The 57,519-nt window shown below is 66.4% G+C and carries 51 protein-coding genes and 2 pseudogenes (1 of these 53 only partly in view); 27 read left to right on the forward strand and 26 right to left on the reverse strand.

Annotated features, from left to right (window positions below):
- Both GKO32_RS02645 and GKO32_RS02650 read right to left on the reverse strand, forming a co-directional pair.
- Positions 1-326 (reverse strand): annotated as a pseudogene (locus GKO32_RS02645) (hypothetical protein); the annotation flags it as partial.
- 93 nt (positions 327-419) lie between these two features.
- The gene (locus GKO32_RS02650) at positions 420-1,025 is read right to left on the reverse strand and encodes a TetR/AcrR family transcriptional regulator (RefSeq protein WP_166459337.1); all 606 of its coding nucleotides are present in this window, start codon (positions 1,023-1,025) and stop codon (positions 420-422) included.
- A 109-nt stretch (positions 1,026-1,134) separates the two neighbouring features.
- On the opposite strand from GKO32_RS02650, the gene GKO32_RS02655 reads away from it, so the two are divergent.
- Positions 1,135-1,578 (forward strand): cupin domain-containing protein, encoded by a 444-nt coding sequence (locus GKO32_RS02655; RefSeq protein WP_154755143.1) that lies wholly within the window; start codon positions 1,135-1,137, stop codon positions 1,576-1,578.
- A gap of 5 nt (positions 1,579-1,583) precedes the next feature.
- On the opposite strand, the gene GKO32_RS02660 is transcribed toward GKO32_RS02655, so the two are convergent.
- The 12 genes from GKO32_RS02660 to GKO32_RS02715 form a co-directional block, all read right to left on the reverse strand.
- Positions 1,584-2,975 (reverse strand): amidohydrolase family protein, encoded by a 1,392-nt coding sequence (locus GKO32_RS02660; RefSeq protein WP_154755144.1) that lies wholly within the window; start codon positions 2,973-2,975, stop codon positions 1,584-1,586.
- Complete coding sequence (locus GKO32_RS02665) at positions 2,972-3,745, reverse strand: enoyl-CoA hydratase/isomerase family protein (protein WP_154755145.1); 774 nt, start codon at positions 3,743-3,745, stop codon at positions 2,972-2,974. Before GKO32_RS02665 ends, GKO32_RS02660 begins: the two co-directional genes overlap by 4 nt.
- Positions 3,729-4,697, reverse strand: a complete 969-nt coding sequence (locus GKO32_RS02670; protein ID WP_154755146.1) for an MBL fold metallo-hydrolase — start codon at positions 4,695-4,697, stop codon at positions 3,729-3,731. Before GKO32_RS02670 ends, GKO32_RS02665 begins: the two co-directional genes overlap by 17 nt.
- Positions 4,690-5,976 carry an MFS transporter gene (locus GKO32_RS02675; protein ID WP_154755147.1) on the reverse strand — a complete coding sequence of 429 codons (1,287 nt, stop codon included), beginning with the start codon at positions 5,974-5,976 and terminating at the stop codon, positions 4,690-4,692. The genes GKO32_RS02670 and GKO32_RS02675 overlap by 8 nt, the downstream gene beginning before the upstream one ends.
- Before the next feature lie 108 nt (positions 5,977-6,084).
- The gene (locus GKO32_RS02680) at positions 6,085-6,909 is read right to left on the reverse strand and encodes a helix-turn-helix transcriptional regulator (protein WP_208024248.1); all 825 of its coding nucleotides are present in this window, start codon (positions 6,907-6,909) and stop codon (positions 6,085-6,087) included.
- Between the two features lie 125 nt (positions 6,910-7,034).
- A complete protein-coding gene (locus GKO32_RS02685) occupies positions 7,035-7,985 on the reverse strand; it encodes an NADP-dependent oxidoreductase (protein WP_154755149.1) in 951 nt (316 codons plus the stop codon).
- 34 nt (positions 7,986-8,019) lie between these two features.
- Complete coding sequence (locus GKO32_RS02690; RefSeq protein WP_154755150.1) at positions 8,020-8,463, reverse strand: pyridoxamine 5'-phosphate oxidase family protein; 444 nt, start codon at positions 8,461-8,463, stop codon at positions 8,020-8,022.
- Positions 8,464-8,500: 37 nt separating this feature from the next.
- Positions 8,501-9,457 carry a PDR/VanB family oxidoreductase gene (locus GKO32_RS02695; protein WP_154755151.1) on the reverse strand — a complete coding sequence of 319 codons (957 nt, stop codon included), beginning with the start codon at positions 9,455-9,457 and terminating at the stop codon, positions 8,501-8,503.
- A gap of 8 nt (positions 9,458-9,465) precedes the next feature.
- Entirely contained in the window at positions 9,466-11,373 is a 1,908-nt protein-coding gene (locus GKO32_RS02700; RefSeq protein WP_154755152.1) for an acetoacetate--CoA ligase, read from the reverse strand.
- Positions 11,370-12,344 (reverse strand): fumarylacetoacetate hydrolase family protein, encoded by a 975-nt coding sequence (locus GKO32_RS02705; protein WP_154755153.1) that lies wholly within the window; start codon positions 12,342-12,344, stop codon positions 11,370-11,372. The genes GKO32_RS02700 and GKO32_RS02705 overlap by 4 nt, the downstream gene beginning before the upstream one ends.
- A complete protein-coding gene (locus GKO32_RS02710; protein WP_154755154.1) occupies positions 12,341-13,285 on the reverse strand; it encodes an MBL fold metallo-hydrolase in 945 nt (314 codons plus the stop codon). Before GKO32_RS02710 ends, GKO32_RS02705 begins: the two co-directional genes overlap by 4 nt.
- Positions 13,285-14,490, reverse strand: a complete 1,206-nt coding sequence (locus GKO32_RS02715) for a cytochrome P450 (protein ID WP_246243092.1) — start codon at positions 14,488-14,490, stop codon at positions 13,285-13,287. The genes GKO32_RS02710 and GKO32_RS02715 overlap by 1 nt, the downstream gene beginning before the upstream one ends.
- Positions 14,491-14,593: 103 nt before the next feature.
- Between GKO32_RS02715 and GKO32_RS02720 the strand changes: the two genes are divergently transcribed.
- Both GKO32_RS02720 and GKO32_RS02725 read left to right on the forward strand, forming a co-directional pair.
- Complete coding sequence (locus GKO32_RS02720) at positions 14,594-15,190, forward strand: TetR/AcrR family transcriptional regulator (protein WP_312867451.1); 597 nt, start codon at positions 14,594-14,596, stop codon at positions 15,188-15,190.
- A 46-nt stretch (positions 15,191-15,236) separates the two neighbouring features.
- Entirely contained in the window at positions 15,237-15,833 is a 597-nt protein-coding gene (locus GKO32_RS02725; protein ID WP_154755155.1) for a TetR family transcriptional regulator, read from the forward strand.
- Between the two features lie 26 nt (positions 15,834-15,859).
- Here the strand turns inward: GKO32_RS02725 and GKO32_RS02730 are convergent, their stop codons facing one another.
- Entirely contained in the window at positions 15,860-16,753 is an 894-nt protein-coding gene (locus GKO32_RS02730) for an alpha/beta hydrolase (protein WP_154755156.1), read from the reverse strand.
- Between the two features lie 147 nt (positions 16,754-16,900).
- On the opposite strand from GKO32_RS02730, the gene GKO32_RS02735 reads away from it, so the two are divergent.
- On the forward strand, positions 16,901-17,227 hold the full coding sequence (locus tag GKO32_RS02735; protein WP_154755157.1) for a muconolactone Delta-isomerase family protein: 327 nt from the start codon (positions 16,901-16,903) through the stop codon (positions 17,225-17,227).
- A gap of 40 nt (positions 17,228-17,267) precedes the next feature.
- Positions 17,268-18,170 carry an NADP-dependent oxidoreductase gene (locus GKO32_RS02740; protein WP_312867452.1) on the forward strand — a complete coding sequence of 301 codons (903 nt, stop codon included), beginning with the start codon at positions 17,268-17,270 and terminating at the stop codon, positions 18,168-18,170.
- Positions 18,171-18,195: 25 nt separating this feature from the next.
- Here the strand turns inward: GKO32_RS02740 and GKO32_RS02745 are convergent, their stop codons facing one another.
- The 8 genes from GKO32_RS02745 to GKO32_RS02780 all read right to left on the reverse strand — a co-directional run bounded on the left by GKO32_RS02745 (position 18,196) and on the right by GKO32_RS02780 (position 27,267).
- Entirely contained in the window at positions 18,196-19,077 is an 882-nt protein-coding gene (locus GKO32_RS02745) for a 3-hydroxyacyl-CoA dehydrogenase family protein (protein WP_154755159.1), read from the reverse strand.
- Positions 19,074-20,258: an acetyl-CoA acetyltransferase gene (locus GKO32_RS02750; RefSeq protein WP_154755160.1), complete on the reverse strand. Its 1,185-nt coding sequence runs from the start codon at positions 20,256-20,258 to the stop codon at positions 19,074-19,076. Before GKO32_RS02750 ends, GKO32_RS02745 begins: the two co-directional genes overlap by 4 nt.
- A complete protein-coding gene (locus GKO32_RS02755) occupies positions 20,255-21,637 on the reverse strand; it encodes a zinc ribbon domain-containing protein (protein ID WP_154755161.1) in 1,383 nt (460 codons plus the stop codon). Before GKO32_RS02755 ends, GKO32_RS02750 begins: the two co-directional genes overlap by 4 nt.
- 75 nt (positions 21,638-21,712) lie before the next feature.
- The gene (locus GKO32_RS02760) at positions 21,713-22,729 is read right to left on the reverse strand and encodes a DMT family transporter (RefSeq protein WP_154755162.1); all 1,017 of its coding nucleotides are present in this window, start codon (positions 22,727-22,729) and stop codon (positions 21,713-21,715) included.
- Positions 22,726-24,477 (reverse strand): CocE/NonD family hydrolase, encoded by a 1,752-nt coding sequence (locus tag GKO32_RS02765; protein WP_154755163.1) that lies wholly within the window; start codon positions 24,475-24,477, stop codon positions 22,726-22,728. The genes GKO32_RS02760 and GKO32_RS02765 overlap by 4 nt, the downstream gene beginning before the upstream one ends.
- Positions 24,478-24,517: 40 nt before the next feature.
- Positions 24,518-25,972 carry an MFS transporter gene (locus GKO32_RS02770; RefSeq protein ID WP_154755164.1) on the reverse strand — a complete coding sequence of 485 codons (1,455 nt, stop codon included), beginning with the start codon at positions 25,970-25,972 and terminating at the stop codon, positions 24,518-24,520.
- 40 nt (positions 25,973-26,012) lie between these two features.
- Positions 26,013-26,825: an SDR family NAD(P)-dependent oxidoreductase gene (locus GKO32_RS02775; protein WP_166459339.1), complete on the reverse strand. Its 813-nt coding sequence runs from the start codon at positions 26,823-26,825 to the stop codon at positions 26,013-26,015.
- Between the two features lie 37 nt (positions 26,826-26,862).
- On the reverse strand, positions 26,863-27,267 hold the full coding sequence (locus GKO32_RS02780; protein WP_154755166.1) for a Dabb family protein: 405 nt from the start codon (positions 27,265-27,267) through the stop codon (positions 26,863-26,865).
- A 239-nt stretch (positions 27,268-27,506) separates the two neighbouring features.
- On the opposite strand from GKO32_RS02780, the gene GKO32_RS02785 reads away from it, so the two are divergent.
- Both GKO32_RS02785 and GKO32_RS02790 read left to right on the forward strand, forming a co-directional pair.
- Positions 27,507-28,418 (forward strand): TetR-type transcription factor C-terminal domain-containing protein, encoded by a 912-nt coding sequence (locus tag GKO32_RS02785; RefSeq protein WP_154755167.1) that lies wholly within the window; start codon positions 27,507-27,509, stop codon positions 28,416-28,418.
- A 31-nt stretch (positions 28,419-28,449) separates the two neighbouring features.
- Positions 28,450-29,958, forward strand: a complete 1,509-nt coding sequence (locus GKO32_RS02790; protein WP_154755168.1) for a class I adenylate-forming enzyme family protein — start codon at positions 28,450-28,452, stop codon at positions 29,956-29,958.
- A 12-nt stretch (positions 29,959-29,970) separates the two neighbouring features.
- Here the strand turns inward: GKO32_RS02790 and GKO32_RS02795 are convergent, their stop codons facing one another.
- From GKO32_RS02795 to GKO32_RS02805, 3 genes are read right to left on the reverse strand one after another with little or no spacing between them, the layout of a single operon-like run.
- The gene (locus GKO32_RS02795; protein ID WP_166459340.1) at positions 29,971-30,990 is read right to left on the reverse strand and encodes an ABC transporter permease; all 1,020 of its coding nucleotides are present in this window, start codon (positions 30,988-30,990) and stop codon (positions 29,971-29,973) included.
- Between the two features lie 57 nt (positions 30,991-31,047).
- Positions 31,048-32,583, reverse strand: coding sequence for a sugar ABC transporter ATP-binding protein (locus tag GKO32_RS02800; protein WP_208024249.1), 1,536 nt, complete (start codon positions 32,581-32,583; stop codon positions 31,048-31,050).
- 32 nt (positions 32,584-32,615) lie between these two features.
- Positions 32,616-33,749 carry a sugar ABC transporter substrate-binding protein gene (locus tag GKO32_RS02805; RefSeq protein ID WP_154755170.1) on the reverse strand — a complete coding sequence of 378 codons (1,134 nt, stop codon included), beginning with the start codon at positions 33,747-33,749 and terminating at the stop codon, positions 32,616-32,618.
- A 294-nt stretch (positions 33,750-34,043) separates the two neighbouring features.
- Between GKO32_RS02805 and GKO32_RS02810 the strand changes: the two genes are divergently transcribed.
- The 20 genes and pseudogenes from GKO32_RS02810 to GKO32_RS02905 all read left to right on the forward strand — a co-directional run.
- Entirely contained in the window at positions 34,044-35,708 is a 1,665-nt protein-coding gene (locus GKO32_RS02810; protein ID WP_154755171.1) for a class I adenylate-forming enzyme family protein, read from the forward strand.
- A 16-nt stretch (positions 35,709-35,724) separates the two neighbouring features.
- Positions 35,725-36,612: an amidohydrolase family protein gene (locus GKO32_RS02815; RefSeq protein ID WP_166459341.1), complete on the forward strand. Its 888-nt coding sequence runs from the start codon at positions 35,725-35,727 to the stop codon at positions 36,610-36,612.
- Positions 36,612-37,415, forward strand: a complete 804-nt coding sequence (locus GKO32_RS02820) for an SDR family oxidoreductase (protein ID WP_154755173.1) — start codon at positions 36,612-36,614, stop codon at positions 37,413-37,415. Before GKO32_RS02815 ends, GKO32_RS02820 begins: the two co-directional genes overlap by 1 nt.
- A gap of 54 nt (positions 37,416-37,469) precedes the next feature.
- Positions 37,470-39,062, forward strand: a complete 1,593-nt coding sequence (locus GKO32_RS02825; protein ID WP_154755174.1) for an AMP-binding protein — start codon at positions 37,470-37,472, stop codon at positions 39,060-39,062.
- A gap of 38 nt (positions 39,063-39,100) precedes the next feature.
- A complete protein-coding gene (locus tag GKO32_RS02830; protein ID WP_154755175.1) occupies positions 39,101-39,742 on the forward strand; it encodes a nitroreductase family protein in 642 nt (213 codons plus the stop codon).
- A 3-nt stretch (positions 39,743-39,745) separates the two neighbouring features.
- Positions 39,746-40,375: a TetR/AcrR family transcriptional regulator gene (locus tag GKO32_RS02835; protein ID WP_154755176.1), complete on the forward strand. Its 630-nt coding sequence runs from the start codon at positions 39,746-39,748 to the stop codon at positions 40,373-40,375.
- A gap of 192 nt (positions 40,376-40,567) precedes the next feature.
- Positions 40,568-40,820, forward strand: a pseudogene (locus tag GKO32_RS02840) (IS110 family transposase); the annotation flags it as partial.
- A gap of 322 nt (positions 40,821-41,142) precedes the next feature.
- Positions 41,143-42,552 carry an FAD-binding oxidoreductase gene (locus GKO32_RS02845; RefSeq protein ID WP_154755178.1) on the forward strand — a complete coding sequence of 470 codons (1,410 nt, stop codon included), beginning with the start codon at positions 41,143-41,145 and terminating at the stop codon, positions 42,550-42,552.
- Complete coding sequence (gene mftG / locus GKO32_RS02850) at positions 42,549-44,075, forward strand: mycofactocin dehydrogenase MftG (protein ID WP_154755179.1); 1,527 nt, start codon at positions 42,549-42,551, stop codon at positions 44,073-44,075. Before GKO32_RS02845 ends, mftG begins: the two co-directional genes overlap by 4 nt.
- A gap of 49 nt (positions 44,076-44,124) precedes the next feature.
- Positions 44,125-45,159 (forward strand): amidohydrolase family protein, encoded by a 1,035-nt coding sequence (locus GKO32_RS02855; protein WP_154755180.1) that lies wholly within the window; start codon positions 44,125-44,127, stop codon positions 45,157-45,159.
- An 83-nt stretch (positions 45,160-45,242) separates the two neighbouring features.
- Positions 45,243-46,559: a TetR/AcrR family transcriptional regulator gene (locus GKO32_RS02860; protein WP_154755181.1), complete on the forward strand. Its 1,317-nt coding sequence runs from the start codon at positions 45,243-45,245 to the stop codon at positions 46,557-46,559.
- A gap of 241 nt (positions 46,560-46,800) precedes the next feature.
- Positions 46,801-48,573 carry a thiamine pyrophosphate-binding protein gene (locus tag GKO32_RS02865; RefSeq protein WP_166459342.1) on the forward strand — a complete coding sequence of 591 codons (1,773 nt, stop codon included), beginning with the start codon at positions 46,801-46,803 and terminating at the stop codon, positions 48,571-48,573.
- A 27-nt stretch (positions 48,574-48,600) separates the two neighbouring features.
- Positions 48,601-49,401: a mycofactocin-coupled SDR family oxidoreductase gene (locus GKO32_RS02870; RefSeq protein ID WP_154755183.1), complete on the forward strand. Its 801-nt coding sequence runs from the start codon at positions 48,601-48,603 to the stop codon at positions 49,399-49,401.
- Between the two features lie 52 nt (positions 49,402-49,453).
- Positions 49,454-50,536, forward strand: a complete 1,083-nt coding sequence (locus tag GKO32_RS02875; protein ID WP_166459343.1) for an ABC transporter substrate-binding protein — start codon at positions 49,454-49,456, stop codon at positions 50,534-50,536.
- On the forward strand, positions 50,533-51,426 hold the full coding sequence (locus GKO32_RS02880; RefSeq protein ID WP_154755185.1) for an ABC transporter ATP-binding protein: 894 nt from the start codon (positions 50,533-50,535) through the stop codon (positions 51,424-51,426). The genes GKO32_RS02875 and GKO32_RS02880 overlap by 4 nt, the downstream gene beginning before the upstream one ends.
- A complete protein-coding gene (locus GKO32_RS02885) occupies positions 51,423-52,310 on the forward strand; it encodes an ABC transporter permease (RefSeq protein WP_154755186.1) in 888 nt (295 codons plus the stop codon). The genes GKO32_RS02880 and GKO32_RS02885 overlap by 4 nt, the downstream gene beginning before the upstream one ends.
- A 5-nt stretch (positions 52,311-52,315) precedes the next feature.
- A complete protein-coding gene (locus GKO32_RS02890; protein ID WP_154755187.1) occupies positions 52,316-53,983 on the forward strand; it encodes an AMP-binding protein in 1,668 nt (555 codons plus the stop codon).
- Positions 53,980-55,668, forward strand: coding sequence for an FAD-dependent oxidoreductase (locus tag GKO32_RS02895; RefSeq protein WP_154755188.1), 1,689 nt, complete (start codon positions 53,980-53,982; stop codon positions 55,666-55,668). The genes GKO32_RS02890 and GKO32_RS02895 overlap by 4 nt, the downstream gene beginning before the upstream one ends.
- Positions 55,669-55,683: 15 nt before the next feature.
- Positions 55,684-56,781, forward strand: a complete 1,098-nt coding sequence (locus GKO32_RS02900; protein WP_154755189.1) for a Gfo/Idh/MocA family protein — start codon at positions 55,684-55,686, stop codon at positions 56,779-56,781.
- Positions 56,782-56,789: 8 nt separating this feature from the next.
- Positions 56,790-57,519, forward strand: the 5' portion of a protein-coding gene (locus GKO32_RS02905; RefSeq protein WP_154755190.1) for a maleate cis-trans isomerase family protein. 47 nt of this gene lie beyond the right edge of the window; 730 of the gene's 777 nt are visible here — the first part of the coding sequence; the start codon lies at positions 56,790-56,792; its stop codon lies beyond the right edge, outside the window.

Below are 57,519 nucleotides of genomic sequence, written 5' to 3' on the forward strand. Positions count from 1 at the left end.
GATCCGTTCTCAGCGGGCGCGGTTCCGCCTTCCGGCGCAGGACCAGGGGCGGAAGCCCGTGCGCCCGCGGTGACGCTGGGGTCCGCCGGGCGGGCCTGCTCCGGCGCGGGCGTGTTCCCGGCGGGCAGCGGCAGCAGAGCCGAAGACGGGATGGGTGCGCCGAGCAGTGCCGCGGTAAGCACCGCCACATACAGCCCGACCAGAGCACACGCCCCGGCGACGACCCTGCGCAACACCTTCCGCCGCCGCCCGGACGGGTCGACGAAAACCGGGTCCACCGCGGAAAACTCGACGGTGTCCGCGGTGTCGAGCTCGACGCTGCCCATGATCACTCCCGGATTCCAGGGAGTCAGCCTAAGCGACCCGAAGTCGATCACAGAAGCAGTACCCGGACAGGAAAAGCACTTCACCGGTGCCATTTATGGGATTTTCCGGCGGCGCGCGCCGCCGCCCGCGGCCGTGACCAGCGCCTGGGCCGCCCATTGCTGGACGCGGAGGATCTCCGCGGAGTCGAGTCCGCAGATGTCGCGCAGTACGATCGTCGACTCGATGCCGATGACGACGGTGAGGGCGTGGGTCAACCGGTCGAGTTCGTCCTGATCCAGCGTCCCCTGCAGTGGGGTCAGCGCGCGTTCGACGTACTCCAGGCGCCGGCTCGGCCGCGGCGGCACCCCTGGCTCGATCGCGTCGCGGTCGATGGTGAAGCGGATCATCTGCCGTAACAGCATCTCGTTGTCCAAGGTCATCTGGGACAGGGCGTCGACGAGGCGGGCGACGCGGTCGGACACCGGCTCGTCGATCGGGCCCGCCTCGATGGACAGTTCCATGTTCTGCCGGGTGGCCTCCAGCGCGGCCTCCACGGATAGCTGTTCCGCGCTGGGGAAGTACCGGTAGGCGGTGCGCCGGGAGATGTCGGCGGCGTCGGCGACCTCGGCGACCGACGGGCGGCGCCCCTCGGCGATCAGCCGGCCGGCCGCCTCGACGAGTGCCTTGCGCGTCCGGCGCTTCTGACTGTCCCGACCCATCGCCATTGACCTCGTTCCCGTTTCGGCTTAATGTCACTCGTGTGCCACGAAGACATATCACTGACAGGATAGCAGTGGCGTGTCACCAACGAGCTGGAAAGGAACGCCGATGACCGAGCAGCACATGCGGCCCGCGCAGCCACTCGTGATGGGCCCCGACGAGGGCCGGGAGCTTCCCATGATCGGACGGGTGGCGGTGAGTGGTGCCCAGACCGGCGGCGCCTTCGAGCTGATCGACTTTCGGGGGAACGTCGCTTGCCCGCCTCCGCACATCCACCGCGAGCGCGAGGAGTGCATCCAGGTGCTCGAGGGTCTGTTCACCTTCACGATCGGCACGGAGGAGGTCGAGGTGGCGCCCGGAAGCTGGGTGTACGTCCCGCGCGGTACCCGGCACGGCTTCACCGCGAGCGCCGACGCCCGCGCGCTGATCCTGGTCACGCCCGCCGGGCTGGAGGGCTTCTTCGCCGAACTCGGCGGCGGCCTCGCGGCCGGAACACCGACCCAAGAGCTGCGGGCCGCCCTCAAAGGCCGCTTCGACTCCGTTCCGGCTTGAGACCGTCAGTCTGTGAAGTCGATTGCGTCGAGTGGCCAGCCGGCGCGTTCGAGCAGGCGCGACTGGGAAGCCAGCACGCGATCTTTGAGCGCCGGGAAGTCGAGGTTCAGGCTTCCCTGCCACTTGACGAATCGACCACCGATCATGACGTCGCGGATCGCGCCGGCGTGGGCGGCCTGGACCACGGTGGCGTAGGCATTGTTGATCGGCGACAGGAGCGGGCTGTTCGTGTCGACGATGACGAGATCGGCGGCTTTTCCGGGGCTCAGCGAGCCCGTGACGTCGCCGAGGCCGCAATTGTCGGCGCCTCGGATGGTGGCTGCGGCAAGGGTTTCGCGAAGCGTGATTTCCGGGGTGACGCCTTCCCGGTGCCGCTGGGCCCGGCACTGGTTGTACAGGGTGTGCATCTCGGCGAACATGTCGACCGCGTAGGTAGCCGGGTTGTCATTGCTCAGGCCGGGGTGGACGCCCAGTTCGGTCCACTCCGGATACGGCACGTATCCCCGCCTGAACTGGGTCTCGATCCGCGGGCAGACGTTGACGCGTGTGCCGCCGTCGCGCATGAGTTTTCTTTGATCTGCAGACAGGAAACAGGCGTGATTCAGTGTCTCCCGTCCATCGAATTCGCCACTCGAATAGAGCTCCGCAAGCGGCTGGGTTTCCAGGCCGCTGTCGAAGGTGACCCACAGGTCGAGTTCACGACGAACCGCCAGGATCTCGCGAATCTCGTCAAGAGTGTCGCGGCCGAGCGCGTACATCCGCATGGTCGTGAGCTGGTCGTCCGACGAGAAGTAGTCCGCTCGCAACTTCCGTGCGTTCGCAAGGAAATTGCGGTCGTAGTCCCCGACCCTGGGGCGTCCGTACGCATGCACGCCCCGGATGCCGGAGTCGGCGAGAGCCTGGATCGAGGCGATCGAATGATCGATGTTCCGCGTGTTGTGCATGTTGTCGCACACCGTCGTGATGCCACCGTTGATCGCGGTGAGCATTGTGAACAGGGTCCCGATATAGGTGTCTTCGGGCTCGTAGAGCGGGGCGAATCGGTGATGCAGGACGTTGAAGTAGCTGCGGGTCAGGTGCGAGCGCTCATCGGCGTAGGCCAGGCCCGAGTCCTCTTCCGTGGTGGTCGTGTTGTGGGGAATCAATCGCGCGAGTGCGCCCTCCCACGAGTGAATGTGCGGGTCACAGAAGCCGGGAAAGATGATGGTGTCGCCGGCGTCCACCACACGGGCGTCAGCGTGAATCGACGGGGCGATTTCGGTGATGACGCCGTTCTCGACGAGGATATCCGCGTTCGGGAAATCGCCGACGGACGAATCCATCGAGAGGACGCATCCGCCCCGGATGAGGATCCGATCGTCGCTCGGTACCTGTGCGGAAGGGTCTGGAATGGTCATCGCAATTCACTTTCCTGTGCGCTGATGGCGGCCAGTGCCTCGAGGTTCAGTCCATATTCGAGGACGTCGAGCAGTTGGATCTTCAGCAGCTGGGTGACCGCCAGGCGGGTGTTTTTCAGTACGACGTCACGGTGCTTGGCCAGCTCGCGGGCGACCGCCCACGCACGTTCGAGCACCTGGTCTTGTGGTAGCACCTCGGCGACGAGCCCCAAGGCGTGTGCTTCATGGGCGTGGATTTCGCGACCGGTGTAGAGAAAATGGCGACCGCGGTTGAGGCCGAGCAGCAGGGGCATGATCACGTGCATGCCGTCGCCGGGGACGACGTCGTTGACGAAGTGGGCCGAGTCCTGGAACAGCGCGGTTTCGGAGGCGAGCACGATGTCGGACAGCAGCGGGATCTCGGCGTGACGACGTGCCGGCCCGTTGACCGCCGCGACGATCGGGACCTCGATGTCGAGCAGGTTCATCAGCAAGTCCTTGCCACCGCTGCGAAACTCGTCCCACTCGTCGAAGGTGCGCTTACCGAGATGGTTGCTTCCCACGGTGGAGGCCTCGGGACCGGAAAAATCCGGACCGCATCCGGTCAGGATCACGACCCGGTTGTCGCGGTCCTTGGCGATCGCATGGAACAGCCGCTCGTACTCGCGATGCGCCGCCGTCTTCCACTGAAGTGGTCCGCCGTCGGTATGCAGGGTGACTTCGATAATGCCGTCCTCGCGGCGCAACTTTGCCCGGGAGAACGCGGAGAAGTAGTCAGGGTTGGTCGACATAGGACTCCCGTCCATGGATGAGTTTGTGGCCATAGGCCCGCGGATCGAAGCGCAGCATGTCGGCGAAGATCTCGCGGCTGTCCAACCGCTCTCCCGGCGGCGTGCCGCCGGCTTCGGCCATCGCCCGGTGCAGGTTCAGTACCACGCGCTCGGGGTGCTGCCAGGCGCCGAACTCGCCGAGGTCGAGCTCCTGTGCGGCTGCCAAGGGGGAAATACCGGCCGCATGTGCCTGTGCCGCCGCTTCGGAGAGGAACGCGAAGTACGAACGCCACTTCTTGACTTCGGACACGTCGGTGAGCTCACCGTGTCCGGGGACGATGACCTCGGGCTGCAGCGAGGCGATCAGATCCAGCGCGGCCACCGACCCGGTGACCGAGCCGTCGGTGATGATCGGGGTGGCACACTGGAAAAGGACGTCACCGGCGAAGAGCGTCCGGGACTCGGGCAGCCAGACGATGACGTCGTTGCGAGTGTGCGCGGGGCCGACATGGATGAGGTCGAGCCGGGTCGAGCCCAGGTGTAGCCGCAGCCGGTCTTCGAACGTGATGTCGGGGGCTCGGACCTGGATGTCGCCCCAGGGGACGAAGGGATCACGCCCGATCGGGGCCAGACCGGTCGCCAGCACCTCGTCACGGCACTCGGTATGACCGATGATCGCTGCCTCGTCGAACAGGTAGTTGCCGAAGGTGTGGTCGTTGTGATGATGAGTGTTGACGAGGTAGCGAGTGCGCGTGTTCCCGGCAAGTCGCCGGATTTCTTCTTGAAACTGCCGGGTGCGATCTTCCGTCAGCAGCGTGTCGATGACACCGACCTCGCGGCCGTCACGGACGAACCCCGCATTGCTGAGTCCCCAGCTTCCGTCCGGCTGGATCGTCGCGAAGACGCCCGCGGCGATTTCCTCCGTGTGGGACGGCGGGACGAAGCCTCGATACAGGTTCTCCGGTTCAGACATGGCGTGACTCCTCGGTGATGGCGGTCGTGCGCGGCGGCGTGGGCGCGAAGTCGGCTTCGATGTCGTCGATGGAACGCCCGCGACCCTCCTTGAAGGCCAACCCGACGACGGCGAGGATCCCGAACAGCACCGCCGCGCCGAACACGAGCGGCGAATACCCGTAGACCGGGTAGATCGCGGCGGCGATCAGGGGTGGGAAGAACGACAGGCCGCGTCCGATCTGCAGCGCCGTCCCGACACCGAGCGAACGCACCCTGGTGGGGAACTGTTCGGAGAAGACGATCCCGAATGCGGCGGCACCACTGGTGCCGAAGTACATGACGAAGACCGGGACGAGGCTCCAAGCGCTGGTGATCCGGGCTGTGAAGACCAGCCCGAGCAGGACACTTCCCACGGTGGCGAAGGAGGCCATCAAAGACCACGTCAGCCTGCGGCCGAGCCGATCCGCCAGCCACCCGCAGGTGATCGAGCCGATGGAGATCGACATTCCGACGACGACGGTGAACCACGCGGCCTTGCTGAAGCTGAACCCCTGGACCTTGATCAGGTAGGTCGGCAGGAATGCGGCCACGCCGTAGAACCCGAAGAACGAGATGGCGCAGGCGAACAGGCACAGCAGGAGCGGTTTGAGGAACTTCGGCGACCGCACCAGGGCCCAGTCGGTTTTCGCGACGCGGCCCTGCTTGCTTCCGTCCGTGTGTCGCGCCCACTTGTCCGACTCCGGAACCGCGAATCGGGCGATGATCGCCAGTGCGATCGGGAAGCACGAGATGGCAAAGACCCAGCGCCACCCGACCACGGGCAGCAGGTATCCGCCGACCAGTGCAGAGCCGGCCAGGCCGATCCCGGCCCCGCTGTAGAGCGCGGCGCCCCACCAGCCGCGCTTTCCGGTCGGCATCACCTCACTCACCAGCGACTGTCCGACCCCGAACTCCCCGCCGAGGCCGATCGCGGCGATGACACCGAAGGCGAGCAGGGTGTAGTAGCCGGGTGTGAACGCGCGAGCGAGGGTGAAGATGCCGAACAGGGCGATGGTGATCATGAGGACCCGCCGGCGTCCGATGCGGTCACCCAGATACCCGAAGATGACCCCGCCGACGGCGATTCCGAGCAGCTGCATCGACAGCAGGAACGCTGTCTGACCGGGCGAGAGATGGAACTCCGCGGCGATGGGGACGACCAGGAAGGTCATCAACGAGATTTCGTAATAGTCGAAAGTCCATCCCGCGAAAGCGGTCAGCCAGGCCATGAATTGAGGTTTGGTCACCTTGTCGCTCATCGTGTCGGTCTCCCTTGACGGACGGGTGAGAAAGCAATGTGGGCAGGGTTGAACTGACGCGCGACCGCGGGGGACGTGCGGAGCGTTTGAGGTCCGGAGGGCGTCGAATCAGCCTGCCGGAGCACAGCCCTCGGCAAGCTCGGTGAGCGCTTGCGCGCCGGGCGTATCGGGGAGCGGCGTATAGACATAAATGCGCTGTCCCGGGGCGCCCGAAATCGACAATGCCTCGAATTTGACGCGCAGCTCCCCGGCCACGGGGTGGCGAAACACCTTCTCGTCTTCGACGCGGGGACGGACTTCGTGCTCAGCCCACAAGCCGGCGAAGCATTTCGACTCCAAGCTCAGCTCGCCGATCACCTCCGCGATGCGCGGCTCACGCGGGAACTGAGTCGAGGCGGCGCGCAGGCTGGCAACCGAGGTTCGCGCGACCGTCTCCCAGTCGGTATAGAAATCGCGGGCCGCGGAATCGAGGAAAACCATCATGGCCAGGTTGTCGACCCGGGCGAACGGACTGTAGAGCGCGGCCGCGAGGCGGTTGATCGCCAATACATCGGAGGCCGGGCCGACCACCGACGCCGGAACGCGCAGGGAATGCTCAATCAGCAGACGAACCCCGTCGCTGACTTCCCGTGGGCTGCAGGTCCGCGCGAAATGCGTGGCCGGCATGACGATTTCGAACAGGTGCCGGGACGCGTGGTCGTCGAGCTGGAGCGCACGTGCCAACGACACCAGGACCTGGTGGGAAGGGTGCCGCTCACGCCCCTGCTCCAGCCGCCGGTAGTAGTCGGCGCTGACCCCCGCCAACTCCGCGACCTCCTCCCTGCGGAGCCCGGCCACCCGCCGGTCACCACCTGGATCCAGGCCGGCCTCCTCCGGGGCCAGCGAGCGCCGCCGAGCCCGGAGGAAATCCGCCAGATCGTTGTCGTGTACCACGCCGGTAAGGCTACTTTCCCTTTCGACCGCATTGGAGGGGTGAGCCGCACCCTCCCTTTGGCGGCTCACGCCCATTCCAATTCGTGCAATTCGTTCTTGCGGATCTCGCCGGTGGAGATCTTGCCTCAGCCGATTCGAAGAACGATCTTGCCCCGGTTGTTGCCCGCGTCGATTGCGGCGTGGGCCTTGGCGGCATCCGCCAGCGTGTATTCGCCGGTGATCCGCGGGCGGACGCGGCCGGCGGTGACATGCTCGTTCAACCGGGCCAGGCGATCCGGGGTGGCCTCCAGGAACCGGTACAGCAGGGCCTGGTCACGCTCGCCGAACACCGTGCTTCTCGCCGGGTGCACGCATGAGGCGATCCGCCCGCCCTGGCGCACGATGCCGGCCAGCGACTCCTGGGCCGCTCCGCCGACCGGGTCGACGGCGGAATCCACGCCGTCCGGGGCGAGCTTGCCGATCACGGCCGGCAGGTCGTCCCTCCCATAGTCGACCACCTCGTGTGCTCCCAGCTCGCGCACGAAGTCGTGATTGGACGAACGCGCGACGCCGATGACGCGGGCACCCGCCGCGACAGCGAGCTGGACAGCGAAGTGACCGACCCCGCCTGCCGCGCCGAGGACCACGACGGTGTCACCCGGACCGACCCCGAGCAGCTCGTCGACCAGGACCAAAGCCGTCGTGCCGGCACACGCGACGGCCGCCGCATCGCGCAGTGAAACACCGTCCGGGACCGGGATCAGGTTCCGCGAGCGCACCGGTGCGAATTCCGCATACGTCCCGTCGCCCACGTAATCGTGCATGAAGAAGCCGTACACGGCTTGCCCCAGCTCGAACGGGGAGCCGGAGATGCCGATCTCCTCGACAGTCCCTGCTCCCTCGAGCCCGAGCACGAGGGGGAAGATGTGCCGGCCCCGCGGCACGAACTGCCCCTGCCGGATCCGCGAGTCGCCGGGATTGACCCCGGCGTACGCGAGCCGGACGAGAACATTGTTGGGGCCGAGTGGAGGCCGATCCAACTCGCGCACACGAAGTTGCTCGGGACCACCGAAATCGTCGCAGGCGACAGCTCGCATCGATACCTCTTTTCGTGGTGCCGGTCCGCCGGGATCAGGAAGGTTCCCCGCTCACCACATCGCTGTAGTCGGCGGTGTTCCAGCGTTCCGGGCGCATGGTGATGACGATGTTGGCGCTTTGCCGCGGGGTGGCCTTGAGATACGCGATCGCGGCTTCCTCCGGCAGGTAGTTCCGCGCCATCGCCAGCCGTTCCTCTTCGGTGATCGGGTGCATGCCGGTGACCGGGCCCTCGACGGTCACGTACCGGATGGTGGCCCGGTCCTGCACGCACAGCGCGAACCGGCCGGCGGCTTCGATCAGCTTGAACTTACGAGTGTTCGGCGAGGTTTCCACGGTGACCTCGCCACCGGGGGTGTAGCGGTGCCAGATCGGGGTGGTGAGCGGGGCGCGGCCGGGTTCGGCGGCCACGCTCAGCACACCGATGAGGGGTGACGCGAGCAGGGCCTCGCGCTCGGCGGGCGGGATCTTGCTGACCATGACGGGCTCCTTCATTCGTTGTGCGGACAAGGGATTCCTACGCATCGAGGACCAGCCGGGCCGAGCGCGCACGTGACACGCAGATCATCATGCAAGAGCCCGACTGGCGTTCCTGCTCGGTCAGTACCGAGTCGCGGTGGTCCGGCTCGCCGTCGAGGACGGGCGTCTCGCAAACCCCGCAGGTGCCTTCTTCGCAGTTGTAGATCACCGGGATCCCCGCCTCGTCCGCGATCTCGATGATCGACCGGTCGGCCGGGATCGTGAGCGTCACGCCGGACTGGGCGAATTCCACGTCGAACTCGGTGGTCGGGCCGTCGAGCGTCTCGTCCGCCGGGGAGAACCTCTCCACCTGGAGTGACCCCGCCGGCCAGGAGGCACAGTGCGCCTCCACGGCCCTCAGCAGTGGTTCGGGGCCGCAACAGTAGACGGCGGTGTCCGGGGTGGGCTCGGCGAGCAGGCCCGCCAGGTCGAGCAGGCCGTACTCGTCCTGCGGGCGCAGGCACACCCGCTGTTGCCCGGCCGCCAGGAGTTCTGTCGTGAACGCCATCGACGCGGCGGTGCGCCCGCCGTAGAGCAGTGTCCAGTCCGCACCCGCCCGCTGGGCGGCCTCGATCATCGGGAGTATCGGGGTGATGCCGATACCACCCGCCACGAACACGTAGCGCTTCGCCCCGATCTGCCCGAAGTTGTTGCGCGGCAAGCTCACCTGGAGGGTATCCCCGCGTGACAGTCTATTGTGGACATACGCAGATCCGCCGCGGCTGTCCGGCTCACGAAGCACCGCCACCTGGTAGTGGTCGCGCCGGGTGGGGGACGAGCACAGCGAGTACTGCCTGATCACGGGAGGCTCGCCCAGGTGCAGATCGAGGTGCGCGCCGGGCTGCCACACCGGGAGCTCGCCACGGTCAGGGCGGCCCAGGGTGAGCCGGACGACGTCGTCGGCCACGGTCTCCTTGCCGAGCACGACCAGTTCGAAGGTCTCGGTGGTGGGCATGGCTTTCCTCATCTCGTTCGGCGACGGTCCTCGCCGGTCCGCCGGTAGAACTCCAGGAGTTCGGGCCGGTCGACGGCGTCCTTCCCCACCGCCCCGGTGAAGCCCCGCAGGATGTTCTTGACCGGGACCTCGAGCTTCTTGCCCGTGCGGGTGTGCGGAATTCCCGGTGCCTGGATCACCTCGTCGGGGACATGTCGCGGCGAGACCCGGTCACGCACCGCGGCCCGGACCGCGGTGGCGAGCTCCTCGTCGAGGTGCCGTCCGCCGGTGAGGGTGACGAACATCGGCATCCAGTAGCCGCCGTCGGGTTCCTCGATACCGACCACCAGCGCCTCACTGATCTCGGGCAGATCTTCGGCTGCCTGGCAGATGTCGGCGCTGCCCATGCGGATGCCGTGCCGGTTGAGGGTGGCGTCGGAGCGGCCGTGCACGATCACCGATCCACGGCCGGTCACGGTGACCCAGTCGCCGTGCCGCCACACTGCGGGGAACTCCTCGAAGTAAGCGCCGCGATAGCGGCTGCCGTCCGGGTCGTCCCGGAAGCCGAGCGGCATCGACGGCATCGGCGAGGTGACGACCAGCTCACCCACCTCGTCGATCAGCGGCTCCCGTTCCGGCGACCAGGCGTGGAAATCCACCCCCAGACAGCGGACGGCGATTTCCCCGGCCCGGATCGGCACCGTGGGCACGGAGCCGGCGAACCCGCTGACCACGTCCGTCCCGCCGGTGGTGGAACCGACCAGGACCTCCGGCCCGAGTTCCCCGGCCACCCACCGGTGCAACGGGGCGGTCAGCACGGATCCCGTGCACCCGACCACGCGCAGGGCCGCGAGGTCGAAGTCTTCGGCCGGATGCAGCCCCGCATCGCGGGACGCGCTCAGATAGCCGGGGCTGATTCCGAAGTGGGTCACCCGGCCACGCTCGGCGACCTGCCAGAGGGCGCCCGCGACCGGAGCCCCGTCGAAGCAGTGCACGGTGGCTCCGCGGAGCAGCCCACCCGCGCGGATGTTCCACATCATCCAGTTCAGCGTCGTATACCAGAAGAACTGATCACCTGCCTCAAGGTCCAGATGCAGGCTCAGGGTCTTGAGATGCTCGATGACGACCCCGGCGTGACCATGCACGATGCCCTTCGGCGGGCCGGTCGTACCCGAGGTGAACAGCACCCACAACGGATGCTCCGCGGGCACCGGAACCGGCGCCACCCGACCTGCGGGCAACGACACGGCCTGCGCCCACGCGATTCCGTCCGTCAGATGACCGTCGCCGACGAGCACGGTCGCCCGCAGATCCGGCAATCCCTCGCGCAGAGCAACCACATCGCCGGTGCGGTCGATCCAGTGCCCTCGATGGTGATGGCCCGAGGCGGCGACGAGCACGGCCGGCGCGAGCTGGGCGAGGCGGGCGATGGCGGCGTCCCCCGCGAGGTCGGTGCCGCAGCCGGCCCACACCGCCCCCAGGCTCGCCGTGGCCAGGAACGCCACGATCGCCTCGGGGCGATCGGGCAGATATCCCACCACCCGATCGCCTGCCCGGACCCCCAGCCCGGCGAGGGTGGCGGCGAGGCCGGCCACCTGCGCCTCCAACTCCACCCAGGTCAGGGTCTGGCTGATCCCGGTTTCGTCATGGCCCACGACAGCCGCGCCGGTGCGCGGGGTCCGGAAGACCTGGGCGGCGTAGTTGAGGCGTCCGCCCGGGAACCAGCGAGTTTCCGGCATGGGCGCACCATCGGTGACCGCATCGGGCGGCGTGTCCCACGCCATTTCGCAGAACCCGGCCACGGCGCTCCAGAACTCCGCGGTCTCCGCGACCGACCACCGCCACAGCTCCTCATAGGAGGCGGCCGGCCGGCCAACGGCCCGGGCGAACTCGGTGATCGTCGCCTTGGCCGTCGGTGCCCAGACATCGTTGATCATGTGGTGCTCCACGGGCGCGGTCGCCGGCGCTGTCCCACCCGGGCCTTCGGCACGGCCACCGGCCCGGCCCCGGCCACGATCCGGTTCGACACCGAACCGATGCCCTCGACGACCAGCGTCACGACGTCACCCGGCCGTAGCGGCGGGGGCTCCTCGGTGCCGGTCCGGCCCCAGTACTCGAGCAGACAGCCGGCACCACAGGTCCCCGAGGCGAGCACGTCGCCGGGTAGCAGCTCGGCGCCCCGCGAGGCGAACGCGACCATCTCCTCGAAGGACCACGCCATGTTGGCCGAGGTGTCCCCGCCGGCGGGTAGCGCGACGCCGTTGATCTCCGCGTGCATGTCCAGCGCCAGCCGGTCGTCGCGACGGTAGGGCGCCAGTTCGTCGGCGGTGACGATCCACGGCCCGAGGGTGTTGGCGAAGTCCTTGCCCTTCACCGCTCCCATGCCGACCGGGGCCGCGATGGCCTGGAGATCCCGCGCGGACCAGTCGTTGAAAAGCGTGTACCCGGCGATGTGCTCGGCCGCCTGCTCGGGACTCAGGTCCTTTCCCGGCTTCCCGATGACGGCGGCCAGCTCGAGCTCGAAATCCAGCTTCCGGCTCCCCGGCGGCACCGCGACCGGATCGTCCGGGCCGAGCACTGCGTTGGTGTTGGTGAAGTAGAACAGGGGCTGGTCGTACCAGGCGGGATGGGGCGCCGCCGCGCCCATCACCTTGAGGCTTCCTTCCAGGTGCTCCTCGAACGTGAGAAAGTCCCGCAGCGTCCTCGGCTGCACGGGCGCGAGCAGCCGCACCTCGGACAGTGGGCGTGGCTCGCCGTCCTTGGTCCGTTCGACGAGCTCCGCGCGTTGTGCCGGGATCGCGGCGAGCAGCTCGGACAGGTCGGTCTCCGCGGCGAGCGGCTGGACCCGGTCACCGTCGACGATGCCCACCCTGGTGGCGTCGCCGATCCCGATACGGGCGATCTTCATGCGGTCCCTCCGAGTTCGAAAGCGGCGATCCGGCTGAACTGTTCGAGCCGGTCCGAGCGAGGCCTGCTCGGGTCGAGTTCCTCGTAAACGTTGAGCACATTGGCCGCGATTCGTCCCTGCTCGGACATCGCCGCGAACCGGCCGAGGTCCATCGACGCGACGGCTTCCTCGACGGTGAGGCCTTCCTTGAACCGCTTGGTCGCCTCTAGCGCGACGAACGCGAGGTAGTCCCGGACCTGCCGGACGCCGTCCTTGTCGGTGAGCGGGCCGTGACCGGGCACGATGGCGGTGAGTTCGAGGTCGAGAATCCGCTCGCAGGCGGCGATACACCGCGAGACCGGCCCCGCCCACACCAGCGGGGCGCCGCCGATGAAGAGGATGTCCCCGGTATAGACCACCTTCGCGTCCGGCACATAGACGAGCACGTCGCCGGGAGTGTGCGCCGGGCCCACCTGAATGAGCCGCACCTGCCGCCCGCCGACGTCGAGATCCAGCTCGCCGGTGAAGGTCCGGGTGGGCGGGGTGGCGGTGATCCCGGACAGGTCGAAGCGGCCTCCGACGGAGCGGATGAACTCGCCGACCTCGCCGTCGCGGTCGTGCAGAGCCGCCATCTCGGACACCGCGGCCGGGGTCATCAGCTCCGTCGCCGCTTCCGACGCGACGATCTCCACCCCGGGCCCGGCGACCAGCTGGTTGCCGAACCAGTGATCACCGTCGGAGTGGGTGTTGACCAGGGTCCGGATCGGGTGGTTCGCGGTCAGCGGGCGGTATGCCTCGAGCATCTCCGCGGTGTGGGGGAGGTCGTAGAGCGTGTCCACCAGGAGTGACACCCCCGCGCCGCGCACCAGCCCGCTGTTGCTTTCGCCCCAGCCGCCCTGCGGCAGCAGCCACGCGTGGCAGTCGCCGCCGAGGTCGTGGGGTCCTTTCGAGTAGCCGCTCATCACGCCGCTCCCGACGCCGGGACCAGCCGCACCGGCAACGAATCGAACTTGCGCATGCTCTGGCTGGCGCTGCGCACGGGTTCGCCGGTGCGCTCGAACCGCAGCACCCGGCGGGTGAGCTCAGTCAGGATCGACGTGGCTTCCAGCCGCGCCAGCGGCGAGCCGAGGCACAGGTGGATCGACGTCCCGAACGACAGGTGTGTGCGGGCGTTCTCCCGGGTCACGTCCAGCCGGTCCGGGTCGGGGAACTGCCGGGGATCGCGGTTCGCCGAGGCGAGTATGGCGCACACCGTGGCACCGGCCGGGATCCTGACCCCGCCGATCTCGGCCTCAGTGCGCGTGCGGCGGTAGAAGACCCGGAACGGAGCCTCGAAGCGCAGCAGCTCCTCGACCGCGTTCGGGATCAGATCCGGACGGGCACGCAGCAGCTCCCACTGATCGGGGTGCTCGATGAAGGCGTCGATGGCGTTGCCCAGCATCGCGCCGGTGGAGTCGATACCCGCCAGCCAGATCGAGGCGAGCGTCATCAGCCGCTCCGGGCCGTCGGCTTCGAGCCCCCCGTTCGCGCCACCGGACTCCGTGATCAGCCGGCCGAGGCAGTGCGCAGGCAGGCCCGGGACACCCACTTCGGTCAGCCAGTTCAGTGCTTCGATGAGAAGCTCGGAGTGGCGCGGGCTGGCCGCCGGTTCTTGGGCGCGAACGACCGCGTCGCTCCAGTCGGCCAGCTTCTGAGGGCTCGGTGGGGTCAGCCCGGTCAGCAGTTCCATGGCCCGGTCGGGCATCGGCTGGGCCACCATCTGGACGGCGTCGATCTCACCGAGCGCGGCTGCTTTCTCGGCGATCGACTTCGCCGCGGACTCGACGCCGGGCCGCAGCTGTTCGATCGGGCCCTTGGTGAACGCCGGCTGGACCGCCCGGCGGATGCGGGTGTGCACCGGCGGGTCGTTTTCGATCAGCGGATACCGTTCGAGCCGGTCGCCGACGCCCTCGTAAGTGACGCCGTCGCCGGAGACGAACTCCTTGTGGTTGCGCAGCACACCGGACGCCTCGGCGTAGCCGGGCACCAGCCAGATTTCGCGCTCCGGCTCGAAGACCGCCGGTCCGAGCTCGCGCAGTTTCGCGTAGTGCGGGTACGGATCGAGCAGCGCTTCCGGCTGGTAGAGGTCAAGGTCACTGGGCCGCATCGAGGACGTTATGTTTGACATGGTCACTCCCTTGTGACGAGTCGTTGCACCCGAGTACAGTGGCTATGCGAGGGATGCTTGCACTCGGGTGCAGGTGGTGTCAAGCATCAGGAAGGGGGCGACGGTGACCGCAACAGAGCAGGGCGCAGCGGGCCGGCGCGCTCCGGCTACCCGCGACCTCCTTTACGAGGCCGCGGCGGCCTTGTTCGTGGAGCGTGGCTACGAGGACACCACGATGGCGGACATCGCCGAGCGGGCAGGCACCTCGCGCCGCACCGCGTTCAACCACTTCCCCAGCAAGGGCGATATCCCGATGCTGTGGACCCGGCGGATGGCCGACCGCGCGGTGGAAGTGATCACCGACTCGGCGGACGACGAGGCACCGGAACGGGTCCGCGCCTACTTCCGGCTCATCAGCCGGATGGTGGCGGCGGAGCCCGAGCTGAGCAGGCAGATGATGCTGGGCTGGACCGCGGCGATCGGCCCCATCCGGTACGAGTCACAGCTCCTGACGGACTTGACGCCCCTGCTCAGGGATGGCCAGAAACGCGGAGAAGTCGATCCGGGGGTGGACGTCGCCGAGGCCGCACGCACCCTCAGCGACGTCTACATGGGGGTGATCTTCCGGTGGGTGCGCGACCAGGAGAAGTCCCGGACGCTGCAAACCGTGACGGGTAGCGCGATCGACCTCGTCCTGTCGGCCATCCGGCCGCGGGCCTGATGTCACCAGAGTGTCATCAGCTGCGCCGGCCGGGTATCTTGACGACATGCCGCGCTGGGAACCCGGCAGCACGGAGCGCATGCAGCGGGCCGCTCTTGAGCTCTTCGCCGAGCAGGGATTCGAGAAAACGACCGTCAACGAGATCGCCGCACGTGCCGGGGTGACCAGGCGGACGTTCTTCCGGCATTTCTCGGACAAGCGCGAAGTTCTGTTCTCGGCCTCGGTGACCGACTTTCCCGAAACGGCGCTGGTCGAGGGGATCGCCCGCGCGGACGGCAGCCTGATGCCCCTCCAGATGATCATGTCGGCGAGTGCAGCTTATGACTGGGACACGCTGGGGCCCCGTGACTTGCATCGCCAGCGTCACGCCGTCATCGCCGCCAATCCGGAGCTCATGGAGCGTCAGCTGATCAAGTACGAGGCGTCCAGGGTCGCCTTCGCCGAGGCGCTGCTGCGGCGAGGTTTCGATGCCGACGCGGCCAATCTGGCCGCCGATGTCGGCGGCGCCCTCGTCCGCTCCGCATATGAGCGCTGGCTCGACGCCGGCGACGACACAACGATGGCGCAGATCATCGAAGACATCGTCGCCACGCTGAGGACCGCCCTCGCCGCTGACGTCGGCGGCCGGTTCCTGGTGTTCTGACCACCCGTGGCAACCCCGGCGGATCGTCAGGCGACGACGTGCCGGGTGAGGAAGAACGCCGCGAGATCCAGCGCCTGGCCGGCTTCGTCCAAGACGCCTGCGAAGTTCTGGAAGGCGTGCGGCACGTCCGCTGTGACATCGAGAATCACGTCCACGCCCGCCCCGATCGCGCGGCTCGCCAGCCGGGTCGAGTCATCCAACAGCACCTCGTTGGTGCCGGCCTGTAACAGCATCGGGGGGAACCCACTGAAGTCGGCGGAGATCGCGGGGCTCAACAGCGGCTGTCGCAGATCCTGGCCGTCGCAATACATCCGGAGCGCGGCGCCGAGGCTCTCGCGGGTGAACAGCGGATCGATGCCCGCCTTCGAATCCATGCTCGGCGCGCTGAGGGTGGCGTCGAAGCCCCCGGAAAACGCGACGACGGCGGCCGGCATCGGCAGGCCTTCGTCGCGTGCCGCCAGCAGCGACGTGACGCTCAGCCCGCCTCCGGCCGAGTCGCCGACGACGGCGATTCCCGCCGGGTTCTCGCCGTTGTCGAGCAGGGCCCGGTACGCGGCCACCGTGTCGTGGTTCGCGGCCGGGAACGGGTTCTCGGGCGCGAGCCGGTAGTCCAGCGAGAGCGCCCGCATACCGGTCCGGACCACGAGGTGCGCGGTCAGGGCAAGCGAGGTCTCCGGCGATCCGAGTGCCCAGGCGCCACCGTGCAGGTACAAAATCGTGCCCGGCCGTTGCCGATCGGCAGGCTCGACCAGCAGGGCCCGGCGTCCGCCGAGCGTTGTCTCGGTGGTCCGGATCCCGGACGGCACGGTCGTCGTCGCCCTGCTCGCCGCGAACCCCGCCCGCATCTCCGCCACGGTCCGGGCCTCGGGCCGTGGCCGGCGCATGATCGCGTCGATCTGCGCGCGCTGCTGCCTACTCATCGACTTCGCCTCTCGTCCAGTGATGTCTCATGGTGTCGTCACGCTAACACGGTTGACGTCACCATGTGACATCGCTAGAGTGATGTCACCACGAGACATCATCTCAGGGCTAGCCGCCGTCGCTTGCCACTATCGAAAGGAAAGAACATGTCAACGAACCCGGATCCCGCCACGGCACAGACGTTCATGGTGGTCGGAATCCTCCGCGACGATACGGATCTCGCGGAATTCGCCGCGCTGCGAGATGCTGAGCACAAGCAGCTGGAGGTGCTGCGCGCGGAGGGGAAGATCGGCGCCCACTACGTTTCCCCGGCCCGGCGGGCAACCTTCATCGAGATGATCGCCGCCGACGAGAAGGAGGTCGCGGAGACGCTGGCGAGTCTGCCTTTCGGCCGGTTCTTCGATGCCGATGTCTACCCGACCGCGCCCCCGGACGCCGCGGAGGTCGCCCACCGAACGCGGTCATGGTCGTGAACCGGGACCTGACCTCGTTGACGCACAACGAAAGGATGTCGTGAAAGCGATCCGATTCGAGCGGTACGGCGCCCCGGAGGTGCTCGCCCTCCTCGACGTCGATGAGCCGCACCCGCAGGCCGGGCAGGTCCGCATCAAGGTCCGCGCGGTGGGCGTCAACGGCATCGACTGGAAGATCCGTGCGGGGCAGCTACGCGAGATGCTCGATCCGCCGATGCCCGCCGGCACCGGATCCGACGCGGCGGGCATCGTCGACGAGGTGGGCGATGGCGTGACCGGCGTCCAGGCCGGCGACGCCGTGTTCGGCTTCGGCGCCGGAGTCCTCGCCGAGTACGCCGTGCTGGAGGCGTGGGCCGGCATGCCGGACGGCTTGTCCTTCGAGGAAGCGGCCGGATATCCGATCCCGGTGGAGACGGCGTTTCGCATCCTCGACGAGGTCGGCATCCAGCGAGGCCAGACCCTGTTCGTCAGCGGCGCCTCGGGAGGAGTGGGCACCGCCGTCATCCAGATCGCCGGCGACCGGGGGATTACCGTCATCGGCACGGCCAGTGCCGCCAACCAGGACTACCTCCGAGCCCTCGGCGCGGTGCCGACGACCTACGGCGACGGATTCGCCGACCGGGTCCGTGCGCTGGCGCCGGACGGCATCGACGCCGCCCTGGACATCTCCGGTTCGGGCGTCATCGCGGACTGCATCGCGCTCACCGGCGACCCGTCGCGGGTGCTGTCCATTGCGGACTTCACCGCCACCCAGCAGGGCGCCAAGGTGTCCTTCCAGCCCGGCGACAAGGCCGCCGCACTGCGCCGCGCCGCCGCGCTGTATGCCAAGGGCGCCCTGCACATTCCCGTCGAGAAAACGTTCACGCTGGCCGACGTGGCCGCCGCACACGCCTACAGCGAAGCGGGCCACGCCGCGGGGCGAACGGTCATCACCGTGGCCTGATCCGGCCGGGGACAGCGCCGCTGAGCTACACCGCCAGTTGTGAAGAGCCGTTTTCGTAGAATCCGGCTCCCGACTTGTTGCCATAGCGACTCTGTTCGACCAGCTGCGCCAAGATCGGCGGCGGGGTGAAGCGGTCTCCGCCGTAGTGCTCGCTGAGGGCGGTGGACACTCTGAGTGCGGTGTCGAGCCCCGCGAGGTCGAGGGTGGCGATCGGTCCCATCTTGTGTCCGTACATGAGCCGGGCCACCTTGTCGACATCCTCGGGTGTCGCGATGCCTTCATCGACCAGGCGCGCCGCCTCCATGCACAGGGCAGTGCTGAGCCGGTTCGAGATGAAACCGGGGACATCCTTGCGGCACAACACGATCTCCCGATCGCACGCCGCCAGGAACTCCCTGGTCACCTCCAGTGCCGCCTCGCTCGTGTGGTCGCCGAGGATGACTTCGACGAGCGTCATCAGCGGTGGGGGGTTCGAGAAGTGAACCCCGATGACTCGTTCCGGTCGCTCACAGGGCTCGGCGATCCTGCTGATCTGAAACTGCGAGGTGTTGGTGGCCAGCACGACATCGGGCCGGCAGGAGTCGCCGAGCTTGGCGAACAGGGCTTGTTTGGCGTCGAGATCTTCGACGATCGCCTCGATGACGAGGTCGGCTCCCCGGGCCGCTTCCACCAGGTCGGTCGTCGTCCCGATCCGTGCTCGGGCATCCGCCGCGGCCACCTCGCCGAGGCGACCGGAACGGACCAACCGGGTCAGACTGTCCTCGATGCGGGCGAGTCCGCGGGCGAGCACTTCCTCCCCGGTATCGACGAGGGTGACCTGGAACCCGCCCTGTGCGGCGACCTGGGCGATTCCGCTGCCCATCAGGCCGGCGCCCACCACGAGCACCTCACGTATCTCAGCACTCATCGATCCAGCTCCGGGCCGAACAGCGCAATGAAGCTCACGAACTCCCCGGGGAGACCACCCATGTTGTGGGCGAGTCCCAGTCTCGGATTGTCGAGTTGCCGCGGGCCTGCCTCACCACGGAACTGCAGCCAGAGCTCGAACATCATCCGCAACCCGCTGGCACCCACGGGATGGCCGAACGACTTGAGTCCGCCATCGGGATTCACCGGCAGGTCCCCGTCGAGATCGTAACGCCCGTTCAGGATGTCTTCCCAGGCCTTGCCTCGCTCGGAAAACCCGAGATCCTCCATGAGGATCAGCTCCGTGGGCGTGAAGCAGTCATGCACCTCGGCCATCGAGATCTGCGTGGCGGGATCGGTCACGCCCGCTTCGCTGTAGGCGACCTTCGCGCAGGCGGCAACCTCGGGGAAACTGGAGTGACGCCGGCCGGCGGTGGCCGCGCCGTCGCTGGACCCGGCGTGCAGTGACATTCCCTTGAGGAACATCGGCTTGTCGGTGTACTTGTACGCATCCTCAGCGCGCACGATGATCGCCGCGGCGCCGCCATCGGCGACCCCCGAGCAGTCGAAGACGCTCAAATTCCCCGCGACGCGGGGCGCCTTGTCGATGGTTTCCTTCGGCACGACAGAGGTGTACTGAGCCCGGCTGTTGCGTGCCCCGTTGCTGTGGTTCTTCCACGCGATATGGGTCATCGCCTGACGCAACTTCGCCGGGTCGACCGCATAGTGATCGCTGTAGGCATCGGGCAACATCGCATAAGAGGCCGGGGCACTGACCTCGGGGACCGTGTTGTCGCTGGGCGGATTGTCGACGGTCAGCCCGGAATATCCGGAGTCCTTCAACTTCTCGACACCGACCGCCATCGCGACGTCGTAAACCCCGGCGGCCACGGCGAACGCCGCGTTGCGGAAGGCGTCCGAGCCGCTGGCGCAAAAGTTCTCGACCCGCGTCACCGGACGCTCGACCTTCAGCGCCTTGGCCAACGGCAGTCCCGCATGACCGGTCGCCAGCGTCGAGTACCAGTAGGCGTCGATGTCGTCCTTCGTCAGCCCGGGGACCGAGGCCAATGCCGCCTGAGCCGCGTCGACCACGAGATCGTCGCCCGAGGTGTCCCACAGCTCGCCGAAATTGGTGCAGCCCATGCCGATGACGGCGATCCTGTCGTGCAGACCCTTGCTCATCGCGCGGCTCCATTCACTCGACGTGCTTTCCAGAAGTAGTTGGGCACGCCCGCGGCCTCGTAGGTGCGCCGGAAGACCGGCTCGACGAGATCTCCCAGCCCGGTCCCGGCACCGCTGGAGTCGGCGATCTCCATCGTCAACCGCCCGCCCCCCTCGAAATCGACCATGGCCGCGACCGCGGGCGGCGCGGGCGTGTCCGTGACCGCGTCAGTGCTGATCGCCGCTATCCGGCCGTGACGACCGGCGACGGAATGGGGAACCTGGCTGTCGGTTGCTCCGCAATCGCCGCAGACGCGATGGGCCGGCAGATAGACCTTGCCGCACTCGGTGCAACGACCGCCGGTCAAGGCGTACTTCCAGTCCGCGTTGCGGGCTGCCGGGGGAGCGGCGACCCCGGGTTTGTCCGGACGGCGCGCCGGCTCGCGCTGGATCCGGCCACTCCAGGTGAGGAACTCGACGTAGCTGAGCGACCGCCGGTCCGACAGCTGCTCGCTCCATCGCCGGTCGCCAGGTCCGTCTCGCAGGACGTTGAGCAGCAGCGCATCGACACTGCCGACGGCGTTGACGAGCAGGATCGTGTCCCCCGACCGTGCCGAATCCAGTGCACGGGCCAGCAAGACGCCGATGTCGGCGGCTGCGCAGTACCCGACGCGGGACCGGTGCGCCGCCAGCACACCGGACTCGTCCTTCGAGCCGATGGCACTCGCGCTACGAAGGGCGAACCGGCGCTGCGGCGTCGACACCAGTGTGACGGTCGGCGGCTCGACAACCCCGCTGCTCTTGCCGACCTCGGAGACCACCCGGTGAATCGCGCGGGACAAGGCGTGCTGGGAGAAGCGCTCCTCCCACACCTGGGCGTAGTCCGATCCCGGGGCGCGCCACACATCCATGAGTTCGGTCGAGACCGAGGCAGTACCGAGCACCGTGGCCACCGGGTCCGGCCCGTCACCGAAGGCAAAAGCGGCTCCGGCGTCACCACCGTCGGCTTCGTCCGCCGAACCGCTACGGCCGCTCCGATGGTCGCCCATGACGGCGATACCGCCCATGGCCGCCGCCACGCTCAGCGCGCCGAAACCGCCGCGGAGCCCGGCAACGTCAACGGTCAGCCGCCCGTCATCCCAGCCGAGCGCGGCACGGACGACGGTCGCATTGGTCTTGTCCATGAACGGTGGGGACGCGGTGGCGAAGAACAGGGGAGCGTCCCGCGGAACGCCGGTGAGCCGGCCGGCGGCGGCGACACCCATGGTGACCGCATCTTCGTCGTAGCCGGCGACAGAGCGGCCCCCTGACCCCGGGGGACCGCCGACCGCGTCGGCAAGCGTGGACTGCTCGAGCACGTTGCCCGGCAGGTACGCGGCATACGACAACAGGGGCTTCACGAGGGTCCTTTCCGAGACCGGAGACGCCTGATCAGACTGAGACGTCGTCGGCGCAGATTCAGTATGGCCATACAATCACCGACCGCTCGTTCGGTCAAGTACGTCCAGCCCGATCGAACGTTCTGTCGTGAATTCAATCGGCTTGTCCGGAGGCCGGAGGCGGAGCGCGATCACGACACCGACGATCGTCAGCGCGCCGCCCACGACACCGAGAACGCCGACGTGCGAGTCGGAGCCCAGGACATCGATCAGTTCGGCGGTGATGACCTGGCCCGCGATGGTGCACAGACCGAGCACGAGCACCCCGTGGATCCGTACCGTCCACGAGGCGAGCCAGATGAAGGTCATCCCGCACAGCCCGCCGAGATAGAGCCACCAGGTGTGGGGGAGTCCGTCAATCCGTCCATGCACGATGAAACTGACCGCAAGGAATCCTGCCAACGCGGTGCAGCCGACCACGAAGTTGTTCCAGGTGGTGGCGAGCGGGCCGCCGGCGGCGGCAACCCGGCCGTTCAGCGCCTGCTGGAGTGCGGAAAGGCTGCCGGCCACCAGGGCCAGTGCCGTGAAGAACGCGGCAAGCAGACTTGCGTCGCTCGCCAGACGTTCCGCGGCGGTCAGGAACACCGCCACCACGGCAAAGGCCGCTGCGACGACCCGCGGCGTGGTGATCGCCTGCTTGCCGTGCGGGGAGATGCCGAGATAGTCGACCGCAAGAGAGGTCCCGGCCTGTCCGGCCGTGAACGCGACGATGAACAGCGCCACCCCGATCGTGCCGACGGTGATGCCCTGACAGGCTGCGAAGAAGGCGCCACACAGCCCACCGACGAGCTCGACCGGCCGCAACCGGTGGGTCCGCAGGCCTTCACGCAACTGGCGCGCGCCCCGGCGTCCGGCCGGCGACAGCGTGACGATGATGCTGAGCAGCACCAATCCGCTGCCGAAACTGATCACCGCGGCCAGCGCACCCGACCGCAGGCCGCTGCCCAGTCCATGGGCCAGCCGGCTGTTGATCTGCGATTGGCATGCCACCAGTGCGCCACCCAGCACCATGAGCGGGACCGAGGAAGTTCGACGGAGGGACGACCGCCTCATGCGGCCGGAATGACGGGGAGCAGCACGTAAGGGCGCGACCCCTCGTCGAAATGAATCGTCGTCGTACCGCCGAAAATTTCCTTCGGACGATAGAATTCGTTCGTATGCGTGAACGGGCCGCACCCCTTCATCGAGAATTTGACGTTCGACATGGAATTCTGTTCCTCACCATGCTCGAAATCGCGCCCGAGAACGGTGAAGACGAGCCGATAGCCGACCGGCACCACGATCGACGTCGGGTGGAATTCGATGTCCAGCGGGACCGGCACACCGGGCTCGAGCGGCTGTGTCTCGTCCATGGTGTGGTGTGGCCGGTAGGGGGTGCTGAGTTCGGGATCGAGCTTGCGCATCGAGGCCCGCAGCCAGCCCTGCGCGACCGGCGTCTTGGGATCCATGGAACCGCGGAACAGCACTTCCTTGCCCTGCGGATCGAACACCCGGAGGACCAGGAACAGATCGGCATCCGTCGTCGTCGACGACACCACCATCTTCGCGGCGGCCTGGCCGGTGATCTCCAGTGGCTCTTCCAGCGGCGGTGTGGTGAAGTTCAGCCCTTCCCCCAGCGCCTCGAAGCTGACCGCCTCCGTCGTGGACGGCTCCTGCGTCGAAAGGCCCATGCCGTCGGGATCAAGGTAGAACTTCGTCCACTGTGTACGCGCGATCGGCCATTCGTTTTCCATCCGCAGCACGAATTTCTCACCCGGGTGGCGGATGTGGAGCTGCACGCGGGGCTCTTTGTCCCAGCCGTTGTCCGCACCCTTGAGGAAGTGGTCGAAAAACCGCTGCTGCAAAGCGATGCCGGCATCCGTGTAGAAGCTCGTCCAATGTTCGAAGCCGTGCATCTCGAGCCATTTCTGCTCGGCCGGTGCACGCACGAAACCTTCCACGTTGCCGCGCGGGTGCTGCGGCTGGCCGCCCCAGTTTCCGGCGCTCAGGAAGGGCACCGTCATCTTCGACAGATCGGCCGTCCGCGCGCGATAGTATTCGTCGTCGAACGGATGGTCACGCTGCAACGAACTGGGATTGAACCGGTTGGCGGCGAGCTCTTCCTCGGACAAAGTGACGTCACCGGTGACCAGCTGACCCGTTACCGGATTGCGCGGTCCGTTCTCACCACGGCCATATTGCAGCCGTGCGCCCTGCATCTCGAAGGTGTTCGGCCCGAAGTCGTTCGCGATTCCGCCGTTGAACCAGACCTCGCGGTAGAGGTCGGAGAAACCCTCCCAGATGCAGCATGCCTTCAGCGACGGCGGGCTGTGCTTGGCCACCATCCACTGATTGACCGCGAAATAGGAGATGCCGTTCATCCCGATGTTGCCGGTGCTCCACGACTGGACCGCCGCCCACTCGATGCATTCGGCGACGTCCTCGGTCTCGCGAGGCTGCCAGTAATCCAGGAAACCCGGCGACCGGCCGGAACCGCGCGAGTCGATGCGCAGACAGGCATAGCCCTTCGGTACCCATTTCTCCGGATCGACCACTTCCCAGCTCTGGTATTTGTTGGTCGATCCCTCGGCCACCTCCGGATAGTATTTGATCATCAGCTCCCAGGCGGACGGCCAGCCTTCCTGGATGAGATAGCCTTTGCCATAAGGTCCCATGCTCAGGATCACCGGATACCGGCCGTCCCCGATCGGCCTGAACAGATCGGCCCGCAAGACGATTCCGTCGCTCATTTCGATGGGGATGTCCCATTCGATATGCATGCCATCGGCAATGACGGGGGTTTCTGGCTGGATTTTGTCCATGGAGTCTTCCGATCTGTTCAGGCAAAGTGTTCGATTTGTTTCAGCTGACGGCGTGCCGGTCTTCGAGCTTCTTCGGGACCACGAAGAGTCCGAAGAGGACGAAGAACACCAGCGCGACGATCGCGACGCCGGCGAACAGCCAGCCGATGACCGACGCGGTTGGCAGTGTGCCCGACCCCAGATTGAGGACCGACAGAATTACGGCGTTGACTATCGAGGCGATGATGCCCTGCCCGGCGCTCGATACGCCGAACATGATGGACGTGTTGTCCTTTCGCGCGGCGGCGGCCACCATCGACCAGCCGAGGTTGTAACACGTGACGGCGCCGATCCCGTAAATGAACACCCACAGGTAGGGCAGCCACAGTGCATCGTGGAAAAGGCTCAGCCCGAGGAACGCGACCGTGGTCGCCAGCCCGCCGACCACCATCGGCACCCGCGGGCCCCACCGCACCAGCAAAGCCTTGCCGAGTGGCGCGGCGATGAGTGACCCGGGCAGCATCATGATCAGCGGCAGAGAGGACGCCAAGAGGCCTGCCTGGTGACCGTATCCGGTCTCCACCGGTGCCTGCAGCATGACCGGTACCAGGATGTAGAGGCCGAACGACACGGCGATCATGCCGAGAATGGCGACGAAGCCGGAAACCATCTGCCGCACATCCATGTTCCTGAAGTCCATCAGGGGGGCCGGCGCCCGGCGCTGCTGGATCAGCCAGCCTGCGAACACGACCACGGACACGGCCAGCAACGTCAGGATGTAGGGCGACCCCCATCCCGCGCTACCGCCCTCGCTGATCGCGAGCAGCAGTGCGGCCAGCCAGATCCCGAGTCCGATCGCGCCGGGCCAGTCCAGCTTGACCCGGGCACGCACGGTTGCCGGCGTCTCGGGCGCCGGCAGCGCGAGCAGGAACATGGCGGCGTAGGCGGCGGCAGTGATCCAGAAGATGGCATGCCAGTTCGCGCCGAGCGTGACCAGCACCCCGCCGAGCAGGAGCAGGAGCGGTGTCGCGATCGCGATCGCCGTCCCCAGTGACATCCCCGCCGACTGGATCTGTTTCGCGGTCGCGCGGGCCCTCAGCAGACCCCATCCCAGTCCGGGGGCGATCGCCAAGCCCGTCAGGCACCGGGCGATCACGAGCATGAGAAAACCGTTCGCGAACGCCCCGATCACGGCGCCGAGCAGACCTACCGTGAGGATCGGCAGCAGTACCTTGCGGTGCCCGATCAGGTCTCCGAGCCGGGAGGTAAGGCCGACGCCGATCGCACTCGCGACCAGGTACGCGTTCAATATCCAACTGACCTGGCTGCTGCTCAGCGACAGGTCGGTGGTTATGGTCGTCACCATCGGAGACAACGACACGCTCTGAATATCGGAAGCGACGGCCGTGCTCACCAGCAGCGCCACGAGCAACGGAACCCGATCCGCTTTCGCCCGCTGCGGGGAGACTTGAGTGGTGGTAGACCGAGTTGATCCAACGTCTTTGTTGGAGACCATGGAAGTGTCCTTAATTTCGTGGACGAAGGGTGTCTCTGCGTCACACCATCGTTTGCCCGGCGCTGACGTTCACGGCCTCACCGGTCACGCCCGCCGCGTCCTCGGAAAGCAGCCAGCCGATCGCGGAGGCGATCTCCTCAGGGGTTTGTATCCGCCTGAGGGGAATCTCGCGTTCGATGTACTCGCGCACTCCTTCCGGGCCGCCCGTGAGGTGCTGCGCGACGAAGCGGGTGGCCTCGGTGTCCACCGTCCCCGGACAGACGGCGTTGACCGAGATTCCTTGCGGCCCCAGCTCTTTCGCGAGCACCTGGGTGAGCAGGTTGATGCCGGCCTTCGCGGCGCTGTACGCGCCCATGTGCACGAAGCCCGCTTTCGAAGCCTGACTTGAGGTGTTGCAGATACGCCCGCGGATCCCGGCGGAAATCATCCGGTTGGCGCAGGCTCGCGAGACCAGCCAGGTCCCGATCAGGTTGACCTCGAGCACCCGCCGGAACTCGTCGGCGGGGATGCTCACGAGCGGGCCGATACCGAAGCCGAATCCGGAGCCGCCCGCCACGTTGGCGACGAGCCCGATCGGTCCCAGCTCGTCGCTTGCCGTCTGCACGGCGGCTTCGACCTGCGCTTCATCGGAGACGTCGGCGCGCAGCGCCAGCGCGCGGCGTCCCAGAGACTTGATCTCCGCGACGACCTCGTCGAGATCACTTCCGGTTGCTGTGGCGTGCCCGCCCCCGCCCGGCAAGGGACGGGCGATATCCAGGCACGCGACGTCGTGTCCGCTGCGCGCCAGCTGCAACGCCACGGCACGACCGATACCCCGTGGCCGAGCGGCCCCGGTGACGAATGCGATAGCCATGCTGGTCACCATTTCCTTATGGCTCAACGAAGTTGGTTCAGGCAGGCCCGATACCGCTGCCGCTGTAGGACAGGTTGTTGACCAGCTCGAGGACGTCGGGATCGCGCTCGAAACGGACGCGGTGGATCTCGTGAATTTTTTCGGCGATTTCGGGATCCGGGTCGTCGGTGAGATCCATCGAGACGATGTTCTGCACCAGGGGCAGGCCGACCAGGTCCGTCTCCCGGCCGGCGGGATGCATCACGAACTCTTTATAGCCTTCGATGTCCTTCAGTGCGAACATCGCGCCGTATTCATACTCCCCACCGATATCGCGCCCAATGCAGTAAAACTGCACGGCCGGAATCTCCTTCGCCATCTTGTGCCACTGATCGAAAGCGGCCTTGGTCTTTTCCGCCGAGACTCCCGGCTTAAAGGACAAACGAATTGAGTGGTAAATCATGGGGTGGTGCCTCCCTGACGTTCGCTTCGATCTGTTCAGACAGAACGATCGTTCGGACTGGTTCAGCCTCCGCAGTATGCAGGCCGGTGCGAGGTGGTGTCAATCACAAGCTGGGAAATGGCCCCAGCTCTGCAGGTTGCTGGTGATGGTGGGGCTGTACTCCCAGGCACCGATCGATGGTGTAAGTTGTTTGATCTAGCCGAACAGCGGGTCGTGAGTTGACGTCAAGGAGGTGCGACATGCCGGGGGCAGGCCGAAACCGCGCACATGATCAGGACGAGCTGGCAGTCGCGATCGGGGAACGGATCCGTCGAGCGCGCAACGACCAGAGGGTGACTCTCCGCGACCTCGCGGCCGATCTGGGGGTGTCGCCGTCGACGATGAGTGCGGTCGAGAACGGCCATACCACCGTCAGTGCGGTTCGGCTCACCGAAATCGCCTCCGTGCTCGACGTCCCGGTGGAAGTCCTGCTCGTGGACGGCCACCTCGGTGAGTCGGAGCTGCGAAGCGCGGGCGGTGGACGGGCCCGTAAGCGCGGTGACTGGCGTGTCTTCGAGCCCGCTCCGTTCGACGCCCCTCTGCAGGCCGCACTCGAGGCCTTCATGGACATCGGCTACCACGGCGCGACGATGCGGGACATCGCTCGCCGCGCGGACCTCTCCGTGCCGGGCGTCTACCACCACTACGCCAGCAAGCAGGACATGCTCGTCACGATTCTCAACGGCTCGCTGGACGACTTGATCTGGCGTTACGAGGCCGCCGTGGCCGAGGCCGACGACACCTACGGTCGCTTCACCCAAGCAGTCGAGTGCCTGGTGCTGTTCCACACGCGCCGACGTGACTGGGCCTTTCTCGGTCGCAGCGAGCAGCGGAGCCTCGAGGGCGACGCGGCCGTACTGACCCGTGAGAAGCGCGTCCTCGCCGAGCGTTCGCTGATCGCGATCATCGAAGAGGGGCGCAACGCAGGGATCTTCGCGACGAAATCCTCCCGGGTCTCGGGACGTGCGGTGATCATGATGTGTGTCGGCACCGTCTACTGGTTCCGCGAGGACGGACCGGACACGCCCGAGACGATTGCCCGCCAGTACGTGGATCTGGCCCTGCGGATGGTCGAGTACGTCGGGACTGCCCCGACGGCGAGCACCCCATGAAACACACACCCCGACCTGAGGGAAAACGACCATGAATCCTTGGAACGCGTTCCGGCGGTCTCTCGCCTGCAACGGCGACCGGCCGGCGGTGAGCACTTCTGAGCAAACCTGGACCTACCGCGAACTGGGACATGTCGTGGCGCACGTCTCGGGCTTGCTGGAGCAGGCCGGCGTCGATATCGGAGATCGGGTCGTGCTGCTGCTCGGGAACGACATCGGCTATGTGGCCGCCGATCTCGCGATCTTTTCCCGCGGTGCGGTCAAAACCCCACTCAACATGATGATGTCGGCGCCGGAAGTGTTGCGCGCCTTGGAGTTCGTCGAGCCCACGGCCATCGTCCTCGATGCGGCGGGCCGGGAGCGATGCCCGCGAGTACCCGAGGGCATCGCGGTGATCGAGCTGGCCGGCGGATGGGCGAGCGAGGTGAGGCAACTTCCGCTGCCGCCGGAGTCGCCGGTGACCGGCTCCGATCCGGCGGGCATTTTTCTGTCCGGCGGGACGACCGGGCTGCCGAAAGGCATCATCCATTCCCAGGACACGATCATGCACAATCTCTGGGCACATCTGATCGATGCCGGTATCGATGCCGATGCGAAGTTGTTGCTCACGACGCCGCTGCCGCATTCGGCTGGTCTCTTCACCGAGAGCGCGTTATCGGCCGGCGCTCACGTCTGGATCGAGCCGGGGTTCGACGCGGCGCGGTGGGTCTCGTTGGTCGAAGAACATCAGATCACGTGGTCCTACGGTGTGCCGACGATGCTCAAGCGGATCCTTGATCTCACCGAGGGTTCTGGCTGGTCCCCGAAGAGCATACGGACCTTCCAGTACGGCTCCGCCCCGATGTCGCCGGGCCTTCTCCGCCGGGCGCTGGAATCCTTCGGACCCGTTTTGCAGCAGTTGTACGCCCAGACCGAATGCCCGCAGTACGCCACTTTGCTGCGCAAGTCCGATCACGTGACGGCGGCCGACCGTCCTGAGCTCCTGGCGTCGGCAGGCCGCCCGTCGACGATGTGCGAGGTCTCGGTTCGAGACCCCGAGGGCCGGCGTCTCGGTGACGACGAGATCGGTGAGGTGTGCCTGCGCAGCCCCTACGTGATGGTCGGATACTGGAAGAATCCCGAGGCGTTCGCGGATCGCTTTCACGGTGAGTGGCTCAGGACCGGTGACGTCGGCAGGATCGACGCCGAGGGATACCTTTTCCTGGTGGACCGGCTGGCCGACATGGTGGTCAGCGGCGGAATGAACGTGTTCAGCATCGAGGTCGAGGCGGCGCTGTCCTTACACCCTTCGGTCGCTCAAGCCGCCGTGATCGGCGTGCCGGATGAGGAGTGGGGCGAGCGAGTGCACGCCGTCGTGGTGCTTCGAGACTCTGCTGCCGATGTCGATCTGGAAAGTCATTGCCGGGAGCACCTCGCGGCCTATAAGCGGCCCAAGAGCTATGACCTCGTCGAGGCCTTGCCGCTCACGACTTACGGCAAAGTCGACAAGAAAGCGCTTCGCGCACCTTACTGGGCCGGCAGCGCTCGAGGCGTCAACTGATCATCCTCGGCGCTACGCTTCGGCGGTCACGCTGTCCGCTTCGCTGACCGGCACCGGCTCGTCCGGTTTCGGTACCACTGCCACGGCGTGGCCGGCGCGGCGGCGGCCCACGACGGTCGAGATGAACACCGCCACGATCAGGACACCGCCGTCGAACACCGGCGTCACCCACGCATCGGCGCCGATCAGCGTGAAACCGGTGACCCCGACGGCGACGAAGAAGATGCCGAGGATCGTGCCCCACACGTTGTACTTGCCCGGCCGGATCGTGGTCGCGCCCAGGAATACGGCGGCGAGAGCGGGGAAGAGGTAGGACGGCCCCGCGGTCGGATCAGCCCCACCGGAGCGTGACGTGAGCAGAATTCCCGCGATCCCGGCGATCAAGCCGGCCAGGACGAAGCTGCAGAACACCAGCCGTTCGACGCGGATACCCACCAGCCGGGCCGCCGCTTCGTTCGAGCCGACCGCCTCGAACTGGCGGCCGAACGGGGTGTGCATCAGTCCGTACCAGATGATCAGCCCCACCACGGCGAGCAACCAGAATGGCCGGGGAATGCCGAGCCACTTCTCTGATCCCCAGTTGCCCAGCGAACCCGGCACGCCGCTGATGCTCGCGCCCTTCGTATACCAGGTCACCACACCGCCGAGGACGGTGTAACTGCCGAGGGTGACGATGAGGCCGTTCACCTTGAAGTAGGCCACCAGGACGCCGTTGACCGCACCGATCAGTCCGCCCAAAACCAGCGCGGCCAGCATTCCGGTCCAGATCGACTGCCCGTGTTCGACGATGATGCTGCCCGCGGCCACGTTCGTCACGCCGGCAATCGCCGCGATCGAAACGTCGAAATACCCGGCCGCCAACGGAATGACCATTCCCAGCGCGATGATGCCGGTGACCGACTGCCCGGCCAGGATGTTGTTGATGTTCTCGCTCGAGGTGAACGCACGCCGGCTCATCGAATACGTCGCAAAGAAGAGAACCATCAATGCGAACAGGACGGGCAATCCGAACTGTTCCGTCGAGCGGGTCACGATCCGCGCCGTTCTTCCGTGCCCGCTTGCTCGATTCTTCGTCGCAGCCGCCATCTTCTAGCCTGCCTTCCTCGGGCTCGCCCCGCTGTAGGCCGCCGCCACCAAGGCGTGTGCGGTCAGCCGCGACCCCGCGAGTTCGTCGACGATGCGACCACCGCTCAGCACGATCGCGCGGTCGCAGTTGTGGGCCAGCTCTTCCATGTCGGATGCCACCAGGACGACTCCCATGCCCGCATCGGTCGCCTTCCTGACCATGTCGTAGATCTCGCGCCGGGCACCCACGTCCACACCCTGCGTCGGCTCGTCGAGCAGGAGCAGCTTCGGGTTCAGGCCAAGGCAGCGGCCGAGCACGACTTTCTGTTGATTACCGCCGGACAGCACGTTGGCCGGGCGACGTTCGCTTGCTGCTTTCACTCCGAAAGTTGCGATATCCTGCCTGGCTCGCAGCCTCATGAGCCGTTCGCTGAGCCACATCCGTCGCGAATACTGCGGCAATCTCGCGACCGCGAGATTCATCGAGACAGGCAGGTCGTAGAACACGGAATTCGCGCGGCTTTCGGGCACCAGCGCAATGCCGCCGTCGATCGCGTCTCGTGGATGCCTGAACCGGACGGGAGCGCCATCGAGAACTACTGTGCCCGATTCGATCGGGAGGTCGCCGTAGATGCAGCGCAACAGTTCGCTTCGCCCCGAACCGAGCAGTCCGGCCACGCCGACGACTTCTCCACTTCGGACGGTCAGATTGATCGAGTGCAACGGTGTCGCCACGACATCGGAGAGTTCGAGCAGGACGGGGTTTGCCCGGCGATCAACGCGTTCGCCCGCGGTCTGCGAGATCGGCCGGCCGGCGATCAACTCGGCCAATGCCGCTTCGGAGAGAGTCGGGGTGCGGTACGTGCCGACTCCGGTTCCATCACGAAACACCGTGACGTTGTCGGCCAGATCCAGGATTTCATCCAGCCGGTGGCTGACGAACAACACGGCTTGCCCCGCTGCGACGTGGCGCCGCAGCGAAGCGAACAACAACTCGACCTCGTGTGACGGGAGAGCCGCCGTCGGCTCGTCCAGGATCAACAGGCCCTGCCCGCCCTGTTCGTCCTCGGCTTGCAGGGCACGGGCAATGGCGATCTGAGCCTGCACCGCCCGCGGCGTGTCACGAACGAGCGACGAGGGGGTCGTGCTGATCTCGAACTTGTCGATGAGCGCCGCGGCCCGCTTCCGCACCGTTCGCCACCGCACCCGGCCGGCCGGTCCGGTCGGAAATCCGAAGCCCAGCGCGAAATTCTCGGCGACCGTCATAGCGGGGAACAGGCCGAAATCCTGGTGGACGACGTACACACCACCGGCGTGGGCGAGTTCCGGCGAGGTGTGTGCGGCTGCCAGCGGGCTTCCGGTCGCGTACTGAATGGTTCCGTCGTCGCCGTGCTGCACGCCGGTGATGATCTTGATGAGCGTCGATTTGCCGGAGCCGTTGCCGCCGGCCAGTGCGTGGATCTCACCGCGGGCGACCGACAGGTCGACCCCCTTGAGCGCCTGCACCCCGGGGAAGGACTTGGTCAGGCCCCGGACCTCCAGGGCAGCATTTTCGGGCACCTTTGCCTCCTTCTGCCATCTGATGCGAGCCGCTACCCGCCGAGGCCCCACAGCTTCGAATAGGCCGCCTTGAGGTCGTACGGCGCCGAGGCAACGGTGTTGTTCGCGCCGATGCCGTGGTGCGCATCGACGACGATCGCCCCGATGCCCTGGTTGACCGTGGGCACCTTGGCCAGCACCCGGACCACCGTGTCCATTGCGCCGTAACCGATCCACTGGGGTGACTGCACCGAGGTCAGCGCCGAGATGTCACCGCTCTTCGCAAGGGCGACGACAGCCGGATCGGCCCCCTGCCCGCCGACCACCATGATGTTGCGCCCGGTCTGCTTCACGATCCTGGCGCCGCCACCGTTCTGCAGCTCCGAGTCGAGAGCCAGATAGACGACGTTGGCGTCCGGGTTCTTGACCAGCGCGGCCTGTAGGGCTTGACCGAACGGGCCGCCGGCCGTCGTATCAGCCGGCTGGAAAGTGAAAGACCCGACTATGGAACAGTCCGCGCACTTCTTGATCTCGGACTTGAAGCCATTGTCGATCGCGCCGCCGAGCGGAGCCTGGATCACCGCGTCGATGATCTTCGCGTGCCCGCCTGTCTTGTTGATGATGTACGCCGCACCGGCGGTGCCCGCTGCCGTGATGTAGTCGCCGGCCGTCGGAGCGCCGGCTGAGAACTTCGTCGGGCCGGAGAAGAGGGCCGACCCGCCGTTGCCGCCGATCGCGCTGTCGCAGTCGTTCGCCAGTGCGGCAATCACCGGAATGCCGGCGGCTTGGGCTTCCTTCAACGGCTGCTCGATGAGCGAGCAGTCGATGGCGGAGTCGACGATCGCATCCGGCTTCGCCGTGATCGCCTGGCGCATCGCGGTCTGGTAGCCGCCGTTCGCGTTCAGGTTGCCGTCGGCGACCGTGAACGTCCACCCGAGCATGCCGGCGGCCTCACGACCAGCGGCCGTCAGTGTCGAGCAGGCGGGAATCTTTTCGCCACACGACACCCACCAGATCGTCTTGTTCTTCGGGGGAGTGGGACCGCCGGCCGGTGGCGCTTCGCCGAGACCCTGGTACAGCTGATCCATTGTGGACACACCGGGCGTCGCGGTGCCGGAAGTCGTCGCCGGGCCGGTGCCGTTGCTCGATCCATCGCTGGAGCTGCACGCGCTGACCAGCACGGTCACCGCGGCCAGGGCTCCGGCTGCGAGGACGCGCGTTCTTCGGGGAGCGGGGAGTGGGTAAATGGTCTTGTCCTTTCGCCGCACTTACTGACGTCGTTATCATCAAGTGGACGCCGTGAGCATGAGCACGAGCCGCGGTGATGTCAAGAAAAAGCCGGCGAGACCCGCAGGCGCCGTTTGACACCTCTTGGCGATTCCGAGATACTGACATCATCATCAGTAAGTGGAGGCGCACCGATGGGCGAGCCCGCCGCAGCCTCGTGTGAGCAACGAAGCAAGCACTGAAGGGAGATCCTCATGGCCATCACGCGCGCCGACACGCTCCTCACGCCAGAGTTGATCGAGAAATACACCGCCGCCGGCTACTGGACGGACACCACCCTCGCCGATGTCTTCAGGCGCAATGCCCGCGAAGTTCCCGGCAAGACTGCCTATATCGACGACCGCTCCGAGGTCACGTGGGGCGAGCTGTGGCAAATCAGCGGCGAGGTGGCGTCCGGTCTCGCCCACCGCGGAGTCCGGCGTGGAGATGTCGTCGCGGTTCAACTCCCGAACCGTCTGGAATTCGTCTACGTGCTGGCCGCCGTCGTTCGATTGGGCGCCGTGTTCTGCCAGTTCCCGCCGGACTATCGGGCCCGCGAGATCGAGTTCATCCTCCGGTTCTCCGAGGCGCACACCTTGGTCGTGCCGGACCGGTTCCGGGGCTTCGACTACGCCGAGATGATCGACGGCATCCGGTCCCGCCTCCCGCAGCTGGTCAACACCGTCGCCGTCCTCACCGGCGAGTCACCGACCGCGCTCGATCGAGGCACGTGGGTCACGCTCGACCAGCTCCGCGGCGACCTGGACCCCGCCGACCTGGCACCGGACCGGCCCAGCGAGGCCAACGATGTCATGCGCATCGCGTTCACCTCCGGCACAACCGGAGAACCCAAGGCGGTGATGCACACGGCGAACACCACTTTGTTCACCATTCAGCGGGAGATCGAAGAGCGCGGAATTGACGACGATTCCACCCTCCTCGTGCTCCTGCCCGTCGGATTGAACGCCGGCTTCTTCGTGATCATTCAGACCGCGATTGCCCAGGCCCGCGCCGTCCTGATGGAGAGGTTCCAGGCAGCTGCCGCACTGGACCTCGTGGAACGGTACAAGGTGACGACGTTCCTGGCCGCACCCAGCGCGCTGATCGCAATCCTGGCTGAGGACAGCCTCGGCGACCGGGATCTGTCGTCCTTGAGTGTCGTGCAAACCGGCGGGGCATCGACACCCATGAAGGTGCTGAGAGAGGCCAACGAGCGGCTGGGCTGCCCCGTGGTCGACCTGTACGGCATGCTCGAATCCGGTCTTACCTCCTGCACTTCCCAGGAAAACCCCTATGAGGATGTGGGCACCGTCGGCCGGCCCTATCCGTGGATGCACGTGCGAATCCTCGATTCCGACGATCGGGATGTGCCTGCCGGCACCGAGGGCGAAATTGTGAAGACGGGCCCGGCGATCACGGTGGGGTATTACCGCAACCCGGCCAAAAACCAGGAGAGCTGGACCTCCGACGGGTGGTTTCGCTCCGGGGACCGCGGTTACTTCGATTCGGCCGGCAGGCTCACCATATCGGGCCGGTCCAAGGACATGATCATCCACGGCGGCGCCAACATCTGGCCCCGGGAACTCGAGGAAGTGCTGTCGAAACACCCGGAAGTCGCGGAAGTCGCGGTGGTCGGTATTCGCGACGACTATTTCGGCGAAAACGTGTGCGCCTGTGTGATACCTCGACCCGGTGCCAGGCTCACGCTGGACGACCTCATCACTTTCATGAAGACCGAGGTAGCCAAGTACAAGCTTCCTCAGCACCTCGAACTGTTCGAGTCATTTCCGCTGGGACCAACGGGAAAGGTCCTCAAGCGTGAGCTCGCCGAACAGGTCGAGCTACGCCGCACGGCGGCCACATCCCATGTCAACCTATGAAGAGAGGTGCTCCGCGTTGAGCGCACTGTCACCCCGATTGCTGGATTTCCATTCTCACTGGGGTACCGAGCAAGGCTGGAAGGGCAGCCCGTACGAGACCCCGGAGGCCCGAGAGGCACTGCGCGGTTATTTCAAATGGGAGATGAGCTTTGTCAGTGAGGAGGAGCAGGCGGCTCAGTTCCGTCAGGCCAATGCCAAGGTGATGCTCGATTTCGCGCAGACCTACAAAATGGATGTGGGTGCGGTGCGGGACCAGCACGACTACGCGTTCGACTACGCCCGCAAGTACCCCGACGTGGTGCTCGGCAACTGGATCGGTATCGATCCGACGCGGCCAGGACATGTCAAGGAGTTCGAACGCTGCCTGAGTGACGGGCCGGGGCTGGTCGGGCTGTCGGTGCACCCGTTCTCTCCGGCAGCCGGCCTGCCGGACGAGCCGGCCTGGGAGGCGTGCCTGAACCTGTGCGTCGAGGCCAATCGGCCGGTGCTGATGTTCGTGGGGATGACGGCAGCCGGCGCCGGAACCCGTGGGGGCATGGGCATCACGCTCGAAGGCTGCCACCCCCGCTACGTCGACCGCATCGCGGCCCGGTACCCGGATCTGAATGTGATCGCGGCTCGGGTGGCGTGGCCGTGGCAGTCGGAGATGATCGCCATCGCGCTGCACAAGGCGAACGTGTGGATGGAGCTGCACGGGTGGTCTCCGCGTTATTTCTCCGACGAGCTCAAACGCGAGATCGGCAAGCGACTTCGCAAGAAAGTGTTCTTCGGGGCCGACTACCCGATGCTCGGCCACGAACGTCTGGTGAACGAATGGCGTGAACAGGGCTTCGCCTCGGACGTGCTCGACGGCGTGTTTTCGGGCAATGCCGAATCGTTTCTTGCCTCGATGGGAGTCGAGTGATGGACCTGGGTCTGACCGACAAGGTCGCCATTGTCGGCGGCGGCAGCGATGGCTTGGGATATGCCATCGCCGATCGTCTGCTGAGTGAAGGTGCTTTCGTCACGATCTTCGCGCGGCGCGCCGAGAAGATCGCCGCTGCCACGGAACGCCTTGCCGGCAAATACGGGGAGAAGCGGGTCCTGGGCCTGGCCGGTGATTGTTCGGACGCCGCCGATCTCGACCGGGTCACGGCCTCGACGGTCGAGCGGTTCGGCCCGGCCGTGCACGTTCTGGTCACCAACGACGGGGGACCGCCGATCCGCCGGATCTCGGAGCTCACCGACGAGGTGTGGACGCAAGCCCTCGCCCGCCACTTCTTCTACGTGGTCAGGTCCGTACGGGCGACGATGCCGTACATGACGGCTGAGGGTGGCAGCATCCTCAACGTGGTCTCGGGCATCGTTGAGCGCCCCGCCGTCGGGATGGCCGCATCCGTGGCGGTGTGGTCCGCGGTGATCGGCTACGCCAAGACCCTGGCCTTGGAGGTCGGAAAGGACGACATCACCGTGAACACCCTGTTGTCCGGGTTCTTCGACACCCCACTGCTGGGCAAAACGCTTGACAGGCAACCGGAACTGTCGAAGGCCGGGCTGGGGAGCGGGCTGCCGATGGGCCGCATCGGCGAGCCTCGCGAGTTCGCCGATCTGGTCGCGACGCTCGTGTCACCGCAGCTGAAGTTCGTGACCGGCGCGGTGGTCCCGATCGACGGCGGGGCCGGCATCGGGATGAGCGGGAGCTTGACCACGCCGGCCAAATCGGCCTGAGGTCCGTGACCGGCACCCCTGCCATTCCAGGTCATCATCGCAAGGAGGCTTTGAGTGGACCTGACCGAGGCTTCAGTTCTCGGCGCGCTCGACCATTGGGCTTCGACGACCCCCGAAAACGCCTTCATCCAATGGAAGAACGAGCCGGCCCAGACGTATGGGGAGTTCCACAAACGAACGCGCCGGCTTGCCGGCGGGCTGCGGGAACTCGGAGTCTCCGCGGGCGACACCGTTCTGGTGATGCTTCCCAACGGACTCGAAATCGTTCATGCCTGGCTGGCCTGCAACGCGCTGGGCGCCGTCGAGGTTCCGGTCAATACGTTCCTTCGTGGCGTCTTCCTGGAACACATACTCGAGGATTCACAGGCATCCGTGATGATCGTTGACGCGGCGTCCTTGCCGCATTTGGCGTCTGTGGAGTTGCCGAAGCGATTGCGCACCCTTGTGGTAGTCGGAGAAGAAGCCCCCGCCGTGGTCGGTCACGCTTCGGTCGTCGCCTACGACACTGTGCTCGCATCCGCCCCGATAGCGAGTCTGCGTAAAGCCGAGTTCAGTGACCTGAGCGCGATCTTCTACACGTCCGGAACCACCGGTCCCGCCAAGGGAATCATGTTCACCTACGGCCAGGGATGCGTGGCGGCGCGCAACTACCTGCGTGCCGCCGGCGCCGGTCACGATGACGTCTTTTTCTGTTGTATGCCACTGTTCCACAGCAATGCCCAGATCCTGCAGATCGGTGCGCCGTTGATGGCCGGCGCCCGGATCTCGATCTGGCCGGAGTTCAGCGCCTCACAGTGGCTGAACCAGGTGCGATCGGTCGGCGCGACGGTATCGAACATGCTCGGGGTGATGACCGAGTTCGTCCACCGGCAACCCGTCCGCGACGACGACGCCGACAATCCCTTGCGAGTCCTGCAAACCGTGCCCGCTCCGGCGACGATCGTCGGGGACTTCGAACGACGGTTCGGGGTGACGTGCATCGACGGATACGGCTTGACGGACGCCGGCATGGTCGCCTTCCGCCGCCACGACGAGCCGCTCGTTCCGGGAAGCAGTGGCCGCCCGGTCGACGATTTCGAGGTCGTCATCGCCGACCCCGACACGGACGTCCCGCTGCCGGCCGGCACGGTAGGGGAGATCCTGATACGCCCTCGGGTGCCGTTCGGTTTCATGCGCGGATACTGGCGACGTCCCGAGGTGACGGTCAAAGCGTGGCGAAACCTGTGGTTCCACACCGGCGATGCGGGCATGATCGACGAGGACGGAAATCTCTACTTCCGGGACCGGATGGGCGATTCCATCCGTGTCCGCGGCGAGAACATTTCGTCGAGCGAAATCGAGGCGGTGCTCAACGCGCACCCGAGCGTGGGCCAGTGCGCCGCGGTGGCGGTGCCGGCTGAGGTCGGTGACTACGACATCCTCATCGCGGTGGTTCCCGCGCCGGGCGCATCGATTGATCCGAGCGCGCTTCTTCGCCACTGCGAAGGGCGAATGCCTTACTACGCGGTCCCGCGTTACGTCGACATCGTGCCCAGCCTCCCCATGACGGCTACACAGAAGGTCCGGAAGGTCGAGCTGCGGCAGCGAGGCATGAGCCCGTCGACGTGGGATCGGCTGAAGGAGGGTTACTCGGTGTCCCGGGCTTGACCGCATCGGCGTCGGTCATACTCGAGATCACGAACTGAATGCTTGGGGAAAGGAAGAGCGTGACCGACCTACTGCCACTCACGCCGGACGAACTACTCACCACCACGCGTGCGGTACGGAAACGGCTGGACCTGAGCCGGCCGGTCCCGGTCGAAGTGGTCCGCGAGGCGCTGGCGGTGGCATTGCAAGCGCCTTCCGGGAGCAACAGGCAGCGCTGGCATTGGATCGTGCTCACCGACCCGGCGGTCAAAGCCACCGTCGCGAAGTACTACCAGCAGGCCTACTCCGCCTACAGCCAGGCACAGGTCTACCCGCCGGACTCGACAGCCGCCCGGGTCGCGTCCAGTGCGTCGTACCTCAGCGAGATCCTCGCCGAGGTTCCGGTCCTGGTGATCGGAGCCATCGAAGCCGGTGAACTGCCGGACGGCAACCAGGCCGGCGTGTGGGGTTCGCTGCTGCCGGCCGCGTGGAGTCTGGCGCTGGCGCTGCGAGCACGCGGACTGGGCACAACCTGGACCACCCTGCATCTCCAGTACGAGCATGAGGTCGCGGCTGCCCTCGGTATTCCCTCGCAGGTGCGCCAGGGCGTGTTACTTCCGGTCGCGTACACCAAAGGCACCGATTTCCGGCCGGCCGGACGGATCGACCTCGAGTCCGTCGTCCATCTCAACGGCTGGTGACCGGTGCCGCGTACGCAGAAAGAACGAAACGAAGAGACCCGCCGGGCACTCTTGGAGGCGGGGAGCTCACTGCTGCGCGAAGTCGGCTACGCCCGCACCTCGGTCGCCCAGATCACCCAGCGAGCGGGCCGGGCGCACGGGACGTTCTACCTTCATTTCGAGAACAAGCGACATCTGGTGTCGGTCCTGCTCGACGACATGGCCGAGGAGGCCCGGCGGCATGCTCGTGAGATCTGGCGCGCCGCACCCAGGGTCGATGCGATCTGGTTGGGGCTCCGGGACTTCCTCGCACTGATCACACCCGAGCGCAGTCTGTGGTTGTTGGTCGAGGAGGTGGTGGCGCTCGAAGAGGACGCGGCGCCGTTGAGGTCGAGACTCCGGCATCTCTACGTCGAGCCGATCCTGCGGGGTCTCAAGGAGCGCCCGGACGGACTCGTCTCCCGCGCGCCCAACATCGAGCTGCTGGCGGACCTGCTGGCTTCGATGGGCCTGCACTTCGCCCGGACCGGGAACCTCCCTGCCTCCCCGGACGTCACCGCGCTGCACATGACGGTCGTCTGGTGCAACGCCGTCGGGCAGCCGATCACCGAAAAAGATCTCGACAATCTGCGCGGCATGTTCGCGGCAAGCTAGTCCCGCGCGACCGGCGGTTCGCCAAGGTTGTCCCGGTCGCGACCGCCGCAGCCCGGCCAAGACGCCGCAGGACGTGGTACGCAAGATCGTGGCGTTGCGCCGGCGGCATCGCCTCGGCCCGGTGCAGGTCGCCGGCCAGCTCGGTATTCGTGCACGCCACCCCAGCCGCCGGACTGCTCGAGAAGACCGGAATCGGCAGCTGTCTGCATGACTTCCTGGTCCCACCACGGCCGCGTTCGCCTGTCTCACCGGGGTCAACCCCGTCCCCGCTCACTGGGAAATACCGTCCGCCACCGCCTCAACCGCGGCGGAGACCGGCGCGGTGAGCCGTGCCCTGCACATGGCCACCACCACCCGCACGATCGGCGTGCCCACCACGCGCGAGTACCTCCAACGCCGGGCCGCCGAAGGACGCACCACCAAGGAAATCCGCCGTTGCCTCAAGCCCGACCTCGACACCGCCAACGGCATCCCGAACCCAGCCTGACAGTCATAGGAGCATCCACCGAGCCCACAGCGCAATCGGGGATCACCACCGATCACCTGGGTGTCCGCGGCGTTTGGCAAGCACAGAAGTAGTTTCGTGAGCCGCGCCGGGGGTTGTCACGAGGGCTTCGGTCGCCTTACAGTGAACCTAACGTTAGGCTCGGTCAACGGTGCGGGGACCTGGATCTCTCCGCCATCGCGAGCCACGTGTCCACCCGCCCCCGGCAGGGCTGAGTCCGTGGTGGAGCGTTGATCCCTTTGGCTCAAGGAGGCGGGCGCACGTGAGTGCTGGGCAGCTTGCGAGACGACTGATCGACGACTTCGAGGGCGACCTCGTCGGTCCGGACCATCCCGGGTACGAACGGCTGCGAAGGATCTGGAACGGGGACATCGATCGCCGGCCGGCGCTGATCGCGATGTGCCGGTCGGCCGGAGACGTGGCGCTGGCCGTTCGGTACGCCCGCGAGGCCGGGCTCATGATCGCGGTGCGCAGTGGCGGGCACAGCTACCCGGGGCATTCGGTGTGCGAGGGCGGCGTGGTCATCGACGTCTCGAGCATGAACCACGTGGATTTCGCTGAGGACGGAACGACGGTCCGCGTGGGTGCCGGGGCTCTGCTGGGTGCGGTCGACACGGCAACGGTGGCGCGCGGCCGGGTCGTGCCCGCGGGCATCGTGTCCCATACGGGCTTCGCCGGGCTGGCGCTCGGCGGCGGGATGGGGTACCTGACGCGGTCGCACGGCATGACCTGTGATCACCTCACGGGATTCACCGTCGTCACCGCCGATGGAGCGATCATCCGTGCCGACGCGGACAACCATCCGGACCTGTTCTGGGCGCTGCGCGGCGGTGGCGGGAACTTCGGCGTCGTGACGGAGTTCGAATGTGACAGTTCCCCGATGCCTCCGGTGAGTGTGGGACATCTGCTCTACCCGGCCGATCGCGCGCTGGAGATCTTCGAGGGTGTGCGCGATTTCGTCGACGCGGGGCCCCGAGCCTTGAGCGTTCGGCTCGTGGCCGGATTGACCATGCCCGGGCAGGACGGCGTGGACGAGCGGAACGTCGTGGGCGTAAGGGTGATCTACCAGGGGCAGCCCGACGGCGCGGCGCTCAGCGAGCTGCGACGTTTCGGCGATCCGGTGCTCGACACCATCGAGGTCTCGAGCTATCTCCAGCTCCAGCGCGAGTTCGACGAGTTCTCGCAGCGTGGCATCGGCTGGTACATGAAGTCAGGACACACCCGGAAACTCACCCGGGATGGGCTCGCCGCGATGATCGAGGCGACGCACTCCCACCAGCGGGTGGCGTCCGACCGGGTACTGCGATCGGTCCACTCGATCGCGTCTCTCGGGGGCGCGGCGTCCGACGTGCCTGAGATGGCCACGGCCTACAGCGGGCGGGACGCCGGCTGGCATTTCGCCGTCGAGGTCGGTTTCACCACCGAGGCGGAGCGTAAGCGCATCGTCGGGAACACGCGGCAGGCGTGGGCGAATATCGAGCCGAACCTCGACATGGCGACGTCCTACGTCAACATGCTGTTCGAGGAACAGCTGGCGAGCATGGAAAAGGTCTACGGGGCCGAGAAGTTCGCGATGCTGCGCAGGATCAAGACGGCCTACGACCCGGCGAACGTCTTCCGGCACAACGCCAACATCCCGCCCCTGGAGACCGCGCCCGGAGAATCGCGGTGAAACCACACTACGACGTCATCGTCGTCGGTTCGGGATCAGCCGGGGGAGTCGTCGCTTCCCGCCTCAGCGACGATCCATCCCGGACAGTTCTCCTCCTGGAGGCCGGCGAAGCGTACGGATCCCAGGACGAGTTCCCGGAGCGGCTCCTCGACCCACGTCAGTCCGCCGTCATGCCTGGACAGCCCGGGGTCTGGCGCCGGGTCACGACCTTGCGGCCGGGATCGACGGCGCACAGCGGGACGGGCAAGGTCCTGGGCGGCACGAGCTCGGTCAACGCCGCCTACTTCATCCGGGGCTTGCGGGCCGACTTCGACGGCTGGGCGAAGCTGGGAAACACGGAATGGTCCTACGACAAGGTCTTGCCGTCCTTCACGAAATCCGAGAACGACGCGGACTTCCATGACCGGTGGCACGGCTCCGGCGGACCGATCCCGGTCCGCCGAGAGGCCGAGGACCGGGCGCCGGAGTTCATCGCCGCCTTCCGGGAAGCGTGTCTGGGGCACGGTTTTCCCGAAGAGGCCGACAAGAACGGCGATCAGGCACCGGGAGTCGGCCCGGTTCCGCTCAACATCGGCGGGGGAGTACGTGTCGGCAGCGCGCTCGGATATGTGCTGCCCCGTCTCGGCCGGGAGAACTTCGACGTGCGTGGCAACGCGCACGTGGTGCGGCTGCTGGTGTCAGGCGGCCGGGCAACTGGCGCGGAACTGCTCCTCGATGGCACACGGACGACCGTCCACGGCGAGGAGATCATCGTCGCGTGCGGCGCATTCCGGTCGCCGCAGCTCCTCCTGTTGTCCGGGATCGGGAGGGCTGAACAGCTTGCGGCGCACGGGATTGACGTCCGGGCCGACCTGCCGGGCGTGGGACGAGGACTGCACGCACACCCCGGCGTTGTCGCGCCGTTCTCCCTGCGGAACCCGATCGAGAGCCCTGCGGGCCGGGGTGCCATGGCGTCTGTGCTCCACTGGTCTGCCGATGGCTCGAAAGGACTCGACGACCTGGAGATCCTCCCGTTCATGAGGACGACAGTCGAGGCAGGCGACGCGCTCGGCTCGGCCGTGCTCGCCGTCATGAACGAGGACTCTCGAGGCTGCGTCACGCTCGCCTCGGCCGATCCCGAGGACGAACCGAACGTCGACTTCGACTTCCTCCGGACGCAGCATGACGTGAAACGAGGCCGAGAGCTCGTGCGCACGTTCTTCGACCTGTTCAATTCACCGTCGATGCGCGGTATCGGCGCCGCAACGATAGGTCTGGACCGGGAAGACGTGCGAGACGCCCAGCTGCTCGACGCCTGGGTCAAGACACATCTCACGCACGGTGCCCACGAGGCCGCCACCTGCCGGATGGGGCCCGATTCCGATCCCATGGCCGTCGTGGACCAGTTCGGACGTGTCAAGGGCGTCGAAGGCCTTCGCGTCTGCGACACCTCGATCTGGCCGACGACTCCCTCGCGGGGCCCGGCCGCCACGGCGATCATGACGGGCGAGCACATCGCCGCCTTCATCGAGGCCGGGCAGTGACCACTTGGAACTACACGGCAATCCACACCGGTTCAGTTGAGGAGTTCGCATGTATTCAGGGAGAAGGATCGCGGTCGAAGAGGGCTATCTGACGCAGCGGGCCAGCGATCTGGCACGCCAGGTTTATGCCTCGGAAGAGGCGCGGCAGCTGGGGACGGCTGATGCCCTCAGCCAGGTTTTCCTGCCGGGCATCACGGAGGAACGCTGGGCGCGCAACATGGACCTCGGCGAGGGGCGCATCGCTGTGATGGACGAGGCGCGGCTCGACATGCAACTCCTGGTTCTGTCGTATCAGGGCAGCCAGATGCTGGACCCGGCCCACGCGGTGGCGGAGGCCCGGGGCATCAACGACGAGCTTGCGGCCGCGGTCCGTCGTTATCCGAGCCGACTGGCGGGACTGGCTTCGCTGCCGACTTCGCATCCGGAGGCGGCGGCGGTGGAGCTGGAGCGTGCCGTGCGGTCACTCGGTCTGCGGGGCACGGTCATCCACTCCCACACTCGGGGCGACGAGTGGCCCCAGCGCGGCATCTACCTGGACGAGCCCGAGATGTGGCCGATCTTCGAGGCGGCGGAATCGCTGCGCGTCCCGGTCTACCTCCACCCGAGCCAGCCTTCCCCGCAACTGGTCCGGGCCTTCACGCAGTACGGCATGATGGGCCCGATCTGGGGTTACAACGTGGAGGCCTCGACCCACCTGGTGCGCGTCATCCTGTCCGGGGTCTTCGACATCTTCCCGGAGCTCACCCTCGTGGTCGGCCACCTCGGCGAAGGCATTCCCTTCTACTTCGAGCGGCTCGACGCGGCGTATGCGCAGTCCAACCCGAAGCAGCGGCTGAAGATGCCCCCCAGCGAGTACTTCCGGCGCAACATCTATCTGACCACCTCCGGGATGAACTCCGCGGCAGCCCTTCCGTTCTGCATCGATGTGCTGTCGGCTGACCGCATCATGTTCGCCGCCGACTACCCGCAGGACCCGAGTCCGCTGGCCGACGAAGTCGCCGCGATGGATCGGCTCGAGATCACCGACGCGGAGAAGGCGGCCATCTTCAGCGGCAACGCCGAGAAGGTCTTCGGGCTCGTATAACATCGCTCAGCAAAGGCACGATCCGGAAAGGCGGCAAATGAACGGTCTCGACCTCGAATGCCGCCCTGGGCCTGGCAGTATCGATGACTAAGCGACTCTCGCAACCTCGCGAGGTCAGCGACAGGGTCCGCGGGGTGCGTAGTGCCCGGGGGCAGCGGACGATCGACGAGATCACCCGGTCAGCGGACAAACTCTTTGCCAGTCAGGGATACTTCAGTACGACCGTCGAGGACATCGCCAAAGAGGCGGGTCGTTCGTCCGCCGCGGTGTATCAGTACTTCGACAACAAGGCCGCAATTCTGGAATTGCTGAGCGAGCGGTTGGTGGATTTCGCCGGCCCGCGTGCGCTGGAACGTATTCCGCTCCCTGAGAACGAGTACGACCACGCGGCTTTCGTCCGGGCGGCGGCGGGCTTTTGGCAGACCTACCTGACCTTCAAAGGGGTCATGGTCGCACTCTTTCAGCTGTCCACGGTGGACGAGCGATTCGCCGGGATCGAAAAGAAAGTGCGCGCGGTCGGCCACCAGGTCTTCGGCATTTTCCTGGCCCGGGCCCGAGAGCACGGTTTCGCGAATGACGTCGACCAGAAGCTGACCCCCGTTCTGATCGACGTCATGAACGAGCATTACCGATTCATCTCCTCGGGTCACCTGATCAGCCCTGATCGACAGCCCGAGAGCTTCGACGAGGTTTCCGTGCTCGCCGCGATCTGGTATCGGGCGTTTTACGCCGTGCCCCGCGAGCCGATCGTCCATGTTCCCCTCAAGCGCTCCAGAAAGGCACGCAAACCTGCCCGGTCCGAGGGCAAGGAGCTCTGGGCCGCGGCCGGCCGGCACGTATTCGAGCAGAAGAGCTTCCTCACGGCCGGAGTCAGGGACATCGCCGAGGAAGCCGGCATGTCCCTCGGCGCGTTCTACAACTACTTCGACACCAAAGAAGATCTGCTGCTTCATCTGGCCGAGGAGTTCAACGACACCATCCTGCAAGGCCTCCGGTTCCCTGACGAGCCGGGGTCGATGCGGATCAGTCGCCTGGTGACCACACTGTGGCGGACTTACACGGAGAACCGGGCCGTCGTGCACGGCATTTTCCAGTTGTCGATGCTCGACAGCGAGTTCGCGGCCGACTGGCGTCGCACCCGCCGGCCGGTGGTCAAGCTGATTGAAGACCACGTGATCCAGGCGGAGGCGGACCGCGGCGGAAATGACCTCGATGCCGCGGGGGTCGCCGAGGCGCTGTGGTCGATGCTCGAACACTGCGCGTATCTGTGGGGTACGCGACGGTCGGATCTGATGGTGGGCGCGGTATCGGAGGCCGAGCTTTGCCGCGCCATGTCGGACTTGTGGTACCGAGTTCTCCACGGAGTGCTCCCGCCTGACGGGTTGCTATCTGTGCTCTGACGGTGGCACCGGGCGACGCCGCAATGCGGCTGTGACCACTCCTTATGGCACTCCTGGGTGATGCCGGACCGCTCTTGCATCGCGGTGTGATGGCGGTTATAGTCCGAACCTAACGTTAGGATCGGACGTGGCGGCGGCGCGCCGCTTGGTCCCGATAACGACTCACTCTTCGCCCCCAGGGGCAGGACCCTCGGGCCGCCCTCGGCGGCTGAAAATGTGGCACTGCAAGGGAAAGGCTGCAATGGACACCGAAGTGACGGACGTGCAGGAGACGATCGCCGCTGCCCAGGACGGGCGGGAAGCGATCGGTGTGGCGCTGCGCGACGCCGGCGTCGAACTCGTCTTCGGCTACCCCGGGGGCGGTGCCTATCAGATCCTGGACGGGATCCTGAGCGCGGGAATCCCGAATATTTCGGCACGCACCGAGCTGAGCGCGGCCTGGATGTCGTACGGATACAACCGCATGCGCCGGCGTGCTTCCTCGGCGTGCTTGTTCCACGTCGTGGGCACCCTGCACGCCGTCCCCGCGCTCTACGCGGCCAAACAGGACTCCAACCCGCTGCTGGTCATCGACGCGAACCTCGCCAGCGCTCTGGATATGCGGGAGGCCCTCCAGGAAGGCGAGGAGGTGTACTCGTCGATGAAGCCGCTCACGAAGTACATCCGGCGCGTGGTCACGGCCGATGACTTGCCGCTGGCCGTCCGGCAAGCCGTCACGGCGGCCAGCACGGGACGCTTCGGCGCGGCGGTTCTCGACGTGTACTCCCAGGTGATGACGCAGCCGATCGTCGCCGCGATCGAGCCTCTCGTCCTGCCTGAGCCGCCCCAGGCGGCATCGGCGGGTATCGACGACGTCATCGAACTGCTGAATTCGAGCGAGCGGCCGGTGATCATCGCCGGCGCGGGCGTCCATCTCGCCGATGGCACGGCACAGCTCGCGGAGCTCGCCGAGAAAACCGGTGTGCCTGTCGTCTCGACGGGACGGGGTGGGCGAGGTGTCCTGTCCGACGACCATCCGCTGTATGCCGGGCCCATCGGTTCCTTCGGCTGGACATCCGCGAACGAAGTCGTCCAGCGTGCCGACCTCTGGATCGCGGTCGGCACGTCCTTCTCGCAGATCAGCACAGCCGCCTGGACGCTGGACAAGCCGTCGAAGATCGTCCATATCGACATCGATCCCGGTCAGCCCGGCAAGATCGTCCAGCCGACGATCGGCCTCGTCGCTGACGCACGGTCGGCCTTGGCGCAGCTGAACAGTGCGGCCCAAAAGCGAGACCTGCGTCAGCGCACCGAGGGCCGCTCGATGGTCGCCGCGGCAAAGCAGGCGTGGTACGAGGCCTACCGGTCGCGCTACGACGGGTCCGAAAAGCCGATGACCCAAATGCACCTGATCGACGTGCTCAATGCGGAACTGCCGGCTGACGCCATCTGTATCGGCGACTCGGGAAGCAATGCCTTCTTCATTTCCCGTGGCCGCCACTTCGGCGCCGATTGCCCGCCGGTTCCCAACGGACCGAGATATCAGTCGCTGGGCGCGAGCCTGCCCATTGCCATCGGCACCAAGCTCGCGCTTCCGGACAAGACTGTCGTGAGCTTCCACGGTGACGGCGGGTTCTACTACGACCTGATGGAACTGGCCACGCTGACCCACCACGGCATCAAGGTCATCATCGTGATCGACAACAACGGGTGCCTGATGGCCAACCGTTCAGGCATGGCAAGCCTGGGTATGCGGGAAGAAGTGGCCGCCTGGACCGAACTGCCGCCGACCGACTTCGTCGGCGTGGCCGCCGGAATGGGGGTCGACGGCGAGCGGGTCGAACATCCGGAGGATTTGGCCGCTGCTGTGCGTCGCGCGCTCGATGCCCCGGGTTCCTACCTCATCGACGTGGCGACCGATCCGGACACGCGGCTCCATCGAGCCGTGCCCAATGTCGTTCCGATTCTGTCGGATCGTCCGGCCAAGAAAGGCCAGCACACCTCGATCGGTCTCGAGGGATCTTGGCCATGGTGACGCGAAGCTACACCTGAAAGGAAGCTCATGACTCGACTCGAGGGCAAAGTGGCCCTCATTTCCGGAGCCGCACGCGGGCAAGGGCGTGCGCACGCGATTCGGCTCGCGAAGGAAGGCGCCGACATCATCGCCTTCGATGTTTGCCAGCCGCTCCCGACCATTCAGTACCCCCTGGCGACTCCCGAGGATTTGGCGGTCACCGCACGCGAGGTCGGGAAACTCGGCCGCCGCATCCTGACCTTCGAGGCCGACGTCCGGGACCTCAAGGCGCTGAACCAGATCGTTGGCACGGGCGTCCGAGAACTGGGCCGGCTGGACATCGTGTGTGCGAATGCCGGAACCGTGAACTACGCCACGAACGGCTGGGCGCTGGACGAAGAGGCGTGGGACGAGAGCATCGGCATCAATCTCACCGGTGTGTGGAAGACGCTCAAGGCTTCGATCCCGGCCATGATCGAGGCCGGCAACGGCGGGTCCATCATCATCACGAGCTCGCTGGCCGGTTTGAAGGGCTGGCCGCGGTTGGCGTCCTACGCTGCCGCGAAGCACGGTGTTGTCGGCTTGATGCGAACGCTGGCGATCGAACTCGCGCAGTACTCGATTCGCGTGAACACGGTGCATCCCGGAAACACCCAGACGCCCATGGTCGACGGCATCCGCGAACTGTTCGCCCACGAATCGAGTGGCGCCAACATGCAGAACCTGCTGCCCGTCGAGCTGCTCGAGGCGGAAGACATCGCGAATGCGGTGCTGTGGCTCGCCTCAGACGAGACGAGGTACGTCACGGGTATCTCCGTCCCGGTCGATGCGGGCTTCCTGCAGATGTAGCTCGAGCGGATGTCGTCACCGAGGCCGACGTGTCAGTAAGGGAGTAAATGCAATGGAGCAGCAGAACGCGCGGACCGATGTGAAGCGGCGGTCGAAACGCGGCGCGCTCAACCGATTCGCGCCGATCGTGGTCTTCGGCCTTGCCGGCGTTCTGCTGGCGGCCTGCGGCAGCGCCGGCGGCAGCCGGGCAGCCGGCGAGTCCGTCTCGCAGCTCAGAGTGGGCGTCATGAACCCCGGGCCTGCCTACGCGCTCCTGTACTGGGCGAAGGCGAAGGGCTACTTCCAGAACGCGGGGCTGGACTTGACGATCAGTGCGGATGGGGCAGGGATGCCGGCCAACTTCGTGGCCGGAAAGTCCGACACCATCTACACCTCTCAAGGTTCCTCCTTCGCGGCGATCAATCAGGGCAAACCCGTCGTGAGCATTTACGGCACGGAGGCGGGTGGCAGCGGTTACGTCGTCACGTCCGATCCAGCCGTGAAGTCCCCGCTGGACTGCAAGACCGTGTCCACCGGAACGGCCGGTCAAGCCATCTACGCGTGGACCAAGCAGCTGGAAAAGGTGTACAAGACGAAATGGGAGCTGACCCAGTTGTCGGGAGACGTGTCGGCACTGACGGCCAATGTCGTGGGTGGACGGACCAAATGTGCCGTCGGAAGCATCGCCTATTTTCAGGCAGGAATCCAAAAAGGACAGTTGAGGGTCGTCTTCGATCCGGTGGACAAGGCCAAGCTGCCCGCCGATTGGCCGATCCTGGGGATCGAGGGTGTCTTCGCGGCACTCCCCGGCACGCTCAACGAGAAACGCCCAGCCTTCGAGAAGCTGCTGAAGGGCTACAACAACGCCCTGACCGACTACCTGGCCGCCCAGCCGAAGGACATTGCCCAGACCCTGATCGCGTTCGACAAAGGTTTCTCGGCGATCGGATCCGTGGACGCCCTTGCCCTGACGATCGAACAGGCCAGGCCGAACCTGAGCCCGAACAGGGGGTACATCCCGCAGAACGTCTGGCCCAGCACGCTGTCGTTCTACGAGTCGGGCGGGCTGGATTTCCTCGCCAAGGACCCGGGCAGATTCGACTACGGCAAGGTCGTGGACATGTCCGTCTACGACGCGGCCATCGGGCGGCCATGATGCATCCGACCTCGGAAGACTCGATCCAGTCGGGACGCGGTGTCACCGCTGCTCCCGGCGGAGCCGCTGTCGAGTTCCGCAATGTCAGCTACCGCTACCCGAGCGGATTGCAGGTGATCGCGGACCTCAATTTGAGCGTCTGCCGCGGGGAAAGCGTCGGCATCGTCGGCCCCAGCGGATGCGGAAAGAGCACACTGCTGAGCCTCATCGCGGGCCTCGCCGAAGCTCAGGCCGGCGACGTGGAGGTGGTTCCGGATCAATCGGGCCGGCACCTGCTGAGCATGATGTTCCAGAAGGACACCGTCCTGCCCTGGTTGACAGTGGAGCAGAACATTCGCCTGCACTACTCGTTCAAGAAAGGCCGCGCCAGAGGTGGCCAGGGGCGGGCCGCACGGCGAGCCACCGACGAGAAAATCCGGGAACTCATTTCCATGGTCCATCTCGGCGGATTCGAGCAGGCGTATCCGTACCAGCTCTCGGGTGGCATGCGGCGCCGTGTCGCGGTGCTGGCGAGTGTTGCGGCGTTCCCGCAGGTCTTGTTGCTCGACGAACCGTTCTCCGCGATCGACGAACCGACCAGGGTGACGATTCATCAGGATGTTTTCACCATCGTTCGCGAGCTCGGTATCACGACCGTCCTGGTGACGCACGACCTTGCCGAAGCCGCAAGTATGTGCGACAAGGTCTACATCCTTGGTCCCCGGCCCACGTTCGTTTTCAGCGAGCACGAGGTTCCGTTCGGGACCGGGCGCGACATGATGTCTCTCCGGGAGACCCCTGCCTTTCTCGATCTGTACAGCCGTCTCTGGCGTGATCTTCACCTTCAGATCAACGCGTCGCACACCGTGGAGCCGGCGAGCATCCACCCCGAAGGGACGGGGCGACGATGAGCAACACACTCGGTGGCACAGACGTCGTTTCCCGGCGGCTCAATCCTCGCAACGGGAAGACGAGGAAGCCGGGCCGGCAGCAGAGCGGCGCACGAGGGAAAATCACCGTGACCGCGATGCAGTTCTTCGTGGCCCTCGCCTTCGTGGCGGCTTGGCAGTTCGTTCCGCAGATCGGTGGTCTGTCCCGGTGGAAGCTTCTCGATCCCTACTTCATCAGTTCTCCCGCGCAGCTGGGGGAGACCCTGGTGGACCTGCTGCTCGGCCGCAATGGTGTCCCGCCGGTCTGGAACTATCTGTGGCCGACGCTCGAGGCCTCGGCCATCGGTCTGGTCCTTGCGATGAGTGCGGGCGGGTTGGCGGGCCTGGTTCTGGGCAGCTTCAAGGTCCTCGGCGCGGTGTTGCGGCCCTTCGTCGTCGCCTTCAACGCGGTGCCGCGGGTCGCGCTCATCCCGATCGTGATCGTGTTGTTCGGCAGTGGATTGCTGACATCGGTCGTCGTCGCCTTCATGGTCGTGTTCTTCGTTGCGCTCTTCAACGCGTACGAGGGTGCCAGGACTGTCGAATCCCATGTGCTGCACAACGTGCGGCTCCTCGGCGCTACACGATGGGATGTCATGTGGCGGGTCCGGTTTCCGTACGCCTTGGCATGGACGCTTTCCGCGCTTCCGGTGGCCGTCAGTTTCGCGATCGTCTCCGTGGTGACGGGCGAGATTCTCACCGGAACCTCCGGCATGGGCCTGCTGATCCTTACGGCGACCACGCAAGCCAATTCCACCATGACATTCGCCGTTATCGTCGTCCTGTCGGCTTGCGCGTTGCTGCTGCTGTGGATCTCGGATCTGTTCCGGCGCCGCGCCCTGCACTGGTGGACCCAAGGAGGCTGACAGCTATGTCGATCGACCCGTGGGAAGGACGTTTTCCACGCCATGACCCGTCGGCGGCGGAAACCTACGTCAAAGCGGGGGCCTGGACTGACGCCACCGTATCGCAGCGATTCCGCGGCATCGCGGAGCGTTATCCGGCACGCCTCGCCGTCGTCGGACGCGACACGTCCTACACCTACGCCGAGCTTGACCGGCGAAGCGATCAGGTAGCGGCTGCGCTTCGTGAAATCGGCCTCGGCCCCGGAGATGCGGTCCTCCTGCAACTCGGCAACACCGCCGAAGGGGTGCTGGCCTTCTACTCCCTGCTCAAGGCGGGGACGGTGCCGGTCGCCACGTTGGCGTCGCATCGGACCCACGAGCTGCGGCATATCGGGACTGTCGCCGGTGCTCGTGGCCATCTGGTAGACACGAGCGTCAGCAATGGCGAGCTCGTCGGCCTCTCACATGCGGCGTCCTCGTACCTGCCGGCCCTCGAACACCGGCTCTGTGTTGGTGAAGCGGCACCGGGTTTCCCCCGCATCGGCGAAGCGGGTCTGTCCATTCCGGACGAGGTCGTTCGCGCCACGGTCGACGACATTCAGGCGCGGATCGATCCGCGATCGGTCGCGGTGCTCCAGCTTTCCGGTGGCACCACGGGAACCCCCAAAGTCATTCCCCGGCTGCACGCCGAGTACTGGAACAACGGTCTGGATGTCGCGAAGACATTGCGGCGCGACCATCGGTCGGTCGTTGCGCATGCGATGCCGTTCGTGCACAACGCCGGCGTGGTGCACGCGTTGTTCGGTGCGCACGCGGTCGGCGGTTGTTTCGTCGCGGTGCCTTTCGGCCCCGCGGAGTCATCGCTGGATTTCCTCACCGAAAGCGGTGTCACCGACATGATGATCGGCGGCCCGATGCTTCCGTGGATCGACGACCCGCGGTGGGAGAAACTGTCGGAGACGCTCAAGACAGTGGCCTGGTCCGGCTCGAAACTTCCACCGCGAATCTTCGACCGGTGCTCGTCCCTGGGCATGTGGGTCGGGCAGAACTGGGGGATGGCCGAAGGGCCGTATATGACCTCCGAGCGTGACGCGCCGGAGCTTTCCCGGCGCGACACCGTGGGCAACCCCAACAACCGGCTCGACGAGTTCCGCGTGGTCGATGCCGTGACCGGTGAGGACCTCCCCGACGGCGAGACGGGACGCCTGCTCTATCGCGGACCGTCGACGATCGCCGGTTATCTCGATGCGGGGCAACACAACGCGGTGGCGGTGAACGGCGACGGCTTCCTCGACACCGGGGATTTGGTGCGAGTCCTGACGGTCGAGGGCCACCGGTGCCTCTCCTTCGAAGGACGCATGAAGGATGTCATCAGCCGTGGCGGGGAGAAAATCAGCGCGGCGGAAGTGGAAGAACTACTTCTGCGGCACCCGGATATCGGGGAGGCCGCGGTCGTCGCCATGCCGGACGAGCGGTTGGGGGAACGGGCCTGCGCGTGCGTCGTGCCCTCGTCGCCCGATTCGGTGCTGACGCTCTCGGTCGTCCTCGAGCACTTCGCGAGGCTCGGTGTCGCCAAGTTCAAGTGGCCCGAGCGCCTTGAACTCGTGCCCGCGTTGCCAAGGACCCCGACCTTGAAGGTCGACAAAATGCGGCTGCGTGAGCAATTCCGTCCTCTCGAAAGGCAGGAGCCATGAGCACACCCAAGTCCGTGGAAGAACTCGCCGGTCCCTACGACTTCATCGTGCTCGGGAGCGGGGCGTCAGGGCTGACCGGTGCCCTTGTCGCTGCCATCGGCGGGGCGCATGTCCTGGTGCTGGAGAAGTCCGGACTTGTCGGTGGCACCACCTCGATGTCCGGTGGTGGCGTGTGGATCCCCGGCAATCGGCACATGGGTGAAGTCGGGGTCGAGGACAGCCGGGAGGAGGCGCTGGCCTATCTCCGCGCGTGTGCCGGGCCGACGGGCGACGACGAACACATTGTGGCACTGGTCGATCACGGTCCCAGGATGATCGAGCTTCTCGAGGACCAAGGGGGTGTCGCCTTCGAGGCGTGGCCCGCGATCGGCGGAACGATCGACTACCGCCCCTGGCTTCCCGGCGCCAAACATGGTGGCCGGGCTTTGAACAGTCTCCGGATCCCGCTGGCCGAACTGGGGGAGTGGGGTGCCAGGCTGCGCAAGGAACCCGCATCGCGGTGGCGCGTCAATCCCCTCGACTATTACTCGAAGGAAATGCACCTGATGCGCCCGGTTCCCGAGTCCGGGGGAGGAGGCGGATGGGGGGCGATCAACGCGCTTTCCCTCGGCGCGGCCGACGAACAGGAAGAGGCGTACGGGCGCGGCACGGGGCTCATCGCCCACCTGCTTCGCGGTGCCCTGAACCATGGCGTTCACGTCCTCACCGGCACCCCGGCGACGCGGCTCGTGGTCCAGGGCAATCGGGTGGTGGGTGTTGGCGTTGGTGAGACGGAAATCGAAGTCCGCCACGGCGTGCTGATCGCCACCGGCGGGTTCACCAACAACGAGGAACTGAAGCGGATGTGGCTTTCGCGGCCACTGGAGTTCACCTGCGACATCGAGTCGAACCAAGGAGACGGTCACCTGATGGGCGCCGGTATCGGGGCTCAGCTGGCCGGCCTCGGTGACGCGTGGTGGATGCCCCATCTGCAGCTCGGCGGCGAGGCCGGGGTCGTGAACGCCGGCGGCAGCCGCGAAGACCGGATCCTGCCGCACACGCTCATCGTCAACAGCATGGGCCGGCGGTTCATGAACGAGGCGACGAACTACTACGACGCCGGCGAATACTTCGGCAACAGGGTAGGAGCCGCACCCCGGAACTTCCCCGCCTGGTTCATCTTCGACCAGCAAGGTGTGGAGCGATACGCGCTGTTGGCTTGGAAACTGCCGCAGGCCGGGCAGCCCGCCGAGTTCCTGAAGGTCGGCGAGACGGTTGAGGACCTGGCGCGGCAAATCGGACTGGACCCAGGCGTTCTGCGGGGCACGATCGATCGGTTCAACGGATTCGCCAGAACGGGTGTCGACGAGGAGTTCCAGCGCGGGGGCAACCCGTGGGACCTCGCCTGGGGAGACCCCGAATGCAGGCCGAATCCCTGCTTGGGAACGCTGGAGAAAGGCCCGTTCTACGCCATCCAGGTGCTGACCGGCGCCTTGGCGACCCGGGGAGGGCTCCGCGTGAATGCGCGTGCCGAGGTGCTGGCTGCCCAAGACGGCAACCCCATCCCTGGACTCTATGCCGCCGGCAACTGTTCGAACGGCGGCCCGGCCGGCACCTACGCGGGCCCGGGCTCGACCCTGGGCGCAGGGATGACCTTCGGCTACCTCGCGGCCCAGCAGGTTGTTGCCGAGATCGCCGCGACCTGAGCAGCGGGAGGGAAAATGACGGAACCTCTCCGCCTTGGGGTCATCGGTGCGAATCCGGAAGCAGGCTGGGCATCAAGGGCCCACCTGCCCGCGGTGCAGGCCCTGGCCGAGATCGACCTCGTCGCCGTCGCCACGACCCGCACGGAAACGGCCGAGGCCGTCCGCGAGGCGTACGGCGCGCGGCGAGCCTATGCCGGCGCCCTGCTGCTGCTGAAAGATCCCGACGTCGAGGCGGTGACCATCGCCGTCAGGGCACCAAGCCACCGCGACCTGGTGGAGCAGGCACTCATGGCCGGCAAACACGTCTACTGCGAATGGCCTTTGACGACCGACACCTCCTCCGCTTCGGCGCTGCAACGGCTCGCGACCGACCGCGGCCTGGCGACGATGATCGGCCTTCAAGGCGCGCGAGCATCGCCGATCCGGGCGGTGGCGGCCATGATCGCCCGGGGTGAGCTCGGCAGGCTCCTGTCCGTCAGCGTGCACGCTTCCCACGCGCTGGGTGGCCTCCGGCTGCCATTGTCGAAGACCTATCAGGCCGATGCCGCCAATGGCGCGAACGTGCTGATGATCACCGCTGGGCACTCGCTCGACACCATGTGCGCGGTTGCCGGCGAGATCGCGGAGCTGTCCGCGACCGTGGCGACGCGGCTACCGGATATCACGGTCGTCGAAACCGGTGAGACCATCCGGGCGACGAGCCCCGACGAGGTCTCGATCACGGGAACCCTCGAGAACGGCGCGGTGCTGACGGCCCACGTCCAGCGCGCGCTGGCGCACGACCCGAAGGGGTTCACGCTCGACGTGCGCGGGGAGCTCGGCGCCATCTGCATCTTCGCCAGCCCCGGTGTCCACAGTGGAACGATCGAGGTCCTCCATGTCGACGGGACCGGCGAACACCGGGTCCTGTCGCCGTCCTCGCCGGCAGATGTGCCGACCGGGCCGCCGAGGTTCATTGTCCCGATGTACCTCGACTTCGTCGAAGCCGTTCGGACCGGCGAACGGGTGGGCCCGGACTTCGCCCATGCGGTTCGCCGTCATCGGTTGCTGGACTCGATCCTCGCCGCGGCGGCAACAGGTGTCCGGCAGCCGGTTCGCGTCCCGTCTCACTGAGGAGAAACATGGTGCAGCACAGAGTGGGACTGATCGTCCCGAGTTCCAACGTGACGGTGGAGACCGAGTTGCCGGCGCTGCTGCGTCGCCAGCCGGGCACGGAATTCACCTTCCACGCCTCACGGATGCGGATGACCGCGGTCACGCCCGCCGGACTGGCGGCGATGAATGTGCAGCGGGAGCGCTGCGTCATCGAGGTCGCCGACACTGGCCCCGACGTGATCCTCTACGCCTGCCTCGTCGCCTTGATGGCCGGTGAAGCCGGCGAGCACCACCGCGTTGAAGCCCTCATCGCCGAGCAGCTCGCGACGGGCGAGTCGCGCTCTCTTGTGCGATCGAGTGCCGGTGCCCTGGTCGAGGCCGTCAAGGTACTGGGGGCGAAGCGCATCGCCGTTGTCACACCCTATCTGAATCCGCTGGCCGAAAAGGTCGTCCGATACCTGGAGCACGAGGGCGTCGAAGTGGCGGATTTCCGTGCGCTCGGTGTCGAGGACAACCGTGAAGTCGCTTGTATCCCCGGAGACCGGGTCATCGGAGCGGCTCGGTCACTCGACCTCACCGGCGTGGACGCACTCGTTCTCTCCGCGTGCGTCCAGATGCCATCGCTGGACCTGATTCAGCAGGTAGAACACGAGTTCGGCCTGCCCGTGTTGAGCGCAGCCACCGCAGGAGCCTTCAGCATCCTGCGGAGCCTGGGTATCCCGTCCAACATCGCCGGCGCGGGAAGTCTCCTGGCGT

The sequence above is a fragment of the Amycolatopsis pithecellobii genome, assembly GCF_009707865.1.
GTDB lineage: Bacteria > Actinomycetota > Actinomycetes > Mycobacteriales > Pseudonocardiaceae > Amycolatopsis_E > Amycolatopsis_E pithecellobii.

What these genes read in the sequence shown, in the direction of transcription:
- GKO32_RS02650 (WP_166459337.1), bottom strand. Translation starts at nt 1,025, where the DNA reads ATGGGTCGGGACAGTCAGAAGCGCCGGACGCGCAAGGCACTCGTCGAG.
- GKO32_RS02655 (WP_154755143.1), top strand. Translation starts at nt 1,135, where the DNA reads ATGACCGAGCAGCACATGCGGCCCGCGCAGCCACTCGTGATGGGCCCC.
- GKO32_RS02660 (WP_154755144.1), bottom strand. Translation starts at nt 2,975, where the DNA reads ATGACCATTCCAGACCCTTCCGCACAGGTACCGAGCGACGATCGGATC.
- GKO32_RS02665 (WP_154755145.1), bottom strand. Translation starts at nt 3,745, where the DNA reads ATGTCGACCAACCCTGACTACTTCTCCGCGTTCTCCCGGGCAAAGTTG.
- GKO32_RS02670 (WP_154755146.1), bottom strand. Translation starts at nt 4,697, where the DNA reads ATGTCTGAACCGGAGAACCTGTATCGAGGCTTCGTCCCGCCGTCCCAC.
- GKO32_RS02675 (WP_154755147.1), bottom strand. Translation starts at nt 5,976, where the DNA reads ATGAGCGACAAGGTGACCAAACCTCAATTCATGGCCTGGCTGACCGCT.
- GKO32_RS02685 (WP_154755149.1), bottom strand. Translation starts at nt 7,985, where the DNA reads ATGCGAGCTGTCGCCTGCGACGATTTCGGTGGTCCCGAGCAACTTCGT.
- GKO32_RS02690 (WP_154755150.1), bottom strand. Translation starts at nt 8,463, where the DNA reads ATGGTCAGCAAGATCCCGCCCGCCGAGCGCGAGGCCCTGCTCGCGTCA.
- GKO32_RS02695 (WP_154755151.1), bottom strand. Translation starts at nt 9,457, where the DNA reads ATGCCCACCACCGAGACCTTCGAACTGGTCGTGCTCGGCAAGGAGACC.
- GKO32_RS02700 (WP_154755152.1), bottom strand. Translation starts at nt 11,373, where the DNA reads ATGATCAACGATGTCTGGGCACCGACGGCCAAGGCGACGATCACCGAG.
- GKO32_RS02705 (WP_154755153.1), bottom strand. Translation starts at nt 12,344, where the DNA reads ATGAAGATCGCCCGTATCGGGATCGGCGACGCCACCAGGGTGGGCATC.
- GKO32_RS02710 (WP_154755154.1), bottom strand. Translation starts at nt 13,285, where the DNA reads ATGAGCGGCTACTCGAAAGGACCCCACGACCTCGGCGGCGACTGCCAC.
- GKO32_RS02715 (WP_246243092.1), bottom strand. Translation starts at nt 14,490, where the DNA reads ATGTCAAACATAACGTCCTCGATGCGGCCCAGTGACCTTGACCTCTAC.
- GKO32_RS02725 (WP_154755155.1), top strand. Translation starts at nt 15,237, where the DNA reads ATGCCGCGCTGGGAACCCGGCAGCACGGAGCGCATGCAGCGGGCCGCT.
- GKO32_RS02730 (WP_154755156.1), bottom strand. Translation starts at nt 16,753, where the DNA reads ATGAGTAGGCAGCAGCGCGCGCAGATCGACGCGATCATGCGCCGGCCA.
- GKO32_RS02735 (WP_154755157.1), top strand. Translation starts at nt 16,901, where the DNA reads ATGTCAACGAACCCGGATCCCGCCACGGCACAGACGTTCATGGTGGTC.
- GKO32_RS02745 (WP_154755159.1), bottom strand. Translation starts at nt 19,077, where the DNA reads ATGAGTGCTGAGATACGTGAGGTGCTCGTGGTGGGCGCCGGCCTGATG.
- GKO32_RS02750 (WP_154755160.1), bottom strand. Translation starts at nt 20,258, where the DNA reads ATGAGCAAGGGTCTGCACGACAGGATCGCCGTCATCGGCATGGGCTGC.
- GKO32_RS02760 (WP_154755162.1), bottom strand. Translation starts at nt 22,729, where the DNA reads ATGAGGCGGTCGTCCCTCCGTCGAACTTCCTCGGTCCCGCTCATGGTG.
- GKO32_RS02765 (WP_154755163.1), bottom strand. Translation starts at nt 24,477, where the DNA reads ATGGACAAAATCCAGCCAGAAACCCCCGTCATTGCCGATGGCATGCAT.
- GKO32_RS02770 (WP_154755164.1), bottom strand. Translation starts at nt 25,972, where the DNA reads ATGGTCTCCAACAAAGACGTTGGATCAACTCGGTCTACCACCACTCAA.
- GKO32_RS02775 (WP_166459339.1), bottom strand. Translation starts at nt 26,825, where the DNA reads ATGGCTATCGCATTCGTCACCGGGGCCGCTCGGCCACGGGGTATCGGT.
- GKO32_RS02780 (WP_154755166.1), bottom strand. Translation starts at nt 27,267, where the DNA reads ATGATTTACCACTCAATTCGTTTGTCCTTTAAGCCGGGAGTCTCGGCG.
- GKO32_RS02785 (WP_154755167.1), top strand. Translation starts at nt 27,507, where the DNA reads ATGCCGGGGGCAGGCCGAAACCGCGCACATGATCAGGACGAGCTGGCA.
- GKO32_RS02790 (WP_154755168.1), top strand. Translation starts at nt 28,450, where the DNA reads ATGAATCCTTGGAACGCGTTCCGGCGGTCTCTCGCCTGCAACGGCGAC.
- GKO32_RS02810 (WP_154755171.1), top strand. Translation starts at nt 34,044, where the DNA reads ATGGCCATCACGCGCGCCGACACGCTCCTCACGCCAGAGTTGATCGAG.
- GKO32_RS02820 (WP_154755173.1), top strand. Translation starts at nt 36,612, where the DNA reads ATGGACCTGGGTCTGACCGACAAGGTCGCCATTGTCGGCGGCGGCAGC.
- GKO32_RS02830 (WP_154755175.1), top strand. Translation starts at nt 39,101, where the DNA reads ATGCTTGGGGAAAGGAAGAGCGTGACCGACCTACTGCCACTCACGCCG.
- GKO32_RS02855 (WP_154755180.1), top strand. Translation starts at nt 44,125, where the DNA reads ATGTATTCAGGGAGAAGGATCGCGGTCGAAGAGGGCTATCTGACGCAG.
- GKO32_RS02860 (WP_154755181.1), top strand. Translation starts at nt 45,243, where the DNA reads ATGACTAAGCGACTCTCGCAACCTCGCGAGGTCAGCGACAGGGTCCGC.
- GKO32_RS02865 (WP_166459342.1), top strand. Translation starts at nt 46,801, where the DNA reads ATGGACACCGAAGTGACGGACGTGCAGGAGACGATCGCCGCTGCCCAG.
- GKO32_RS02870 (WP_154755183.1), top strand. Translation starts at nt 48,601, where the DNA reads ATGACTCGACTCGAGGGCAAAGTGGCCCTCATTTCCGGAGCCGCACGC.
- GKO32_RS02875 (WP_166459343.1), top strand. Translation starts at nt 49,454, where the DNA reads ATGGAGCAGCAGAACGCGCGGACCGATGTGAAGCGGCGGTCGAAACGC.
- GKO32_RS02880 (WP_154755185.1), top strand. Translation starts at nt 50,533, where the DNA reads ATGATGCATCCGACCTCGGAAGACTCGATCCAGTCGGGACGCGGTGTC.
- GKO32_RS02885 (WP_154755186.1), top strand. Translation starts at nt 51,423, where the DNA reads ATGAGCAACACACTCGGTGGCACAGACGTCGTTTCCCGGCGGCTCAAT.
- GKO32_RS02890 (WP_154755187.1), top strand. Translation starts at nt 52,316, where the DNA reads ATGTCGATCGACCCGTGGGAAGGACGTTTTCCACGCCATGACCCGTCG.
- GKO32_RS02895 (WP_154755188.1), top strand. Translation starts at nt 53,980, where the DNA reads ATGAGCACACCCAAGTCCGTGGAAGAACTCGCCGGTCCCTACGACTTC.
- GKO32_RS02900 (WP_154755189.1), top strand. Translation starts at nt 55,684, where the DNA reads ATGACGGAACCTCTCCGCCTTGGGGTCATCGGTGCGAATCCGGAAGCA.